This is a genomic window from Exiguobacterium sp. s101 (assembly GCF_018617835.1).
GTDB classification, from domain to species: Bacteria; Bacillota; Bacilli; order Exiguobacteriales; family Exiguobacteriaceae; genus Exiguobacterium; species Exiguobacterium marinum.
Genome location: NZ_JACSKX010000007.1, coordinates 1 through 57,430 on the forward strand (window position 1 = coordinate 1; position 57,430 = coordinate 57,430).

At 46.9% G+C, this 57,430-nt stretch carries 60 protein-coding genes, 1 riboswitch and 2 other annotated features (1 of these 63 cut by a window edge); of the genes, 28 read left to right on the forward strand and 32 right to left on the reverse strand.

Annotation, left to right across the window (positions count from 1 at the left end):
* Positions 1–106: 106 nt before the first annotated feature.
* Complete coding sequence (locus KNO76_RS07355) at positions 107–409, reverse strand: hypothetical protein (protein ID WP_026824482.1); 303 nt, start codon at positions 407–409, stop codon at positions 107–109.
* 113 nt (positions 410–522) lie between these two features.
* Here KNO76_RS07355 and KNO76_RS07360 point away from each other — a divergent pair, with 113 nt between their 5' ends.
* A complete protein-coding gene (locus KNO76_RS07360) occupies positions 523–996 on the forward strand; it encodes a YwpF-like family protein (protein WP_026824483.1) in 474 nt (157 codons plus the stop codon).
* 75 nt (positions 997–1,071) lie between these two features.
* Here KNO76_RS07360 and KNO76_RS07365 read toward each other — a convergent pair whose 3' ends face one another.
* The 3 genes from KNO76_RS07365 to KNO76_RS07375 all read right to left on the reverse strand — a co-directional run bounded on the left by KNO76_RS07365 (position 1,072) and on the right by KNO76_RS07375 (position 3,157).
* Positions 1,072–1,548, reverse strand: coding sequence for a DUF456 domain-containing protein (locus KNO76_RS07365; RefSeq protein ID WP_214700984.1), 477 nt, complete (start codon positions 1,546–1,548; stop codon positions 1,072–1,074).
* A gap of 10 nt (positions 1,549–1,558) precedes the next feature.
* Positions 1,559–2,158 carry a histidine phosphatase family protein gene (locus KNO76_RS07370; RefSeq protein ID WP_026824485.1) on the reverse strand — a complete coding sequence of 200 codons (600 nt, stop codon included), beginning with the start codon at positions 2,156–2,158 and terminating at the stop codon, positions 1,559–1,561.
* A gap of 63 nt (positions 2,159–2,221) precedes the next feature.
* Complete coding sequence (locus KNO76_RS07375; protein WP_214884266.1) at positions 2,222–3,157, reverse strand: alpha/beta hydrolase; 936 nt, start codon at positions 3,155–3,157, stop codon at positions 2,222–2,224.
* Positions 3,158–3,332: 175 nt separating this feature from the next.
* On the opposite strand from KNO76_RS07375, the gene KNO76_RS07380 reads away from it, so the two are divergent.
* Complete coding sequence (locus KNO76_RS07380) at positions 3,333–4,289, forward strand: metal ABC transporter solute-binding protein, Zn/Mn family (RefSeq protein WP_214884269.1); 957 nt, start codon at positions 3,333–3,335, stop codon at positions 4,287–4,289.
* A gap of 39 nt (positions 4,290–4,328) precedes the next feature.
* On the opposite strand, the gene KNO76_RS07385 is transcribed toward KNO76_RS07380, so the two are convergent.
* The 5 genes from KNO76_RS07385 to KNO76_RS07405 all read right to left on the reverse strand — a co-directional run bounded on the left by KNO76_RS07385 (position 4,329) and on the right by KNO76_RS07405 (position 9,791).
* Entirely contained in the window at positions 4,329–4,775 is a 447-nt protein-coding gene (locus KNO76_RS07385; RefSeq protein WP_214884278.1) for a hypothetical protein, read from the reverse strand.
* Between the two features lie 53 nt (positions 4,776–4,828).
* Positions 4,829–5,284 (reverse strand): hypothetical protein, encoded by a 456-nt coding sequence (locus tag KNO76_RS07390; RefSeq protein ID WP_214884281.1) that lies wholly within the window; start codon positions 5,282–5,284, stop codon positions 4,829–4,831.
* Between the two features lie 85 nt (positions 5,285–5,369).
* Positions 5,370–6,815 carry an alanine/glycine:cation symporter family protein gene (locus KNO76_RS07395; RefSeq protein WP_214884284.1) on the reverse strand — a complete coding sequence of 482 codons (1,446 nt, stop codon included), beginning with the start codon at positions 6,813–6,815 and terminating at the stop codon, positions 5,370–5,372.
* Positions 6,816–7,023: 208 nt separating this feature from the next.
* Positions 7,024–9,489 carry a CoA-disulfide reductase gene (locus KNO76_RS07400; RefSeq protein ID WP_214884287.1) on the reverse strand — a complete coding sequence of 822 codons (2,466 nt, stop codon included), beginning with the start codon at positions 9,487–9,489 and terminating at the stop codon, positions 7,024–7,026.
* Entirely contained in the window at positions 9,486–9,791 is a 306-nt protein-coding gene (locus KNO76_RS07405) for a rhodanese-like domain-containing protein (protein WP_214884290.1), read from the reverse strand. The genes KNO76_RS07400 and KNO76_RS07405 overlap by 4 nt, the downstream gene beginning before the upstream one ends.
* Positions 9,792–10,067: 276 nt before the next feature.
* Here KNO76_RS07405 and KNO76_RS07410 point away from each other — a divergent pair, with 276 nt between their 5' ends.
* From KNO76_RS07410 to KNO76_RS07420, 3 genes are all read left to right on the forward strand, one after another.
* The gene (locus KNO76_RS07410; RefSeq protein WP_026824493.1) at positions 10,068–10,334 is read left to right on the forward strand and encodes a metal-sensitive transcriptional regulator; all 267 of its coding nucleotides are present in this window, start codon (positions 10,068–10,070) and stop codon (positions 10,332–10,334) included.
* A 67-nt stretch (positions 10,335–10,401) separates the two neighbouring features.
* On the forward strand, positions 10,402–10,833 hold the full coding sequence (locus tag KNO76_RS07415) for a type III secretion system chaperone family protein (protein WP_026824494.1): 432 nt from the start codon (positions 10,402–10,404) through the stop codon (positions 10,831–10,833).
* Between the two features lie 89 nt (positions 10,834–10,922).
* Positions 10,923–11,870 (forward strand): DUF4003 family protein, encoded by a 948-nt coding sequence (locus KNO76_RS07420; RefSeq protein ID WP_214884293.1) that lies wholly within the window; start codon positions 10,923–10,925, stop codon positions 11,868–11,870.
* 1 nt (position 11,871) lies between these two features.
* Here the strand turns inward: KNO76_RS07420 and KNO76_RS07425 are convergent, their stop codons facing one another.
* The 4 genes from KNO76_RS07425 to KNO76_RS07440 all read right to left on the reverse strand — a co-directional run bounded on the left by KNO76_RS07425 (position 11,872) and on the right by KNO76_RS07440 (position 16,591).
* Positions 11,872–12,591: a YwiC-like family protein gene (locus KNO76_RS07425; protein WP_214884296.1), complete on the reverse strand. Its 720-nt coding sequence runs from the start codon at positions 12,589–12,591 to the stop codon at positions 11,872–11,874.
* A 103-nt stretch (positions 12,592–12,694) separates the two neighbouring features.
* Entirely contained in the window at positions 12,695–13,327 is a 633-nt protein-coding gene (locus KNO76_RS07430) for a YitT family protein (RefSeq protein ID WP_214884298.1), read from the reverse strand.
* Positions 13,328–13,575: 248 nt separating this feature from the next.
* Entirely contained in the window at positions 13,576–15,699 is a 2,124-nt protein-coding gene (locus KNO76_RS07435) for an MMPL family transporter (protein WP_214884301.1), read from the reverse strand.
* 91 nt (positions 15,700–15,790) lie between these two features.
* On the reverse strand, positions 15,791–16,591 hold the full coding sequence (locus KNO76_RS07440) for a hypothetical protein (RefSeq protein WP_214884304.1): 801 nt from the start codon (positions 16,589–16,591) through the stop codon (positions 15,791–15,793).
* A gap of 130 nt (positions 16,592–16,721) precedes the next feature.
* On the opposite strand from KNO76_RS07440, the gene KNO76_RS07445 reads away from it, so the two are divergent.
* Positions 16,722–16,886: a YycC family protein gene (locus KNO76_RS07445; RefSeq protein ID WP_084483550.1), complete on the forward strand. Its 165-nt coding sequence runs from the start codon at positions 16,722–16,724 to the stop codon at positions 16,884–16,886.
* 14 nt (positions 16,887–16,900) lie between these two features.
* On the opposite strand, the gene pulA is transcribed toward KNO76_RS07445, so the two are convergent.
* Positions 16,901–18,898 (reverse strand): type I pullulanase, encoded by a 1,998-nt coding sequence (pulA, locus tag KNO76_RS07450; protein WP_214884307.1) that lies wholly within the window; start codon positions 18,896–18,898, stop codon positions 16,901–16,903.
* A gap of 68 nt (positions 18,899–18,966) precedes the next feature.
* Here pulA and KNO76_RS07455 point away from each other — a divergent pair, with 68 nt between their 5' ends.
* Complete coding sequence (locus KNO76_RS07455) at positions 18,967–19,458, forward strand: YajQ family cyclic di-GMP-binding protein (protein WP_026824501.1); 492 nt, start codon at positions 18,967–18,969, stop codon at positions 19,456–19,458.
* A complete protein-coding gene (locus KNO76_RS07460; RefSeq protein ID WP_214884310.1) occupies positions 19,455–19,985 on the forward strand; it encodes a metallophosphoesterase family protein in 531 nt (176 codons plus the stop codon). Before KNO76_RS07455 ends, KNO76_RS07460 begins: the two co-directional genes overlap by 4 nt.
* 92 nt (positions 19,986–20,077) lie before the next feature.
* Here the strand turns inward: KNO76_RS07460 and argS are convergent, their stop codons facing one another.
* Positions 20,078–21,760 carry an arginine--tRNA ligase gene (gene argS / locus KNO76_RS07465; protein ID WP_214884313.1) on the reverse strand — a complete coding sequence of 561 codons (1,683 nt, stop codon included), beginning with the start codon at positions 21,758–21,760 and terminating at the stop codon, positions 20,078–20,080.
* Positions 21,761–21,817: 57 nt separating this feature from the next.
* Positions 21,818–22,029, reverse strand: a binding site (T-box leader).
* Positions 22,030–22,183: 154 nt separating this feature from the next.
* On the opposite strand from argS, the gene KNO76_RS07470 reads away from it, so the two are divergent.
* Positions 22,184–23,863, forward strand: a complete 1,680-nt coding sequence (locus KNO76_RS07470; RefSeq protein WP_214884316.1) for a GGDEF domain-containing protein — start codon at positions 22,184–22,186, stop codon at positions 23,861–23,863.
* A gap of 98 nt (positions 23,864–23,961) precedes the next feature.
* Positions 23,962–24,057, forward strand: a riboswitch (SAM riboswitch).
* A gap of 67 nt (positions 24,058–24,124) precedes the next feature.
* Positions 24,125–25,408, forward strand: a complete 1,284-nt coding sequence (locus tag KNO76_RS07475; protein WP_214884319.1) for a Na+/H+ antiporter NhaC family protein — start codon at positions 24,125–24,127, stop codon at positions 25,406–25,408.
* Between the two features lie 17 nt (positions 25,409–25,425).
* On the opposite strand, the gene KNO76_RS07480 is transcribed toward KNO76_RS07475, so the two are convergent.
* Positions 25,426–26,070, reverse strand: coding sequence for a TVP38/TMEM64 family protein (locus KNO76_RS07480; RefSeq protein ID WP_214703727.1), 645 nt, complete (start codon positions 26,068–26,070; stop codon positions 25,426–25,428).
* Positions 26,071–26,295: 225 nt separating this feature from the next.
* Here KNO76_RS07480 and trhO point away from each other — a divergent pair, with 225 nt between their 5' ends.
* From trhO to ald, 4 genes are all read left to right on the forward strand, one after another.
* Positions 26,296–27,237, forward strand: coding sequence for an oxygen-dependent tRNA uridine(34) hydroxylase TrhO (gene trhO, locus KNO76_RS07485; protein WP_214884321.1), 942 nt, complete (start codon positions 26,296–26,298; stop codon positions 27,235–27,237).
* A 117-nt stretch (positions 27,238–27,354) separates the two neighbouring features.
* Complete coding sequence (locus tag KNO76_RS07490; RefSeq protein WP_026824508.1) at positions 27,355–27,780, forward strand: divergent PAP2 family protein; 426 nt, start codon at positions 27,355–27,357, stop codon at positions 27,778–27,780.
* A 90-nt stretch (positions 27,781–27,870) separates the two neighbouring features.
* Positions 27,871–29,094: a PucR family transcriptional regulator gene (locus KNO76_RS07495; protein ID WP_214703726.1), complete on the forward strand. Its 1,224-nt coding sequence runs from the start codon at positions 27,871–27,873 to the stop codon at positions 29,092–29,094.
* Positions 29,095–29,226: 132 nt separating this feature from the next.
* Positions 29,227–30,357 carry an alanine dehydrogenase gene (gene ald, locus KNO76_RS07500; RefSeq protein WP_026824510.1) on the forward strand — a complete coding sequence of 377 codons (1,131 nt, stop codon included), beginning with the start codon at positions 29,227–29,229 and terminating at the stop codon, positions 30,355–30,357.
* An 88-nt stretch (positions 30,358–30,445) separates the two neighbouring features.
* On the opposite strand, the gene murB is transcribed toward ald, so the two are convergent.
* Both murB and KNO76_RS07510 read right to left on the reverse strand, forming a co-directional pair.
* On the reverse strand, positions 30,446–31,366 hold the full coding sequence (gene murB, locus KNO76_RS07505) for a UDP-N-acetylmuramate dehydrogenase (protein WP_026824511.1): 921 nt from the start codon (positions 31,364–31,366) through the stop codon (positions 30,446–30,448).
* 154 nt (positions 31,367–31,520) lie between these two features.
* Positions 31,521–32,171, reverse strand: a complete 651-nt coding sequence (locus KNO76_RS07510) for a diacylglycerol/polyprenol kinase family protein (protein ID WP_214884335.1) — start codon at positions 32,169–32,171, stop codon at positions 31,521–31,523.
* Between the two features lie 151 nt (positions 32,172–32,322).
* On the opposite strand from KNO76_RS07510, the gene KNO76_RS07515 reads away from it, so the two are divergent.
* Positions 32,323–32,946: a DUF1836 domain-containing protein gene (locus KNO76_RS07515; protein ID WP_026824513.1), complete on the forward strand. Its 624-nt coding sequence runs from the start codon at positions 32,323–32,325 to the stop codon at positions 32,944–32,946.
* 61 nt (positions 32,947–33,007) lie between these two features.
* Here the strand turns inward: KNO76_RS07515 and KNO76_RS07520 are convergent, their stop codons facing one another.
* Together KNO76_RS07520 and KNO76_RS07525 are read right to left on the reverse strand one after the other, a co-directional pair.
* Complete coding sequence (locus KNO76_RS07520; protein WP_026824514.1) at positions 33,008–33,490, reverse strand: LURP-one-related family protein; 483 nt, start codon at positions 33,488–33,490, stop codon at positions 33,008–33,010.
* A 216-nt stretch (positions 33,491–33,706) separates the two neighbouring features.
* Positions 33,707–34,201 carry a restriction endonuclease gene (locus tag KNO76_RS07525; protein ID WP_026824515.1) on the reverse strand — a complete coding sequence of 165 codons (495 nt, stop codon included), beginning with the start codon at positions 34,199–34,201 and terminating at the stop codon, positions 33,707–33,709.
* Between the two features lie 127 nt (positions 34,202–34,328).
* Between KNO76_RS07525 and KNO76_RS07530 the strand changes: the two genes are divergently transcribed.
* A complete protein-coding gene (locus KNO76_RS07530; RefSeq protein ID WP_051545917.1) occupies positions 34,329–36,503 on the forward strand; it encodes a PAS domain-containing sensor histidine kinase in 2,175 nt (724 codons plus the stop codon).
* Positions 36,500–37,570, forward strand: coding sequence for an SDR family oxidoreductase (locus KNO76_RS07535; protein ID WP_214703722.1), 1,071 nt, complete (start codon positions 36,500–36,502; stop codon positions 37,568–37,570). Before KNO76_RS07530 ends, KNO76_RS07535 begins: the two co-directional genes overlap by 4 nt.
* Positions 37,571–37,639: 69 nt before the next feature.
* Here the strand turns inward: KNO76_RS07535 and KNO76_RS07540 are convergent, their stop codons facing one another.
* Positions 37,640–37,963, reverse strand: coding sequence for a hypothetical protein (locus KNO76_RS07540; protein ID WP_214703720.1), 324 nt, complete (start codon positions 37,961–37,963; stop codon positions 37,640–37,642).
* A 141-nt stretch (positions 37,964–38,104) separates the two neighbouring features.
* Positions 38,105–39,484 carry a TrkH family potassium uptake protein gene (locus KNO76_RS07545; protein ID WP_214703718.1) on the reverse strand — a complete coding sequence of 460 codons (1,380 nt, stop codon included), beginning with the start codon at positions 39,482–39,484 and terminating at the stop codon, positions 38,105–38,107.
* Between the two features lie 200 nt (positions 39,485–39,684).
* On the opposite strand from KNO76_RS07545, the gene KNO76_RS07550 reads away from it, so the two are divergent.
* The 3 genes from KNO76_RS07550 (at position 39,685) to KNO76_RS07560 (ending at position 41,502) form a co-directional block, all read left to right on the forward strand.
* Positions 39,685–39,876, forward strand: coding sequence for a hypothetical protein (locus KNO76_RS07550; RefSeq protein ID WP_224862903.1), 192 nt, complete (start codon positions 39,685–39,687; stop codon positions 39,874–39,876).
* Between the two features lie 86 nt (positions 39,877–39,962).
* Entirely contained in the window at positions 39,963–40,745 is a 783-nt protein-coding gene (gene motA / locus KNO76_RS07555) for a flagellar motor stator protein MotA (RefSeq protein ID WP_026824519.1), read from the forward strand.
* On the forward strand, positions 40,723–41,502 hold the full coding sequence (locus tag KNO76_RS07560; RefSeq protein WP_026824520.1) for a flagellar motor protein MotB: 780 nt from the start codon (positions 40,723–40,725) through the stop codon (positions 41,500–41,502). The genes motA and KNO76_RS07560 overlap by 23 nt, the downstream gene beginning before the upstream one ends.
* A gap of 33 nt (positions 41,503–41,535) precedes the next feature.
* Here the strand turns inward: KNO76_RS07560 and KNO76_RS07565 are convergent, their stop codons facing one another.
* From KNO76_RS07565 to KNO76_RS07580, 4 genes are all read right to left on the reverse strand, one after another.
* Positions 41,536–42,960, reverse strand: coding sequence for a dihydrolipoyl dehydrogenase family protein (locus tag KNO76_RS07565; RefSeq protein ID WP_214884338.1), 1,425 nt, complete (start codon positions 42,958–42,960; stop codon positions 41,536–41,538).
* Positions 42,957–43,322 carry a DUF1499 domain-containing protein gene (locus tag KNO76_RS07570; protein ID WP_214703716.1) on the reverse strand — a complete coding sequence of 122 codons (366 nt, stop codon included), beginning with the start codon at positions 43,320–43,322 and terminating at the stop codon, positions 42,957–42,959. Before KNO76_RS07570 ends, KNO76_RS07565 begins: the two co-directional genes overlap by 4 nt.
* A 64-nt stretch (positions 43,323–43,386) precedes the next feature.
* Entirely contained in the window at positions 43,387–44,766 is a 1,380-nt protein-coding gene (locus KNO76_RS07575; protein ID WP_214703714.1) for a sensor histidine kinase, read from the reverse strand.
* Entirely contained in the window at positions 44,763–45,455 is a 693-nt protein-coding gene (locus tag KNO76_RS07580; protein ID WP_026824524.1) for a response regulator transcription factor, read from the reverse strand. Before KNO76_RS07580 ends, KNO76_RS07575 begins: the two co-directional genes overlap by 4 nt.
* Positions 45,456–45,580: 125 nt before the next feature.
* Here KNO76_RS07580 and KNO76_RS07585 point away from each other — a divergent pair, with 125 nt between their 5' ends.
* Entirely contained in the window at positions 45,581–46,402 is an 822-nt protein-coding gene (locus KNO76_RS07585; protein ID WP_026824525.1) for a Cof-type HAD-IIB family hydrolase, read from the forward strand.
* A gap of 30 nt (positions 46,403–46,432) precedes the next feature.
* Positions 46,433–47,431 (forward strand): alpha/beta hydrolase, encoded by a 999-nt coding sequence (locus tag KNO76_RS07590; RefSeq protein WP_214700949.1) that lies wholly within the window; start codon positions 46,433–46,435, stop codon positions 47,429–47,431.
* Between the two features lie 49 nt (positions 47,432–47,480).
* Here the strand turns inward: KNO76_RS07590 and KNO76_RS07595 are convergent, their stop codons facing one another.
* The 4 genes from KNO76_RS07595 to KNO76_RS07610 all read right to left on the reverse strand — a co-directional run bounded on the left by KNO76_RS07595 (position 47,481) and on the right by KNO76_RS07610 (position 51,366).
* Complete coding sequence (locus tag KNO76_RS07595) at positions 47,481–49,040, reverse strand: aromatic amino acid hydroxylase (protein ID WP_214884341.1); 1,560 nt, start codon at positions 49,038–49,040, stop codon at positions 47,481–47,483.
* Between the two features lie 44 nt (positions 49,041–49,084).
* Positions 49,085–49,278 (reverse strand) — a binding site (T-box leader).
* 143 nt (positions 49,279–49,421) lie between these two features.
* On the reverse strand, positions 49,422–50,099 hold the full coding sequence (locus KNO76_RS07600; RefSeq protein WP_034770695.1) for a uracil-DNA glycosylase: 678 nt from the start codon (positions 50,097–50,099) through the stop codon (positions 49,422–49,424).
* A gap of 80 nt (positions 50,100–50,179) precedes the next feature.
* On the reverse strand, positions 50,180–50,815 hold the full coding sequence (locus tag KNO76_RS07605; RefSeq protein WP_026824528.1) for an NAD(P)H-dependent oxidoreductase: 636 nt from the start codon (positions 50,813–50,815) through the stop codon (positions 50,180–50,182).
* 119 nt (positions 50,816–50,934) lie between these two features.
* Positions 50,935–51,366: a MarR family winged helix-turn-helix transcriptional regulator gene (locus tag KNO76_RS07610; protein ID WP_214884344.1), complete on the reverse strand. Its 432-nt coding sequence runs from the start codon at positions 51,364–51,366 to the stop codon at positions 50,935–50,937.
* A 159-nt stretch (positions 51,367–51,525) separates the two neighbouring features.
* Between KNO76_RS07610 and KNO76_RS07615 the strand changes: the two genes are divergently transcribed.
* The 3 genes from KNO76_RS07615 to KNO76_RS07625 all read left to right on the forward strand — a co-directional run bounded on the left by KNO76_RS07615 (position 51,526) and on the right by KNO76_RS07625 (position 53,495).
* Positions 51,526–51,900, forward strand: coding sequence for a hypothetical protein (locus KNO76_RS07615; RefSeq protein WP_015880488.1), 375 nt, complete (start codon positions 51,526–51,528; stop codon positions 51,898–51,900).
* Between the two features lie 128 nt (positions 51,901–52,028).
* Entirely contained in the window at positions 52,029–52,913 is an 885-nt protein-coding gene (locus KNO76_RS07620) for a diacylglycerol/lipid kinase family protein (RefSeq protein WP_214703701.1), read from the forward strand.
* Positions 52,914–52,976: 63 nt separating this feature from the next.
* Positions 52,977–53,495, forward strand: coding sequence for a GNAT family N-acetyltransferase (locus KNO76_RS07625; RefSeq protein ID WP_353047882.1), 519 nt, complete (start codon positions 52,977–52,979; stop codon positions 53,493–53,495).
* A gap of 36 nt (positions 53,496–53,531) precedes the next feature.
* Here the strand turns inward: KNO76_RS07625 and cbpA are convergent, their stop codons facing one another.
* Positions 53,532–54,167 carry a cyclic di-AMP binding protein CbpA gene (gene cbpA / locus KNO76_RS07630; protein ID WP_026824532.1) on the reverse strand — a complete coding sequence of 212 codons (636 nt, stop codon included), beginning with the start codon at positions 54,165–54,167 and terminating at the stop codon, positions 53,532–53,534.
* 186 nt (positions 54,168–54,353) lie between these two features.
* Here cbpA and pdxK point away from each other — a divergent pair, with 186 nt between their 5' ends.
* The 3 genes from pdxK to bshB2 are packed head-to-tail and all read left to right on the forward strand — an operon-like array spanning position 54,354 to position 56,252.
* Entirely contained in the window at positions 54,354–55,178 is an 825-nt protein-coding gene (gene pdxK / locus KNO76_RS07635) for a pyridoxine/pyridoxal/pyridoxamine kinase (protein ID WP_026824533.1), read from the forward strand.
* A gap of 55 nt (positions 55,179–55,233) precedes the next feature.
* Entirely contained in the window at positions 55,234–55,605 is a 372-nt protein-coding gene (locus tag KNO76_RS07640) for a YojF family protein (protein WP_026824534.1), read from the forward strand.
* Complete coding sequence (gene bshB2, locus KNO76_RS07645) at positions 55,602–56,252, forward strand: bacillithiol biosynthesis deacetylase BshB2 (protein ID WP_214884348.1); 651 nt, start codon at positions 55,602–55,604, stop codon at positions 56,250–56,252. The genes KNO76_RS07640 and bshB2 overlap by 4 nt, the downstream gene beginning before the upstream one ends.
* Positions 56,253–56,534: 282 nt before the next feature.
* On the opposite strand, the gene KNO76_RS07650 is transcribed toward bshB2, so the two are convergent.
* Positions 56,535–57,430, reverse strand: partial view of an MFS transporter gene (locus KNO76_RS07650; RefSeq protein WP_214884351.1) — the 3' portion only. It continues 175 nt past the right edge of the window; only the last 896 of its 1,071 coding nucleotides appear in the window; the start codon falls outside the window, past its right edge; its stop codon occupies positions 56,535–56,537.

Here is a 57,430-nt window from a genome sequence, read left to right on the forward strand (position 1 = left end):
AAAAACCTGAGCCCGGTGGAATACCGGACGCAGGTTCTAAAGGTCGCCTAACGAAACTATTTAGTGTCTAACTTTTTCGGTTCAGTTCACATTCCCACAACCTTTTTTATACCATCGTCATCTCGCCCGCTTGGCTTTGATCTTCTTTTCTCCGAAAGTAAAGCGCCATCGACAAAGAGAGCAATATCAAGACAAAATAGACAGTCCGTTGCCAAAACGTAGCTTCGGTGTCCCCTTGGAACAGTGCAATGATATAATCACTCCCACTGACTAAAAACAGTCCGGCAAGCAAAAGAAAGATTCGATAGCCGGCCCGACTCCGCTCCCCTTTCACTTTGAAGAAAAGGACACCATAGTAGACAATCGCCAGAATCGTCACATAACCGATTACGCCAACAACCCAACTCATCTTGATGCCTCCCTCACTCTCTATTTTTCTGTTTCCTCCCCGTTATCTTAACATATTCTATTCATCATACTATGTTAAGATGGTCTAAAGAAAACGCGGAAAGGAACGATCCTATGAAAACGTTTCGCCTCGTCCAAGTCCGTCTCGTTCAAGACGAATACGGCAATGAACTGAACTTACCAATCGATTTGCTCGACGGATTGATCATCTCCAAAGAACACGACTCTGAGTGGCTACTCGAGATGCTCGTACCGACCGAGTCCGCGGTCACGCTCCATCACTACTTAAACAAACGAATTCTTATCCTCGCCGAGGCAATCATTACGTCCCGGACGAATGCCCCGGCTGCGCTCGCCTTGACGTTCACGAGCGAACGCGCTTTGAACGATCATCATACGTTCGTCGCCGAGGGACTTATGTTGATCCCGAAACAGGATGCTACGAAACAAGTGCTTGATTCCTTGATTCAAGATGGGGTTGCCACATCGAATTTGAAACCAGCTTTCTTCGAGAAGAAAGTCGAGCTGCAGCAAACGTTCAGCCGTTTCGCCTTTAATCAATTAGTCAAAACCGGGTCATTCGAATAATCGAATGACCTTATTTTTATTTCCCCACAACCTTGGACCCTTCAAACAAAAAAAGACGGAGAAATAACCTCCGCCTCACACGTAGATAAAGAACAAGATGACCATCATTGTCATTCCGATAACTTTTAACAACGTGCTGCCGAGAAAGGCGAGAACCGTCCCGACGCCGATACTCCATGCCTCGCGTGTCGTCTTCCCGAGCGTCAATTCTGCCAAAAATGCGAAGATGAACGGGAAAATAAGGACTCCGACGAGCGGGAATATGAAAGGTCCGGCAATCAAGCCGATCGTCGCGCCCCATTTCGCTCGTTCCGAGCCACCTCGTTTGTCCACCGTTGCCCGGGTAACGACATAGTCAACCCCAAACAAAAAGATGAGGAAGACGGATTGCCATACCCAGAACGTCCAAGTCAGTGGCTCAAATGAGAAACCAAACCCATAAATCATGTAACCGATAAACAAGAATAGGACACTCGGAATGACTGGGTAAATGAGTCCGGCAAAAGCGACTACAAATGATGCGATAATAAATACCCATAATAAGGTCGTCATGACATTCTCCTCATTTCATAATGGCCGGATCGGTGATATGGTCAGCTACATTGACTGCCTTCACCTCAAACTGACCATGTTGATGGATGATATAGTTCGAGCAGGCGTTCCGCATCGCATGACGGAACGTGTATGTGTCATCAATCGCTGAAAGCGCTGCTTTGATTGCATGTGAATGGCAGACGACAATGATGCGCTTGCCTGGATGTGTGTCGACCAAATGCTTCATTCCTTCTAAAACACGGGCGCGCATCTCACCTTCCGACTCGAGGCCAGGAAGGCGCTCTTGATCATCGGCTTGAACAGCCTCATAAATACCTTTTACCGGTTGTCCCGATGCCGCTCCAAATTCACGTTCAATAAACCGTTCATCTAAACGAATCGCCCCATGCTCGATACCACATGATGTCGCAATCGCTTCTGCCGTATGAACCGCACGCGATAAGGGACTAGAAACGATGATGTCCCACTGTTCTTGACTTAAAAAAGCTGCACTCTCTTCGGCCTGTTGACGTCCGAGTGCATTCAAAGGATTATCTTCGCGCCCTTGAATAATTTCTAAACGATTCCAATCGGTCTGACCGTGCCTGACTAAACATAACTCTGTCACTACTTCCACTCCTTATACTTTCAATCATCACTCATCGTACCATCTTCCCTAAAAATCGCAACGTCATACCATGCATTCATCAATAAAACGGTTGATGCGTACCATAAGTTGTTTTTCGTTGATTGGATTGTCCGATTGCAGGAAACTTGCAAGTGAGTGCGTTCCATTAGGAAATGAAATGAGTTGGACGTTCGCACCGACGTCACTCGCATGTTCGACGAAGTGAAGCGCCTGGCCAAATGGCACAATCGGATCTTTCTTCCCATGTAACAATAAGATTGGCGGTGCATCAGCGTATAAATGGGAAACGGGTGAACATTTCACCATCAGTTCACGCCACTCTTCACGGCTTCCTTCATAGAATTTCAAATGAGCCAACCACGTCTGAATGAACTTGAATAATAAAAAGTTTGTTGGTGGATACAAGGCGATAACCCCTTTGATTTTTGGGAGATCATCCCCGAGTTCACCTACAAATTGTTTGTGACGATCGAGTGCTGTCGCGAGCAACAAAGCCGCTCCCGCAGAATCGCCCCACACGAGTAATTGCTGTGTATCAAGCATCAACAACGACTCGTGTTTCTTCAAATAGCAAAGTGCATCTGAAGCATCGGAGATATTATCAGGGAAATACACCCCATCTTCAAATAAGCGATAATCGATACTGACGACAGCGATTCCTTTCCCTAAAAAGTGATCGAGTAACGGATGAAACAACGTCACCATGCTCCGGTCCCCTCTGACAAATGCTCCCCCGTGTGCATAGACCGCTACCGGGAATGGACCTTCACCTGGAGGGAGATATAAATCAAATTGGAGCGGACGATCGTTGACAATTTTATACGTGTACGTGTGACGCCGGCGTGTTGTCGGTCGAATCGGCAATTCGGGTTCTTGCCATCTGACAAGTGACCCATACTGACTCCACACGCTAGCCCCGGCTGCAGTCGCGGCAGCAATCGCCGCACCACCTACAAACCAGGCAGTCTCCTTTCTCATACAATCCACTCCTCGTCCCTTTTTTTAATCATATTCCCGTTTTTTTCAAAAATCTATCCATCAGAAGTCGGACTTGACGTGCTTCGAAAGGCACACTATAATATTAATCGCAGTCATAAAACGTAATTGTTACGATTTAATATTCAGATAATTTTTGAAAGGTGGACGATGAAAGATGAAAAAGACATGGCTAGGTGCCGTCGCTGCCGGGACGCTTCTACTTGGAGCTTGCGGTAATACCGAAGGAGATAACACAACGGAATCAACGGGCGACAAATTGACGGTGTATGCCTCGACCTTCGCTTTAAAGTCAATAGCTGAAGAAATTGGCGGAGATCAAGTCAACGTCGAAATGGTCATTCCACCCGGAGCAGACCCGCACACATTTGAACCCACTTCTAAGCAGATGACTCAAATTGCTGAAGCCGATCTCTTTTTGACGATTGGTCACGATTTAGAGCCATATGTCGAATCAATGGAGAAGAGTTTAGATGGACAGAACGTCACCTTCGTTAAAACAGCGGAGAACGTGGTGTTGCTCGATGCAACTGATACCGTTCATGTTCATGAAGAAGATGGACACTCGGAAGACGGGCATGCCCATCACGACCACGGACAATACGACCCTCACGTTTGGCTCGACCCAATGAACGCCTTTACAATGGCGGAAGCCGTTGAAGCAGCTCTCAGTGAAGAGGCCCCGGACTATAAAGACGAGTTTGCGGATCGCTTAAGTGCATTCAAAGAAGAAACGGACTCCCTAGATAGTGAATTGGCAGCAGCGGTCGAAAACGGGACGAAATCAGAACTTCTTGTAACGCATGCCGCTTATGGCTATTTAGCTGAACGCTATGGATTCGAACAATTACCAATCGCCGGACTCACACCTTCTGAAGAACCATCACAACAAGCCCTCAAACGAATCATTGAAGAGGCTCGTCTCCACGACTTGAACTATATTGCCTTTGAAGACACGGTCACACCAAAAGTTGCTGAGGTCGTGAAGCAAGAAATCGGCGCAGAAAGCGTGACGATTTACAACTTGGAATCGGTCACAAAAGAACAGATGGATAAGAGCTATTTCGACTTGATGCGTGAAAACGTCAAGGCACTCGAGACAGCTTTGAAATAATTAAAATCCCGAAACGAGATGGCTCGTTTCGGGATTTTTTCATGCTTCTATTCGACGGTCTAACGTCTTCATCGTGACGAGAAGCAGGATCAGGAGCGATACTATGACGCTCATCATCCAGAAATCCCCGTCCATGAAGAATGATCGCGTCCACTCCCCTGTACTCATTCCCAACCACGCTTGACTGACACCAAATCCAATCAGTGCGATCACACCAAAACGAATCCATGTCATCTTCGGAACAAACCGTTTGCTGACGAGATAGCTATTCAACACCAATAGACCAATATAAGCGGCGAGTAGAACGTTCCAAGCCGTGTCAAATAGGACAGGCACCACCCCGCCCGTCACAGCGTACCCCCATGTCACCAAGAATACAGTGAATGAGATGAGCGTGATGCGATAAAGCGACTTGACTCCCGTTTGATACGCAAGAAACGGGTTAATCAGAATGCCAATCCAGATGAGTGTGCCAATCACGTCCATGAGCGAATCTCCTTTATACCATTTTTTTACATAGTATCACATCAGGTCCATCCTTACTCATAATAAATTAAGACAAACTCTTCTCGGGACACGGCCGTCTCACAGAACTGTTGCAACCGGGTCCAGTCTCCCCAAATCGTCTCGAACTCATCTTTTGCCACGAGCGCCATGTCTTTCACGTCATCTCGTCCGAACGCATGCAACGTGTCTTTGACGATGTGAAGCAATTGAGGAGTCAGTATACCGACAACGACCGCCTGCGCTTCATTCACAATCAACTCCTCGCCAACGAGTGCCATTTCCATATTGTATGTGTCCGCCCCATCGATATACACTTCGATTTGACTGAGCACGCGTTGAAACGGTTCCACATTCGGAAGCGTCAGCGTGTCGTCCCGATCCCGATATTGCTCATGCATATGAATCAACCAGTCTAAAATCATCTCCGGTTCTTGGTTGAACGATACCCATACTTCTGGGGAAACACGTACATAATGCGTCGTCTCCATACATGAACGCCCCCTTTTTTATGACATTACCCGTCTTGTATATGTAAAAAAACCGCCTACTTAAATTCGTAGACGGTTTCCTACATCAAAAACGATTTGTTCCTGTTTGTTGTTCTTCTGGTTCGCTCTCCCAAGCTTCGATATATTCACGGCCAGGAAGGTTCTCAACCGAGTCGACATAAAAGACCGGGTCTTCTCCTGCTCGACGTTGTAACAAGTAATCATCGAGAACGGCGCGAGCCACCTTCGCCAAGCGGAAGATCGCATACAAGTTCACGAGTGCCATGAGACCCATGAACACGTCCGCAATCGACCAGACGAGACCTGCAGAACGGACCGCACCAAACAAGACCATTCCGACGACACCGATGCGATAGAGCGTGACGTAGATTTTTTTATCTGAGATGAACTGAATGTTCGTCTCTCCGTAATAATAGTTTCCAAGAATCGAACTGAAAGCGAATAAGAAGATTGCAATCGTCAAGAACGATGTCGCTACCGGACCGACTTCTGCTGTCAATGCAGCTTGTGTCAGTTCGACACCTGCAAACGATTCTGAACCTGCTACTCCTGAAATCAAGATGATCATCGCTGTCGATGTACAGACGAGTAATGTATCCACGAAGACACTAAACGATTGAATCAATCCTTGTTTGACAGGGTGTGACACTTCCGCTGTTGCAGCGGCGTTCGGCGCAGAACCCATACCTGCTTCGTTCGAGAAGAGACCACGACGAATCCCTTGAAGCACCACCGCACCAATCGCACCACCGAAGAGTTGCTCGATTCCGAGGACTCCCTCTGAGAAGATGAGGCTGAAGACGTCTGGTAGGAGATTGACATTTGTCACCATGATCCAAATCGCGAGTAGGATATAGCCACCTGCCATGACTGGAACGATAATACTCGACAAGAGTGCGATAGATTGAATCCCACCGAAGACGACAACGGCCGTCACAATCGCAAGGACAATCCCAACGACTGTTGTACTGATCCCAAACTGATTACTCACAGAGAGTGAAATCGTATTCGACTGTACCGAGTTGAATGCAAATCCAAATGCGAACGTAATCAAAATTGCGAATAAAACACCGAGCCAGCGTTGACCAAGCGCACGTTCCATATAATAAGCCGGTCCCCCGCGCCATGTGCGTCCGTCACGAATCTTATACACTTGTGCCAATGTACTTTCGACGAATGCAGATGCTGCTCCAATCAAGGCAATGAGCCACATCCAAAAGACCGCCCCTGGACCACCGAGCGCAATCGCTGTCGCCACACCGGCAATGTTACCTGTACCGACACGTGCCGCCGTTCCGATTGCGAACGCTTGGAAAGAAGATACTTGTCCTTTCTCACGCGCCGTCCCTTCTTTAAACAAAAGACGGAACATTTCAGGAATCATACGGAACTGGACGAACCCCATACGAACCGTAAAATAAAGACCTAATGCGACAAGTACAACGATGAGCACTTGCGACCACAACAAATCGTTCGCCTGCGAAACAAGCTTCTCTACCAATTTCTCCATACTAATCCTCCATCATTCTAAAACTCTTAACAAAAAAGTCATGTCAACTTTTTTAACATGAGTAGAATTATAGGTAAATTATACGAAAATTGCAATATTAATTCACTTTCTTGCATGATGGACTATTTGACCAAATCGAATCTTGCAAAAAAAAAAAAAAAACGAATCAGATTGCTCATCGCAACCCGATTCGTTAAATATTTCATATTTAGATAAAGAGGTTCAAGTTGCCGTCTTCTGCTGCGCCAAGATATGCCGCAACACCACCAAGGTCGACCCCCTCGATCAGTTCTTCTTCTTTGATGCCCATGACATCCATCGACATCGTGCAGGCTACCATTCTCACACCTGCTTCTTGCGCTGACTTGATCATCTCTTCGACAGAAGGGACGTTCTTGTCACTCATGACTTTTTTCATCATTTTTTGACCGACACCACCGAAGTTCATGTTCGAGAGCGGAAGTTCGCCGGCATGTCCTGGCATCATCATACCGAACATTTTTTCAAGGCCTTGTTTCTTCACTTCCGGTGCGTCCGGTTTGCGAATGACATTGAGTCCCCAGAATGTGAAGAACATCGTCACGTCTTTACCCATCGCTGCAGCACCTTGCGCAATGATGAGGGATGCGAGCGCACGGTCAAGGTCTCCACTGAAGACGACCATTGACGCACCGTCTTTTGTTGGAGCGCCCGCCTGCGGAGCAGCCGGACCTTGTCCTTTTTGAAGGATGGCTTCGACTCGTCCGTTAACAAATTGTTTCGAGACGAGCTTATTGCCTGTCTTCTTCGCCCACGCTTCGATATCAGCGAAGAATCCTGGATCACTTGCGAGTACGCGGAGCGTTTCGCCTTCTCCGAGGTCTGCGACTTTCTTATTCACTTCCAGAATTGGTCCCGGGCATTGTAGACCACACGTGTCTAAAATAACCGCTTCACCAATTGGTGCATTCGTCATCTGTGCTGATTCCTCCTCTACAACAGTTGCTGCAGTTTCATTTGATGTGTTCGCCTCTTCAAGCGCCTCGAAATCACGATTGATTTGTGACCACGTTTTGTAGCCACCGCTCAAGTTCTTCACTTTGAATCCGTTTTGACGCAAGATTCGTGATGCGAGATATCCACGCAGACCGACTTGGCACGTTACATAAATTGTTTCATTCCGGTCATAGTTGTCTAAGTTTTCACGTAATGAATTCAACGGAACGTTGATTGATCCCGGAATCTTCCCAAGTTCATGTTCTGATTCGTCACGCACGTCAAGCAATGTCGCTCCATTTTTCACGAGCTCATCGATTTCATCCCAATGTACGACTTCGTTGTCGCCGAGCACGACGTTCGAAGCGACATAGCCGATCATATTGACCGGATCTTTCGCTGAACTGAATGGTGGAGCGTAACTGAGTTCGAGATCCGGAAGGTCAAGAACTGTCAAACCACCTTTCATCGCTGTGGCAAGGACATCGATACGTTTGTCGACTCCATTGATGCCGACACCTTGCGCACCGTAAATCTCACCCGTTGTTGGGTGGAACAAGAGTTTGAGCGAAACTGGTGTCGATCCTGGATAGTACCCTGCGTGTGAACCCGGGTGCACGTGGACGGCTTCATAAGTCTTACCAGCCGCTTTCAAACGTTTTTCGTTCCATCCTGTCGATGCGACCGTCATATCAAACACTTTGGCAATTCCTGTTCCCATCGTTCCGTTGTATTTAACGTCACGACCATTAATGATATCCGCCACAAGACGTCCTTGACGGTTCGCTGGCCATGCGAGTGGTACAACGGTTGGTTCTTGGAAGACATAGTCGAGTACTTCGACGGCATCTCCGATTGCATAAATATTTTGATCTGATGTGAGCATTTTTTCGTTGACACGAATCGCGCCGCGCGTACCTGTCTCAAGGCCCGCTTCCCGTGCAATCGTCGATTCAGGGATGACACCGATTGACATGATGACCATATCCGTATCGATGACGCGACCGCTTGTCAAATGTACTTTCTTCCCTTTTTCAGAGAATGAAGAAACACCGTCTGATAATTGAAGTTCGACACCGTGAAGGCGCATGTGTTCATGAATTGGAGCGACCATCTCGCGGTCAAGTGGCGTCATGACTTGGTCTGCCATCTCGACGAGTGTGACGTCAACGCCGCGCTCACGTAAGTTTTCCGCCATCTCAATCCCGATGAAGCCCCCACCGATTACTGTTGCGTGTTTTGGTGCTTTGTCATCAACGTAGCTACGAATTTTATCCGTGTCCGGGATGTTACGTAGTGTGAAAATATCTTCTGCTTCATCGATTCCAGGAATGTTCGGACGAATCGGTTTCGCCCCCGGTGATAAAATGAGTACATCATATGACTCATCATACGTTTCACCGGTTTGGACGTGTTTCACTGTCACCGTTTTTTCGTCACGGTTGATTTTTGTCGCTTCCGTCAAGTTGCGGATATCGAGTTGGAAACGTTTGTTCATTCCTTCAACTGTTTGAACGAGCAATTTTTGACGATCTTGAATGACGTCTCCGATGTAGTATGGAAGACCACAGTTCGCGAATGAAATATACTCCCCACGGTCGAACATGACAATTTGGTTTTCTTCATTTAAACGACGGAGACGTGCTGCTGCAGATGCACCACCTGCTACTCCACCAACGATTACGATTTTTTTACTCATTGTCCATTTCCTCCTCTGACGACTTCTCCTGGCCAACTCATCAAGCCATCTTCTATATTGACCACTTTATAGCCTCTTGCCTCCATTTGCCAAGTTGCTTGCGTGCTACGTGCACCAGAGCGGCAAAGAACGACATATTCTTCAGCAGGATCGAGTGTATCAATCCAAGTGGTGATTTCTGATAACGGATAGTTTTTTGCACCTTCGATATGACCTTCTTCAAACTCGTCACGTTCACGTACGTCGACGATGTTTACAGGCACTTCAAAGTCCATCTGACGTTTTAAAGCGGATGCTTTCATCACTGATCTACCTTTCCTTTTCGATTCAATCTATACCATTCGGCTTGGTAGCTGGCGTCCAACAAGTTTGTGATTTGTTGAACATTTCGCTTCCACGTCATTAATATACCCCCTTAGGTATTAGAATGCAAGAAATAATTTTGACGAAATGTAGAATTTTTCTTCATTGCTCATTCGGATAGTTGATGCTCGACACATACTCCCCCATGTATTAAGATAAGCCTACACAATGAATAGTTGGTTAACTGAACAATTTTTCCTATAGAGGTGAATGATATGGAACCGTATGTATACGATGCAAAAGTATTGAATCGCATGAAACGCGTGGAAGGACAAATTCGCGCCATCATTCGTATGATGGAAGAAGGGAAAGAGTGTCGCGATGTCGTGACACAACTCAGTGCCGCCCGATCCGCACTCGATCGTGCCTCGACAATCATCGTGGCTAAGAATTTAGAGCAGTGCATCATCACAGCTCAGGAAGATGGTGAAGATACGTCAGAAACGGTAGAAGAAGCCATTAAAATGTTGATGAAACGCTAGTTCCCCTTGCTTTCCCTGTTCAAATGGGAGAAAGTTAGAGTAACGACTTACTAAGGGGGATTTCCTTGTGAACTTCGAAGAAAAAGTAGAATCATTCAAAGCGCTCGCCGCTGAACGCAATATGACGTTCAAAGAGAGCGACACTGAAACGCACGTCACGTTTTTGACGCGTGAAACAACAAAATCCGGGGCTCAGCCCGTTATGATTATCGCTTTTAACAAAAAGACGACAGACGCTGAGTTGTACGCTGCGACCGTCACGCACGTCCCAGACTATGTAGAAGATTTACCGATTCTCAATGCCTTGAACGAGTTCAACCAGGAGTTCAAATACTTCCGCTGCGTACTCGACAGCGATCGTGATGTCACACTCGCCTCGACACTCGACCTCGACCTCGGTTTCTCACCAGAGATCATCTTGCAACACTCATTCATGATGTTCCAAGCGGCCGATGAAGTGAACGAGTACATGCAAAAATTGTATACACAAGTACAATAATGAAAAGCCGCCCGGATTTTTTCCGTGGCGGCTTTTTTGAAACATCTTTCTACTCCATCTCGTATGGTTGACCAAGGAGGCGATTCGACATGACACGTTATGAACGATATGTAGAGGCACTAGATGCCATCAAAGAAGCGACGAAATGGGAACTGACAGATGATTTCCGACGCTTGATGGCCATTCATTACGCGATTCACAACACCCCGTTCGATGCATCACGATTTTCAGACGCACGTGATACATTGAAACAAAAAACAAAGATATTCTCAAAGTTCAGAGGTAGCCAAAACCTCGTGTGGCTTTCGTTTCTCGACGCTAAGTACGAAGACATCGGAACTGCGATCGATGAGGCGCTCCGACTTGATACATTGCTCGACCGTAAACACTTCCGCTTCAGTTCATTGCGTCCTTTTTTAGCGAATCAACTGATCAATGTAGATCACCCTGAGCAAAGACTCGATGAGGCGACGGACCTGTACCAAACGTTTAAGCAACATCATCCCTGGTTGACGAGTGAGGAAGACTTGTTATCAGCACTCGTACTCGTCCAAGCGTTTGACGACGTCATCGATTTAAATGAACGCATCGAGCAGCACTATACATTATTGAAAGACCGACTTCCGAAGTCAAACGAACTTCAACTCGTCTCTCATTTACTGACATTCAGCGACTCTTCTCCAGAAGAAGCGGTGTCACGATTGCTCACTTGGAAGTCGCACTTAGAGGAAGTAGAAGTATCCATCCGTCGTGAACACTTGCCTGCGCTCGCCCTACTTAGCATCGTGACAGAGCCGAACATGGATTCCATACACGCCGTAAAAGAAATTGTGGATGTGGAAAAAGACAAGCAGCGCTGGTTCAATACACATAGCGTGCTCGTCGCTCTTCAACTTGTGGCAGCCGACCACATCACTACTGGAGAAGCGAACGATTTATTGCTTCACGGCACATTCGCTCATCTGCTCGCGATGCAACAAGCGATGACGGCTGCCACGACTGCCGCAGTCATTGCCAGTACCACGTCCACGAACTAAATTAGACGAGGTATGTCGCGAGACACGTCAGTACAAATACAGAATTCGCAATCTCCACAATCCCAATCTTCATGATTGGGACTTTTTTGCCGTAGAACCAAATAGCACGAATCAGGCTTGGTGCGTAAGCTAATACGAGCAGAGGATAACCCAGTACAATGAACACGATGATCAGTAGTATATGATACCCCCACGAAAGGTTCCGATAAATAATGCTCTTCTTTTCCCGAATCATCGTCTTGACGAAAAAGATACTCCCGAAGAAATATAAGTATGGTAAGACAAACACCCATATCATCGTCTCATCTAAGACGCGTGCCCCAAGATAATAGCTCGCCATCCCGCCGATACAGAACGAAGTGACAGCACTAGCGTCGTTCCATACGTTTCGTTCATCTTTGATTTTGGCAAAGTAAGCGTTCACGAGACCAAATGGGATCATCGCAACGGCGAACCAGATGAGACTCCACACCACGAGAAATACTGGCACGATAGCTGCGATAGCAATGATGAGATACATCATTACCGTGCGTAAGAGGTCACGCGACTTCTTGCGCTGTTTTATGTATTGGAATAAGAAAAATGTACCCATGTAAACAAATAGCCATGCGATTGCAAAAGATACGTGTGCCCATGTCCATCCTCCGACCATTCCTCCGAGAACGAACGGTAAAATGAGCATCGACCATGCCCCATGTTGATTTGGAATCATCCATTTCATCACCTATCACTCCTTCATCCTTCAGTGTATTAGACGGTGAAGGCATAATCTATGAGATTTGACACAAATAGCGAAAAAGAAAAATATGAACCAAAAAAAGATCTCATGCGAGATCGTTTTTTGGTGTCCAATTTGGCACGACAGGTGTCGCTTGCGGTTCGTCGACGACGAGCATCTTTGTGACGACCCGCCCGGCGATTGACACCGCGACGAGCGTATACAATGCGCTCGATAATGGTAAATAGATGAGTGAAATCCCAAGGACGATCACATCAAAGATAATCAAAATCGTGCCGACCGACACGCCTGTCCATTTCGATAAGCCAATGGCGAATAAATCGTCGCCTCCGGTAGCTCCACCTGACTTCAAGACGAGACCGAGACCATATCCGGTCAAAATCCCACTCGCGATGGCAGCGAATAACGTCGCCGGCCATACTTGAATATCAAACGTGAGCAAATCGAGACGGTCCCACATCGCATAACTGAGCGATAAGCACGAAGCGGCTAATACCGCCTGCCCGACAAAACGCCATCCTCTCCACCACAAAGCGACGATAAAAAATGGGATGTCGAGCACGATCATCGAAATCGCCGGGTCGATATCAAATAAATAACGACCGAGTAGCGATAATCCGACGAACCCGCCTTCCGCCAAACCAAACTGTTCATTCAAATAATAATAACCGAACGCCATGATTAGCGTTCCGAGCACTATGGTAGCAACTCGTTTCATTCCGATTGTCCTCCCCGTTCTTGACGGAGAGGAGGATCCTCAGTCGTAGCCGCGGTTCCATCTGTTCCATCTCCGATCTTCCGTTTGTTGATTGATACACGTGATTGTGATCCTTCAACGCTAGAAGTCCGGAAGTTGGAACAGAGGCCATGTCCTCTCGGTATCCATAAAGACCTTCCTTTCTCAAATTGCGCGTAATCTTGTACACAGTTTACCACATATTTTGATTTAGTTGCTGAATGTTACCTTTAGTGCATGTTACGTTTCGGTAAATCTTTCTTCCCGAACCACCACCAGTTCCAATCCCCGAACAGTTTCATGAGGGACGGAACGAGCAGAATCCGGATGATGGTCGCATCAATAAAGATGGCGAGCGCAATCCCGACTCCGAGCTGTTTGATCGGGCTGACGCCTGTGAAGGCGAACGCACCGGTGACAACAATCATAATGATGGCTGCCGAGGTAATGATTTTACTCGTTTTCGCCAGTCCCATCTCCGTCGCGTAGTCATTGTCACCCGTCTCCCGGTAATATTCTTCGATTCGTGAAACGAGAAACACCTCGTAGTCCATCGACAACCCAAAGACGAGCGAGAAGATAAAGACCGGAGTCAAAATACTGATTGTCTCGGCATCATACACATAGCCCGACTCAAAGATGATGACGAGCAGTCCGAACGTCGCCCCTAGACCGAGCACGTTCATGAGAATCGCTTTGATCGGAATCAAGATAGAACGGAACGCCCACATGAGGATGAAGAATGTCGCCAAGATGACAGTGATGACCGCATAGGGGATACTGTCATAAATTTCGTCGTAAATCTCTTCATTGAAGGCTGCCGGTCCACCGACTTCGAACCCTTGATTTCGCCAATCGCGTACGAATGCTTGCGCTTCTTTGTCGCTCGGAGGTACATCAAAGCTCACGTTGACGAGTGCCAAATCCGTATTCCCGTCAAGTGTGACGAGGCGTTCAAGCGGAACGAGTTGTTCAGGTGCCGCCAGGGCGAGTTGCGTAAACGTCTCCGGTGTTAACCCCGATGTCGTCAGGAAAGTCGAGACGTTATCGACGATGTCGACTTCATTCAACTCATCCGTGAGACTCGTCAATTCCTCTAAAATCATCGGATCGGTCAAATCGTTCGCTTCGAACAGAATGACCGCATCGGTCGAATTATCCCCAAACACATCATCCCATCGCTCGAGCGCAGCTCGTGATTCGTATGAGGTCGGGAGCGCGTCGGCATCTGGTATGTTCAACTCTAAATCGCGAACGAACCAAAGGCTCGGTAGTAATAACAACAATGCAACGAGTGTCATCGTCACGGGACGCTTCATCACGAAGCGGGCAAGCTTTTGCCAACGCTTTTCAGAACGGGTCTCATCAGACTTGATGATACGTCCTTTATTCAAGGCCTCACCGACTAAGTAAAGAGATGACGGCAAGAGTGTCAGTGCCGATAACACCGCCCCTGCAACCGCAATGAGTGCACCGAGTGCGATTGCCTGAAAAACGTCGACCTGGATGAACAATAGGCCGGCCAATCCGACAAATACACAAAGTCCCGAGAAGAGAATCGACCGCCCGGCCGTCGCAACGGTTCGTATGATGGCCTCTTCTCTCGATTGTTCACGCGCCAATTCTTCACGATACCGATTGACGAGTAACAGGGAGAAATCAATCCCGAGCGCGATGGCAATCATCGCTACAGCATTCAGGACAAAGATGGATAATTCCATGTTTTGTGCAAAAAAGAATAGTGATCCCGCCGCCACAATGAATGTAATCAACCCGACGAGTAACGGCATGAGCGCGGCGAGTGGTGTGCCAAAAACGAGCAACAACACAACAAGCGCAACCGGAATCCCGATTAACTCTGCCCGAATTAAGTCATTTTTTGAAGCCTCATTCAAATCGTCCGCAAATACGGGTTCTCCCGTCAAGCGGACTTCGGTATCCGTGTCCACGATGAGCGCGTTTCGGACGGCATCAATCGAGGATTCCGCCGCATCGTAATCTTCGAATTCCAGCACGAAATAGGATACGTCTCCTGACCGGGCGTCTGGGTTCTCTGCCGGTGTGATCACCCCGTCAATCTTTGGAATCGCTTCAAAGCTTTCCTGTTGTTCGTCCATAATCGCATCTAGGTCCCCACCTTCGAATAAGACGATCATGGATGCCCCTGCCCGATCAAATCGTTCATTCAATGTATCTTCCACTTGTTGGAACCGTCCGTCTTGAATCGCAAAACCGTTTCCTTTTAATTCACTCGGAAGCTGCAATCCAAAATAAACTGACCCCGCAATTAAAATTGCCCAAACGAGTAGCACCCCATATCGAAAGCGAATTAACTGCCTACCCAACCATTCCATCCTTGTCACTCCTCCCTATCTAACCATTTACTTCCCGTTTCTTTCTCCATTCAGCATCACTTCACAAAAAAATCCTGAACCCGTGCTCGGTTCAGGAGCTTTGTCGTTCAAAAACTTGAAGCCAACTATGACAAAATCTTGGTGGTGCGGACAAGACGACGAGACGATCGCCTCGGTCGTCTAATAGCATAACCTTCAATAATTGATTGTCCGCACACGCGCTTGAACAAAATAGCTCTTTATCCCGGTGAAATAGCTGAAACGACTCCGTCGATGTGATGGCCGTCGTTTCTCCGACTTGATCGAGAATGACCGTGTCACGGTCTCCTTGGTAGGGAATGCGCCAGTTTTCATTCGTTATCACATTTTCAACTAAAAAATGATGAGTTCGTTCATCGAACAGGGTCACGCATGTTTCAGGTGTGAATCGTTCGAAATCATACGTCCCTTGATACGCCAGCTCGATGATGTCCCCGAACATCGGGACTTCCTCGTAACGACTATACCGAAACGTATGATCGTCAAGGTTCAAAGCCACGACATCCGATTCGGCTGAATATAAGAAGATGTCATTACCTTGCCAATGGTGCAGATTGCTAAACCAATCTCCGTTGAATCTTTGTGGAATCGCATGTGTCTCCATCGTTCCTCGTTGTAAATCAATGACTCCATAAAATCCTCTTTCTTGAAACCAAGCTACGGCACGCGTCGTATTCGGCTCCACATATAGGGCGCACGGTGTCCATATCCAGTCAATCTCCCAGCGAATTTGAGATGACTCGTCAAAGAACAAAAAGCCAGTTTGCGCCAAGTACAACATCCAACCTTCACCGACACGTTCTAACCATTCGATCGTTTGATGAAATTGAAAGTCTGCTGTTTGTTTGTACATTTGATCACTTCCTAATTTCAGCTTAGCAACGACCGAAACGAAATTCGATTTTGAATGTGTTCGTTCAACACATTTCTTATTTTCCTGTATACTGACGGTATAGATTTATGGTTTAGAAAGGAGAATTCCAATGCGTCCATTACAATTATCGCCAGAGACCGCTGTTGAGCTTGCGAAAAAATTAAACGTCCCGCTCGAAGAACTGATGCATATGCCGAAGCACATCCTCGTCCAAAAAATGATGCAACTCGAATCATCTCAATCAGAGGGAGACACACCAAAGGAGACGGATTAACGTCTCCTTTTTGATTACTGCTCTTTACGTTTCCGCTTCTTCGATACATACCAGAGACCGCCGATCACGGCGAGTGCAGCACCACCGGCCACAGCGTATTTGCTGTAATCCGGGCGACGCTCGGTCACGACAAGTGTCGAAAGGGGTGCCACCGTCATGTGGCGTTCTTCGACTTGGCGCGGTGCCGTCAGATTGACGGTATGGTCTTCTACGTTCACCTCAAACTTACCAGAAGGAAGTTTGACCTCGACCGCCTCTTCGAGCCCGTTATGATACACGATGTGTCTTTCTACGTAACCCTCTACGTGGCGGCTCAATTCAAACGCAATCACGCCTTCTTCTTCATCGAAGAAACGTAAGTGTTTACGAATCTGTTCCGTGTTCTCGAGTCGGAATAGCGGATATTGCTTCCGCAGACGCAAAAGGCCTTTGACATATTCTACACTTGGCGCTTCTTGTTCCGCTCGTGTCCAGTCCACACGGTTGACGACTTCACCTGAGTTAAAGCTGTTCTCATCCCCGTCTTTTGTCCGGAAGAACTCCTGGCCACTATGGAGGAACGGAAGCCCTTGTCCAAGAAGCACAATCGATGTCGCTAAGCGGTGACGGCGCCGACGTGTCGTCTCATCATCTTCAGGGTTCGTCACGGATAACTTGTCCCAAAGCGTCAAATTGTCATGACATTCAACGTAGTTGACGACCTGGTTCGGCTCATCAGCGAAACTTTGGCTCGTGATTCCACCAGCAATCCCTCGTTTCACGTCTGCTGTCATGTCCGTGTTTCCACTCACCCAGCCCGGCAAGTCTTCGATGAAGACGTCTCCTCGGACACCGTCTCGAATCCCGTCATTGAACTGGGCAATCCGCGGCATTTTGTGCGCATTATGTTGGTTCGCTTTTTTACGGACTGGAAGGGGCGTATCCAAATCCCAACCTTCCCCGATGACAAGGATTGATGGGTCGACGCGGTCGAGCGCCTTTCGAATCTGATTCATCGTCTTGACGTCATGTAGTCCCATCAAATCAAAACGGAACCCGTCAATCATGAATTCTTTGGCCCAGTACGTGACACACTCGACCATGAGCTTACGCATCATCGTGCGCTCGGATGCCGTATCGTTCCCGCATGCCGAACCATCTGCTAGTGTCCCGTCTTCATTTAATCGATAGTAGTAGTCAGGGACAAATTGACCGAGCGGCGTCGTCAACGCATCGTACGTATGATTGAATACGACGTCCATGATGACACGGATGCCTCGATCGTGAAGCGCCTGAATCATTGCTTTTAATTCGATGATTCGCGTCGCCGGGTCATCTACCGACGAAGCGTAAGAACCTTCGACCGCAAAGTAATGCACCGGGTCGTAGCCCCAATTATAGTTGTTTTCCCCCTCACGCGACTCATTCACCGAGCCGTAGTCAAAGAACGGCATCAATTGAAGATGCGTGATGCCGAGCGAGGTGATGTAATCGAGTCCGGTCGGGTAACCGCTCGTGGTCATCGTACCTGTCTCGGTCATACCTAAGAACTTGCCACGGTGCGTGACCCCGCTCTCCGGATGACTCGTCAAATCACGGACGTGCGCTTCATAGATGACCGCTTCTTGTGAAGAATTGAATAGCGGACGTTCTTTGATCCAATGGTCCGGGTTCAAAGATGCCGGGTCGAGCAGACATCCACGCTTCCCATTCACTCCGACGACTTTCGCATATGGGTCGAGCGATTCTACTTTCTTGCCGCCAATCATCGCTTCAAATACATAAAATTGATCTTCGTATAAGGCACGGTCGAGTTCAATCACCCACGTCCCCTTTTCAGCCGGTTCTAGTTCGAGTCGTTCAAACTTACGGGCACGGGCTGTGCGATATACCTTGACCGACATTTGTTCCGCGACCGGAGACCAGACACGTAGTCGAATCTGTTCCCCTTTGAACGTCACCCCTAGGTCTTTCCCGTGATAGGCAACGTGATCTAAGTCTGCATGTGTATGTTGATCCATTGTACGTTCCATCTCTTCACTCCTTCACTGCTTCAAATCTGCTATCATTATAACAAAACCACACAAAGGATGGATGAAACATGGCAAAAGACAATTCTTTCGATATCGTGTCAGAAATGAATCTTGAAGAAGTAAAGAACGCAATCCAAATTGCGGAAAAGGAAATTTTAAACCGTTATGACTTCAAAGGCTCAAAAAGTGAGATGTCCCTCGACAATGGCGACCTCGTCCTCATCTCGGATGACGACTATAAACTCGAGCAATTAAAAGACGTTTTGATCACGAAATTGATCAAACGCGGTGTCCCGACAAAAAACCTCGACTATCAAAAAGTAGAGCACGCACTTGGCGGCACGGTGCGTCAACGCGTGAAATTGAAGAGCGGTATCGATAAAGATGACGCAAAAAAAATCAACAACGCCATCAAAGAATCAAAATTAAAAGTAAAATCACAAATTCAAGACGACCAAATTCGTGTCACGGGTAAATCACGTGATGACCTCCAGGCCGTCATGCAACTCGTGCGTGAGCTCGAGTTGTCCGTCGATGCCCAATTCACGAACTTCCGATGAAACTCGCTATCATCAGTGATCCGCACGGTTCGTTTGATGATTTAAAGGCTGTTCTCGATGACGTTCATCGCGAAACGGAGCACATCCTCTGTCTCGGCGACCTATATGAGTGCCATATCGGAAAGAAGCGACGCCATGAGCGGTTTCATCATGTCGAAGACGTTGTGACGTACGACCCAAATTATGAAGCGTTACTGACCTTCCCAAGTCTACGGGGCAATCAGGAGGAGCGAATCGACGAGGTACTCGTCATCGACCACCCTGTGAAAACACGAATTTCCTTGTTACCCGAACAGACGACTCTTGGAGAGGCACGCTTTTTACATGGGCATCAAGTCAAATGGAACGAGGACTGGGAACCGATTGTCGAGAAAGGGACATACCCGTTCGTCTTCATCGGACACAGTCACATTCCGGGTATTTATCGAAAAGGTAAATCTCTTCCATGGGAAATCGGGACACCGTTTCACTTGAAGAAAAAACGATATGTTATCAACGTCGGCGCCGTCATCTTTGACCGGGAATAGTGTCTATATGACACGGAAGCCCGAACGGTGACACGGATGAAAGTGTGAGCATAGGAAAAGGACCTCAATTTTTTGAGGTCCTTTCGTCTGTCTTACATTTCACCTGGAGCTTCGACACCGAGTAAACGGAGTCCTTCTGTCAATACGAGCGTCACTGCCTTCACGAGAGCGAGACGTGACTGTTTGCCCGCATCGTCTTCTAGGACGCGGACATGGCCGTAATACTTGTTGAACGCTTGCGCGAGGTCAAGTACGTAACGGCTGATGATGGATGGTTCACGGCGTTCATGAGCACGAGTGATGACGTGCGGGAACGCGTTGAGCATCGTGACGACATTCCATGAGTGGTCATCGTCTGCACCGGCGAACGGTGAGCCATCATAGTTTCCTTTACGAAGGAGTGAGTTGGCACGGGCATTCGTATATTGGACGTAAGGTCCTGTCTCGCCTTCAAACTTGAGCATGCTGTCGAGGTCGAATTCAATGTTGTTGATACGTTCATTCTTTAAGTCGTGGAAGACGACTGCACCAACACCGACCATACGGGCAACGTCTTGTGCGTTCGCAAGGTCTGGGTTCTTCTGTTCGATGTTCCCTTGTGCCTTTTCAATCGCTTCTTTCAAGACTTCTTCAAGAAGAACGATGCGTCCTTTACGTGTCGACATCTTCTTCCCTTCCTGCAAGATCAAGCCGAACGGTACGTGATGCATGCCATCGACAAAGTTATATCCAAGCTTACGAAGGACCGAGAACAGCTGTTTGAAGTGAAGGGCCTGTTCGCCACCGACGACATAGTTCGCTTGCACGAAGTTGTACGTCTCGTAACGATAGATCGCTGCTGCCAAGTCGCGTGTCGCGTACAATGTCGCGCCATCTTTCTTCTTGATCAAGCAAGGTGGCAAGTTCTCGTCTTCGAGCGAGACGACCATCGCGCCCTCACTTTCGACTAAGAGATTTTTCGCTTCGAGCATCTCGACGACGCGTCCCATTTTATCGTTATAGAACGCTTCCCCATTGAAGCTTTCGAATTTCACACCGAGGAGGTCATATACTTTTTGGAACTCTTTAAGTGACTCGTCACGGAACCACTGCCAAAGTTCTGTCGCTTCCGCATCACCATCTTCAAGCTTTTTGAACCAAGCACGACCTTCGTCTTCGAGTTCTGGTTGTGTCTTCGCCTCTTCGTGGAAATGGACGTATAATTTTAAGAGTTCTGCAATCGGGTTGGCTCGTACCGCTTCTTCATCGCCCCACTTCTTGTAGGCGACCATCAATTTCCCAAACTGAGTGCCCCAGTCTCCAAGGTGGTTGACGCCGACGACGTCATATCCGTTTTTACGTGCGATTTGGTTGATTGCATTCCCAATCACCGTCGAACGCAAGTGACCCATCGAGAACGGCTTCGCAATGTTTGGTGACGAGAAGTCCGTCACAATCGTTTCATTGCGTGCCTCGTGTGTTGCATACTCTGATTTTTCCTCAAGTACCGTGTTGATGATTTCTTTTGATACGACATCACGGCTCAAGAAGACGTTGACGTAAGGTCCCGCCGCCTCCACTTTCGTGAACAATTCATCGTTCAATTCATTTGCGATATCTGTCGCAATCATAACAGGTGCTTTCCGGTAAGCTTTCGCCAATTGGAAACACGGGAACGCGAGGTCACCGTGCGCCTCGTGTTTTGGCTTCTCAATCAATGCTTCAATTTGGTCAATCGTGAGTTCTTCACCGATGACACGGGATAGTGCTTCTGCATACTTGCGTTCATAACTCATCTGTATGTCCTCCTTCTTCAATAACAACTCATAAAAAAAACGCCCTTTGCATAGATGCAAAGAGACGGGAATTCCCGCGGTACCACTCTTCTTGCCTGCATGATGCAGACCGCTTTATGGTGATAACGGTTCCCTCCGGCTATGCCTACTCTCGTTTCGGATAGCATCTCAAAAGTGCGTTTCGCGACGTTTGTCAGCCCGGGCTCTCACCAATCCCCAGGTCGCTTTGTTGACTAAACCATCGTTACTCTCTTTTTCATCGACATTCGTCTATGCGGTTGAAAAGCAACTTCATTATAGAGGATATTCCCTGTATACTCAATGCTAGAATTCAAGCAGGATAGAAGAGAAGCAGGACTCTCACGAAATCCTGACGAATCTTTACTATTATATCTTGAAATTTCCCAAGCTAGGAGGGAACATATGAATCACTTTCGCAAGATGTCCGTGCTCGGCTGGAGTATATGGAGCGTTTTATTCCTCTTCACCATCGGATTATTTGCATTGGATATCCTGCACGCCCCAACCATCGATCCGTTGTCGTTTATTTTAATCTCATTACTCGTCGTCATTTTTCAACTCGACTCAATCGAAGTCAAAGGTGTGTACTTCACTTTTTCTGAGAGTATCGTCTTAATCTTATTTTTATTTTTTGGATTTGAAACGGCACTCATCGTCAACCAAATCGGATTGTTTATTTTTCAATTTGCCAATCTGAAACCAAAAGTCGCCATCCGTCGATTCCGTTTCACTTATCCTTGGAACGCCATTACAGCTTATTTAGAAATTGTTATTCCGGCAGCTGTCTATCTCGCCATTGGTGGCGAGACCGGACTTGACTTTTATTCACAGGAATCTTTTGTTCCACTCGCCGGACTGTTTCTTGAAATTTTCTTAAACACCGTGTTCCAAAAATATCAGGTGAAATGGTGGTTCCGTGTCGACATCGCCTTGAGCGACTTTATGAAGATTGCATTTTATACGTACGTCGTCAGTCTGATCTTCATTTTAGCGGCGGCATTGTTCCGAGAGACCAATCTACTTGTCGTCAGTAGCATCGCGGCTGCATTAACATTTTTTATTAAGCGGCTCCTCATTCAAAAAGAGCGGCAAGATGCATTCAAATCGTTGATCGAACAATACGATGAAGCAAAAGAAGCCGTCTCCTTGTCACAGAGTGAGGCGCAAGCCATCGAAGTTTTTTTAAGTCAGTGTGAACAATTGAATCACTACGATGAAGGATATGTCGAGTTTAGATTGTTCGATCGTATACTCTACTTTGATTTGAAGACACGTCAACCAATCGATCGACCAGTAGTATACGCACTACTCGACATCAGTCAACCGAATGACCCCGTCCTCGACTATGAGATGCGATTTGAATGGGATGCCTCACTTTCCGATGCTTTCCATAATGACTATCATAGCTTCGTCTCTGTCCGCTCGGAAGAAATAGAAGGAATTCGTACATGGATTGTCATGACCGGCGAGCAGGTTTATGGATATCCAAAAATCATTCAGCAGGAAATCATCAAACTCTTAAAGTCGTTCAATCGGACCATCAGTCGGTGTCATGAACGAGACCGTCTCTATACCGAGAGCCGGACGGATAGTTTGACGCTTCTCGCAAATGCACGCGCATTTTATGAATATGGGATTCAACAAATATCCAATATCTCGATGTATCCGATTTCGGTCGCCATGCTCGATATTGATTTCTTCAAAAAAATCAATGATACGTATGGACATCAAGTCGGTGACCACGTGTTACAAGAATTCGGGCGACGAATTCGACAAGTACTTCGTACAGATGATTTTGCCGCACGATATGGCGGGGAAGAATTCATTTTACTCCTCAACCAGTGTGATATGACCCAAGCGATTGAAGTCGCAGAGCGCATTCGTCACCAAATCGAAGCAAAACCATTTTGTGTCGACCAATACGAAATTTCTGTGACCACGTCGATTGGAGTCGATACGATTGAAGCGTTTGGAAATAAGCGTCTAGATGATACGATTCGAAACGCAGACCGTGCGCTGTATGTCGGTGGGAAATATGCAGGACGTAACCGCGTGGCACACTTCAACAATTTAACGACGTAAACTCCCCTTTCTCACATCGAATTGGGGAGTTTTTAAGTTGACAACTAGATTCGAAACAGGTACGTTAGGGAACGTGTTTACTAATTGAATAGATTAACTTTTTATCGAGAGAGACGGAGGGACTGGCCCTGTGAAGTCTCGGCAGCGGGGAACCTGTGCCAAATCCAGCGGGCGTATTGCTCGAAAGATGAAAAGGGTATTTCGCACGAAGGACCTTTTTCTCAGAAAAGGGTCCTTTTTATTTTTAATGAGGTGATTATTTTGGAACAACCAACAGCAAACAAATGGGCACTCTTGCCGTTGCTCGTCTTCTTACTCTTTTTTATCGGAGCGGGTGTCTATTACGGGGATTTTTATAAGTTTCCGGTCCTCGTTGCGGCCATCATCGCCTTGATGGTTGCAGCATTCATGACAAAAGGAAATGCTATCCAAACCGTCGAGCGCATCGCTCAAGGAGCCGGCAATCCGGGAATCATCATTATGATTTTTATCTTCTTACTGGCCGGCGCATTTTCAACCGTCGCTGAATCAATCGGCGCCATCGATGCAACGGTCAACGCTGCGTTGACTCTCTTACCACCATCGCTTCTTTTGAGCGGGCTCTTCGTCATTGCCGCCTTCATCTCCATGGCGATGGGAACGTCGACCGGGACGATTGCTGCACTTGCACCAATCGCACTCGGTATACATGAAGAGAGTGGTGTCAACGTCGCCATCGCTGCGGCAGCGGTCGTCGGGGGTGCGATGTTCGGGGATAACCTCTCGTTTATCTCAGATACGACCATCGCTGCTGTGCGGACACAACGGACGAATATGCGTGATAAGTTCCGAACGAACTTCTGGATTGTGTTACCGGCCGCAATCATCACAACCATTTTACTCGCCGTCTTATCGAACGGTGAATCGACTGTCGATGTCGCTGCATTTGAGTGGTATAAACTGATTCCGTATCTCGCGGTGATCGGACTAGCGTTAACAGGACTGAACGTCATTCTCGTTTTGTTAGGTGGGATTACGCTCACGGGTATCATTGGTCTACTTGACGGAAGCTTATCTGTGACAGCGTTTGTGACAGCCATTGCGGACGGGATGATCGGCATGGCCGAAATCTCGTTCTTGACGTTACTCATGGGCGGACTTGTCGGACTCATTTCACATAACGGCGGTCTCGCATATTTACGTGATGCCTTGACGTCACGCATCCAAAAACGGGCCGGTGCTGAATGGAGTATCGCCGGTCTTGTCAGTGCGACAAACGTGGCGACGGCGAACAACACGATTTCCATTCTCGTAGCCGGACCGCTTGCAGCGAACATTGCAGACGAATATGACATCGAACGGAAAAAGTCTGCTAGCGTGCTCGACATCTTCTCGTGCGGCGTACAAGGGATTCTCCCATACGGAGCACAACTCCTCATTGCCGCAGAGTTGACGGAGACGGCATCGCCTGACCTCGTCCCGTTCATGTTCTATCCGTTCCTCCTCTTTATTTGCGGAGGGATTGCCATTGCTTTCAACTTCCCGCGCTTTAAAAATCAGTCATAAGCGAAAACACCCCTTTCTCAAAGGGGTGTTTGTCGTTTGGTCACCATCTCTTGTTTCAATTGCTCGTTCCGTTTCTTGAACGCCCGTCGCTTGAGCACTTCCTCAAGCCCTCGACTGATGGCCCATAGTATGACTAAGAGCAGACCGAGCATCGACAAGCGAAACGGGCTTTGAATAAATTCTTCCCACTGGTCTCCGATGACAGAGAAAATGACGACGACGAGCAGTTTACCAAATCCCGCTGCTAATATGAACGTACGGAGCTTCATTTGGATGAGCGCCAGTAAATAGGTAATCAAACTGACCGGGATGAACGGGAGTGAATATAAGAACCCGAGCGAAATCGGGCTCATGTGATTAATTCGTTCTAACCAATATATCGCCGTCTTATGCTTCTCAAGCCATCGTGTCATCGGTTTTCGGAAGATGTACCGGACGGCCGCGAAGACGACAATCGTTCCGAGAAGACTCCCGATCCACGACAAGAGAACACCTAACAAAAAGCCATATGTCGCCGCATTCGCAGAAATGATTAAGACGAGTGGCAGAAAAGGGAAGATTGCTTCTAAAAATGGAGCACCAAGACCAGCCCAAGGACCACCAGGCAAACTCTGAAGCCACTCAATCAATTGGATAATGTACTGTTGGAGAGAAGTGAGCATAGTCGTTCCACCTTCAACTTTTGTTACTACTCTATTACCCGAATTCGATTTAGAAGACGCATCTCCCTGCATTCATCAAAAAAAATTAAAAACCATTTGCGAAAATCCGTCGTGATATTTATCATATAATAATGGACTTGTGGTTGCAGGCAAGTCTATTCGTCGAACGACACAACCCAACGTTCGTTTTCCTGCAAAAAACTGAACACAGGGGAGCAACATAACATGGAAACAAAACCAATGCGGGTCTTGCTGTACTATAAGTACGTCAATATCGAAGACCCAGAAACACTCACGCAAGAACATTTGAAGTATTGTAAAGATCTCGGTATCAAAGGGCGTATCCTGATTTCTTCTGAAGGAATCAACGGAACGTGCTCCGGTACATGGGAACAAACCGAGCAATACATGAATGATTTGAAAGCAAGCCCACTCTTCAGCGATATTGAGTTTAAAATCGATGAAGTCGAAGAGCATGCCTTCAAGAAAATTTTTGTTCGTCACAAGAAAGAGCTCGTGACGTGGCGCTTTGATGGTGAGTTTGATGTGCCGAAACAACACGGAGCATACCTAGAACCAGCAGAATGGAAAGAGATGATGAACCGTGATGATGTCGTCATCCTCGATGTTCGTAACAACTACGAGTACGAACTTGGTCGCTTTAAAAATGCGATCAAAATTGATGTAGAGGCTTCACGTTACATGCCGGAATGGCTTGAAGAGAACAAGGACCTCTACGAAGGGAAAACTCTTCTCACATACTGTACCGGCGGCGTCCGTTGCGAGAAATTTACAGCATATATGCGTGACCAAGGTCACGATAACATTTTCCACTTAAAAGGTGGTGTCGCGATGTATGGAAAAGACGAAGCGACAAAAGGAGAGAACTGGGACGGTGAGCTTTATGTCTTCGATGAGCGCATCAACGTCCCTATCAACTCGGTGAACCCATCTGTCGTCTCACATTGCATGCATTGCGGGACAGAAACGGTTCGTTACGTTAATTGTGCCAACCCGGAGTGCAACGTTCAACATTTCTGTTGTGAAGAGTGTGAACCGAAACAAATGCGTTCATGCTCAAAAGAGTGTCAAGAACACCCACGCAACCGTTATATCATCGACAATATTGCAGAGAAACTTCAGGAAACTGAAGGAGTAGTCGGGTAACAAAAATCGACCAAAAGGTGTCACGGATGACTCATCCGCGGCACCTTTTTTGACGAAATCTTAACGTATAATCTGAGACGCTTTCGGGTATAGTGAAGGTACTATGTCAGACAGGAAGTGAATACTTGCATGTTTAACGAACCTTTACTCGCTGCGATTCTTGCTTGGTTTATCGCCCAAGCGGCCAAACTCGTAACTGAACTCATTAAAACACGGGATTTTGAAATTGAAATCATGTTCGCTTCAGGCGGCATGCCGAGTTCACACTCATCTACTGTCGTTGCTCTCGCTACGGCAATCGGTCGTGCAGAAGGGATTGACTCGAGTATGTTCGCACTCGCCGTCGTCTTTGCGACAATCGTCATGTATGATGCTACCGGAGTTCGCCAGGCGGTCGGGTTTCAAGCTCGTCTCTTGAATGACTACTTTAAGGGGATCAAACATGAAACCCCGCTCTTGAATGAGCTTGTCGGACATACGCCGTTCCAAGTCATCATTGGGGCTTTACTCGGCCTTGTCGTTGGATTGTTTTTTCCCATTTAATCGTTAAAGGTATGTCATTTCTCACACTCTCGATTCTTTTTGTGAAGTTTCACAAAGAAGACGGTATACTCAGAGTGAGGAGGAATCGATATGCCTTTTTTGCAGAAATCATATGAATCACTCGATACACTCGCCGAAGCGATTGGCCAAGCGATTCGAGCACCTATTACGATTGAAAATCGCTATCACCAATTACTCGCCTATAGTACCCATCCCGACTCGACCGACCCGGCCAGAATCGCGACCATTATCGGTCGTCGCGTACCTGAAGCCGTGATCGAAGATTTATGGGAGAGTGGTATTTTAAGAGAAGTCACCGTCCAAGATGAACCCGTTGTCATCCCAGCGCGGCTCTCCATCGGTCTCGGGGAACGCGCGGCAATCGTCATCAAACAACATGATGAAGTACTCGGCTATATTTGGAGTTTAGCCCGCACAAATCCGTTCACCAATCAAGAGTTGGCAATTCTACAAGAAGGAGCGACAATCGCCAAGAAACTACTCATGACAATTGCGATGCACGAACGTCGTATCAGTGCCGAGCTTGAACGTTTTTTATTAGATGTCCTTGCTTCTTCGTCGCTCTCCGATTCTAATCGCGAAAGATTGAATGAACTCGCACCTATCGCGGTCGCGAGTCGTCTAACAATCATCGAATGTACCCAACCGATCACCCCTCAACTCGCTGAGCGTCTTCATTATGTGCTCGCAACTCAAGAGGCAATCGAAGTCGTTTTACATGCCATCGATGGTCAGCAGTTACTCGTCTGGCACTATATGAAGTCTGAACTGTCCGATGAAGAGACGGAATTATTAGCTTGGGCGGAACGGTTCGAACAGTTACTTCAAGACAAATTTATCGAATCCGAACCACGACTCGGAATCAGTCGACGCTTTTTTGAGAGTGACATGTTATACGACGCAGCCGAGGAAGCAAGACGCGTCACGACATTGCGTCGCAAGTTCCCTCTCGAACTCTCGACTTCCCGTGCTTTCGAACAGATTGGAATTTATCAACTTGTCCCAGAGCTCGCACGGCGCATCGGGCTCCGACTTGAAACCCATCCGACCATCGAACGGTTGCAACATTACGATTCGTCCCATCAGACCGAACTCGTGACGACACTCGAATGGTATTTTTATTTCGAAGGCAATGTTAAGCGAGTCGCATCCCACCTACACATCCATCCGAATACCGTCCTATACCGGATTCGACGCATCGAAGAGTTGACGAATATCACTCAAGTGTCATTACCGGAACGAGCTATGATTTATTTGGCCATCAAAGCTGGTCAATATCGATTAGAAGACTAGACGTTCGCTTTGTGTTTTTTCACAAAGCGAACGTCTTCGTTTTTAGAATCCATGATAAAGACAGCGCTTTCAATTGGATTTATACTAGGGGTGTGAACAATTTGTGTCAACGGAATGAAAGGGGAATGTTCCATGAAAATCGGGGTATTAAAAGAAATTAAAAACAACGAAAATCGGGTGGCATTAACACCGATGGGTTCATTTATGCTAACAGAGCTTGGTCATGACGTAGTCGTCGAAACGAACGCCGGACTCGGTAGTGGATTCACGAATATGGAGTATATCGATGCAGGTGCAACAATCGTCGAAACAGCGAAAGAAGTATGGGAAGGCGTCGAACTCGCACTTAAAGTAAAAGAGCCACAGCCGTCGGAATATCAATATTTCCGTTCTGATTTGACGCTCTTCACGTATTTACACCTCGCGGCGGAGCCAGAGTTAACGAAAGCGCTCGTCGATTCAGGTATAACAGCAATTGCGTATGAGACAGTAGAGGTCGATCGGACGTTACCACTTCTCACACCAATGAGTGAAGTGGCAGGTCGGATGGCTGCCCAAATCGGAGCACAAATCCTTGAAAAACCTCACGGTGGGAAAGGAATTTTAATGTCAGGATTACCAGGCGTGCCTCGTGCGAATGTTACCGTCATCGGGGGCGGTGTCGTCGGAACGAACGCGGCCCGCATCGCAATCGGTCTCGGCGCAAGCGTTACGCTGATGGACATTAGCCCTGCTCGTCTTCGTCAAATCGATGACTTGTTTGGAAATACCATCAACACGTTAATCTCAAATAAATATAATATCGCCAAACGAGTGGCCGAGAGTGACCTCGTCATCGGGGCTGTCCTCATTCCAGGAGCGAAAGCACCTAAGCTTGTCACAGAAGAAATGGTACAACGAATGTCACCAGGCTCTGTCATCGTAGACGTCGCGATCGACCAAGGAGGCATTTGTGAGACAATCGACCACATCACCACGCATGATGCACCGACGTATGAACGTTATGGTGTACAGCATTATGCCGTTGCTAACATGCCGGGAGCAGTACCACGCACATCAACAATGGGTCTGACGAACGCGACGATGCCATATATCATTGAATGTGCACAAAAAGGCGTATTCCAAGCACTTCTTGAAAATGGTTCACTTCTCAAAGGCTTAAACGTCATCAAAGGGACTGTCACATATGAAGCGGTCGCTCGTGATCTGGAATATCCGTTCGTTCCTGCTCATGAAGCGGTCGCAAAACAAACACAAGCATAAATCTAAGGCAACGAGATGCCCGTTCTCGTTGCTTTTTTGTTATAAATGAAAGAAGGAATCGAACGAAGTCGTCCGATTCCTTCTTTCATTATGCATTCTCAACGGTGATGTCTTCCCCGATAATTTTCACTTCCGGTTCTAACTCCACTTCGAACTTTTCTTTGACGGTCGTTTGGACGTGACGAATGAGCGAGATGTACTCTGTCGCTGTCGCCTCGTCAATATTGACGATAAATCCGGCGTGCTTGAGCGATACTTCTGCTCCTCCGATTCGCTTACCCTGTAGACCTGATTCCTGAATCAACTTGCCGGCAAAATAGCCAGGTGGGCGTTTAAATACACTTCCGCATGAAGGATACTCCAGCGGTTGCTTCGATTCACGTTTATATGTCAAATCGTCCATCACTTCTTTGATCACTTCGTAGTTCTTCGGTTCGAGTTCGAACGTCGCTTCTAATACGATCAATCCCTCTTTAGATACACGACTCGTCCGGTAATCAAGTTCCAGTTCGTTTTTTGACAAATGAAGTACTTGGCCTTCCGGTGTCAATACCGTCGCAGACGTAATGACGTCTTTCGTCTCTCCTCCGTATGCACCAGCATTCATATAGACCGCACCACCGACCGTTCCAGGAATACCACAAGCAAACTCAAGACCAGACAAGCTCTCTGCAAGCGCTTGACGAGAAACATCAATAATCGCTGCTCCAGCTTGTGCAATCATTTGATCGCCATCACGACGAATCGTGTTTAATTCATTCAAATTTAAAACGATTCCGCGGATTCCCCCATCCCGGACAATCAAATTTGAACCGAACCCAAGAACCATAAATGGCATCGCTTCCTGATGGGCTAGTTCTAAAACGGCCTGTACTTCTTCGTACGTATGTGGTGCTACGAAGTAATCTGCCTTTCCACCTAGTTTTGTATACGTGTGCGCCGACAATGGCTCGTCTTGAAGGACGCGCTCGGTCGGAATGATACTTTGAAGTTGCTGTAAAAAGCTCATGCGTTCACTCAATCCTTTACCTTCTATTTAATCAGTGTTCGGTCCCATTTCATTCATCCCGAGCACGTCCCTGAATGGTTTCAGTACGAAACACAGTATACAAATGATTACCGGGCGTGACAAGCAACGTTTTTCTTACAAATTAACAATTAGTTTATAACAATAGTGATGTGGCCATAGCAACTACAATGGGGATTGTAAAGTTATCCCAATCTCGATACGATATCGCTTCTGTCAGCGTTGCAATGATGGAAATAATAAACCCATAAGTTACCACTTGCCACATCACGATATCATTCCACAAAAACAATAAAAATAAGACCGCATATGAACTAAGGAACATCGCGACACTTCCTTGGAAGGAACGCTTTTGGCCGTATAAGTCATAAGTGATTGTGCCGTATTTCCGTCCGATGAGTGCAGCCATCCCGTCTCCCCATGCGAGAACGAGTGAACCGGCTAAAAAAGCAATCGGCTCTGACTCAAAGAAAAAATAGAGGATAACGAGTAACGCGATTGGATAATAAACTGTCCCGAACGACTTTCTTTCCGTTTGATGTACCGGCGATGGACTTTTGTATAACAAGACCGCGTTCGCAAAGGTAAAAAAGATAAGCGGGACTGCCGCAACGTACCATGACTCTAATAACCAAATCGCTAAAAGAGACCAGTGCCCGACTGCGATATGTACACTTTTTCGAATTGTTTCATCTGTCCACCCAAGACGTTTCCCAACTTGTTCGAGTCCTACGAGAAATACGAGGACGACCACGATCGAAAGAATTGAACTAATCCATTCATTCATTGCTTGACCACCTTTATGTACAGAGTGTATATGATATCGTCATTATACCTTAATCGGTGCCCATCCTAGCTTACTTTTCAAACATTTGGTAGAATGAGGTCAAATGACTGTATAGCCAACGTACGATGTTGGCGATAGAAAGGGTGGCCGTATGCGCGACGCAACTTCAATTCAAACTTTGGCAGATTGCCTTCATTTTATGCAGGTCGGAGAAATCGAGCGAGCCATCGCCCTCTTCCCCGAGGACGTACGTGAGCACTTTCCAAAAGAGCTTCGAAAAATCCACTTGTTTCATATTGAAAAGAACGGCTTATCAATCAACCAAATCGTCGCACTTGCGAACGCATTGACCGGAGAACATCTCTCCGCGACGACAATTCAAAACTGGACGAAGCGTGAAGTCCGGAAAATCATCGGTGTCCCACGAATCGGTAAAAAGTATTCCTTGCATCAAGCGGCAATCATTTATCTCCTTGATGACTTGAAACACCTTTTTTCACTGGAAGAGACGAGTTCCTTGTTGGCGCTCATCTTCAATAACCCTGACCGGGACGAAGACGACTTCATCACCCCGATTGATTTCTATCGTCTGTATGCGGAATATGCGAAGTCCACAAGCCCGATTGACCTTCTCGATACGCGGGCAAAACGTTCACTTGAAAAGACGAAATATACCCATCCGAATATCGTCCACGTTTTGAAGCTCTGTCTATACGCACATCGGGTGACGACACTCGAACTCGAGGCGAAGCACTATTTAAACCGCTTCATTTGATGAAGCGGTTTTGTCGTGGCATCAAAAAAGCACCGGTCCCCTCGACCGGTGCTCGTCATTTTTATGAGACAGATACTGCAAGCGGCATCCGCGATTTAACCGTTAACGTCTTTAAAACAGAAAGAAGTTCGAACATGGATAGTTGGTCTGCTTCTTTCGTTAGGCAGAACGTATCATTTTCTTGTTTCCGTAGTTCGGCGACAAGCTTACCTGCTTTGTCTCGGACACTGAACTTATGACGTTCCACATCGTATTGAATCGTGAAGAGTCCGCGTTCATAGACATTGTACTCACACTTTTTCCCGAATAACGAGAACTTATCTTTCAATTGACCGATTGCCTGCCCGTCATGGTTCATCACGACCCATTTTTGGCAGTTCGGAATATACTTCCCGTGAGCGATCTGTCGTCCAGACAAATTGTGTACTTGGACGCTGCCTTCCGCGTCGCGGTGAACAGATCCGATCGCATCATTTGTCTCATCATAAATGGTCGCCTCGCCTTGCGTAAAGACGCAACCTTTTACATAAATTAATTTGCGCACCGCTTTTTCCTCCTAGCACGTTCCAACCGTGTTTTTTTATGTGTACGGTCGGGTATTTCTTAAAACCCCAATCGTTTCTCTGTGTAGTTTTTATCTCGTTTCAACTACTACATATTTCATATGACGAAGATGATTATTGCATCGTTTAACGAAAAAGACAACCCCTTTTTTTCGACATTATTCCGGATTCTGTCGAACTTGTGAACAGGCCTATCCTTATCGCTTATATCCCGCTTCTTTTAAGAGTTCTTCAAGTTCCATTCTTGCAATCAAACGAACTTGATTTGGTGACGCTAATTCATACGCACCGTCCGTATAAGTCGAGTTCGTCACGACCCATCCTTCATGAGCTTGATAGTACGGGACTGCCGCCGCAATTTGTTGAACCGCTTCAAGTCCGACCACCTTTTCATATCGTTTCGCTTGTATCGCGATCGTCCATCCATCAGGCGTCTTCAGTAACAAGTCAGCTCCAAAGTCTCGGGATGCAGGTGTCACGGTGACCGTGTAACCGAGTGCTGTGAACACTTCTTCTAAAAATAGTTCAAACTCTCGACCGTCCATGCGATCGATTCGATCAATCGTCGACAACCGAATCTTCCAAACAAACCACCCGATTCCAAGCAGAAGAAGCAAAATACTGCTCCAAAGTGGTGCCTCGAACCACCATAAACTAATGGCACCGATGATACTAATGAGTAATCCAATCATCCCCATCTTTCCTTTCTGAGTCTTCTCTCTCACTTTACCGTTTCGAGGGCAGGAAATGAAAGGGGGATATGTCGAATGATATAAAAGATATGCTCGTCTGACACCGAAGAAGGAGGGATGACCGTTCATGGAGAATCACGCCAATCTCCAAAGTAAGTTACTACATGCACTACCTTATGGGGTTGCTTTAATACAGAAAGATGGAACAATCGTCCAAGCAAACCGCCCATTTCTAGAGCAATTTCCAGAGAATCTGCAGACTCGTGCTAACCTTTTCCATATGGTCAACCAGTCGCCGATTACGATGGAATTGTCTCGTCGCATGGAACAAGGGCTTCCTTGGATGTATGAACTACCGACGATGCGTGTGCACGCTAACCCTTGGGAAGATAATTATATCCTCTCCATCGAACCTCTCCCTCACGATACACGCGTGACGATTCAGCATAACGCCTTTGAGGCGATGATGCACACAGAGCTCGATATGGCGATGATTATGACGGATGCGAACCTGTTAATCACTCGATTTAATCAAGGGGCAACAGAACTGTTCGGCTATGCACCCCATGAAGTGCTCTATGAAATGACTCCGTTCGCTCTATTTGAATCGAGAGAGTTGAGCGAAAAGCGCTCCGCGTACCAGGACGAAATGGAACAGCTGCTTTCTTTTGAACAAATGCTGCGCCTTGCTCTCGACAAAGGAGACCGGGAGTGGAAGTTTCAATGTAAGGACCGGACACATTTCATCGGAAAACTATTCATGCATCCGGTGTACGAGCAAGAGCAACTCATCGGCTTTTTTTTCTTTGTATTCGATGTGAGCCCGGAGATTGAATTAAAACGAGAGCTGCGTTATAAAGAACAACGCTATCGTATGTTTGCCGAATCCGTCATCGAAGCCGTCCTGTTTCATGAGGATGGGATGATTCTCGATGCGAACAAGGCAGCTGAATCTATATTCAAAATCCCTGCCGAACAGATGGTCGGCCGCCAAACCATCGAGTTCATCGCAGAAGGATACCGGGCTGACGTACTGAGACGCATTCGGAACCATATTCAAACCCCTTATGAAGTGATTGGACGGCGAGAAGATGGGACATTCTTAGAAATGGAAGTATATCCGAAAGAAGTGACGTATCAAGGTCAAACGTTACGGGTAGCCGTCATGCGTGACATCAGTGACCGTAAAAAAGTAGAGCGTATGCTCGAACGTGAAAAAAATGCAATCGCCCGTCAACGGGATGTCATTCAATCCATTTTGCAAGCGTCGAATGAAGCATTCGTCTTAACCGAATCGAACGGGAGTGTCTTGTTCATGAACGTCCACGCGCGACGACTCATGGATTTACCTGGAATCGCTCCGAATAAAATTCAAGAACGTATCCCGCTCCTCTCTACGTTCCGTCCACGTGATCGAAGCGAAATGTTACGCAAGATGGACCAACTTCTCGACGGAACGGCTCAAGAGGTGTCGATGCGCTTCTCCATCCCACAGCCGAGCGACCGGGATGAAGAATATTACGAGATGTACGGGACAATTATGGATACGAAGCGGCAATTCGGTATGGATAGTGGCTTCTTATTCGTGTTCCGGAACCGGACTGAAGAAGAACGAATGGATCAGATTAAAAATGAATTAGTGAGTACGGTCTCACATGAACTCAGAACACCACTCTCCTCGTTGTCAGGGTACATCGAATTGATGCTCGCACGTGATTTGACACCTGAAAAACGAGAACGGTTCTTGAAGACGATGGCGAAGGAGGCCAAACGGCTGACTGCTTTACTAAACGATTTTTTGGACATTCAACGCATGGAGGATGGGCATCAGGAATATAAACAAGATCATTTTTCTTTGAATAAACTCGTCTTAGAAGTGATTGAACGCTTCCGTGAAACGAATGACCACGCTATCCATTTCGACAATGCCGATAATGACATGCTGTTGATTGCTGACCGAAACCGGATTGAACAGGTACTTGTCAACTTGATTTCAAATGCCATCAAGTATTCGCCGAACGAACAAGAAATCGAAGTACGAATCCGACAAGACCACAACCAGGCTCATGTATCCATTCGGGACTTCGGAATCGGTATTCCTGAGCACGCTTTCGAGAAATTATTTACAAAGTTCTACCGGGTCGACAATTCGGATACACGTAAAATCGGCGGGACCGGTCTCGGTCTTTCCATTTGTAAAGAAATTATCGAATCACACGGCGGAAGCATTGAAGTAGAATCGAGTATCGGAAAAGGATCAACTTTTACATTCACATTAGACTTAGCGGAGGAAACGTCATGAACAATTATGCCTTTACCGGATTCCCTGGATTTTTAGCAGGAAAATTAATTGAACACCTCGCTTCGTTACCTCACCAAATCGGAACGATCTATGCGCTACACCTTCCGAACCAACAGCGTGAAGCGGAAGAACTACGGGATACGTTGCTGTCCATGACATCCCTCGAGCCTCGTCAGCTCGTCTTAGTGGAGGCGGATATCACGTTGCCTGAAGTGATTCTTGATCCGATTATGCGGTCCGTCATCGAGCGAGACGTGCATTACGTCTTTCACCTTGCTGCTGCCTACGACCTAAGCATTCCTTATGATACCGGTTATCGTGTCAATATCCTCGGAACGAAACATGTAACGGCGTTCGCCAAGCGCTCGAAACAATTAAAGCGTTACGTATACTTCAGTACAGCCTATATCGCTGGACATCGTCGGGGAACGGTCTATGAAAACGAGTTATGGCATCGGGCACAGTTTAAAAATCATTATGAAGCGACTAAATACGAAGCAGAAGCGCTCGTCTCACGTGAGATGGGAATCATGCCAATCACCATCATTCGGCCTGGTATCGTGATTGGCCATAGTCGAACAGGAGAAACGAAAAAGTTTGACGGTGTCTATTTCGTACTGAAGTTGATGGCTCAACTCCAGCAGATGCGACCATTGCCTTATATCGGTCGAGCAAACGTCGAGGTGAATCTCGTTCCTTATGATTACGTAGTGGAAGCGACCGCCTTCTTGGCACACTCGCCAGAAGGAATGAAACGAACGTTCCATCTGACAGACCCCTTCCCACACGGGGCGCGAGAAGTGTATCGTATGTTGCATGAGACGATGTTCCAACGTCCGCCTCGAGGAACGGTCCCTCACGCTGTTGCGGACGTCGCATTCACGACCTGGAAGAATGCCGCACAACTCGATGTCCCTCATGAACTATTGGAGTACTTCAAGCATCCCGTTCATTTTGACACGACACAAACGATCCGTGCGCTCGACGGGACCGGCATCGTCTGTCCAGATTTACAAGATTATCTACCGGAGATCGTCCGTTATTTCATGACACACAAAAAGCCCTGAGGTGTCAGGGCTTCAACTATGACTGGAACCAAAAGAACAAGTGTACACTGTGAACGAGCGTACACTTGTTTAGTTCTCATCCGCGTGGTTACGAGACACTGCTTGATCATGTAGCAGACGTTCGAGGACGAGGATATACACCAACGAAACGAGGAGCCCCACGATGCCAGGGAGAACCGCAACGATGGCATCTTCCAAATACGCTGTGGGAATCAGGTAGATCAATAGCGACTTCACACCGTACATCAACATCAATGAGGAGAACAACACAAGCGTCACCGCTCGTTTCGACACACCCCCGAAAAATGATCGTCCTGTCTCCTCTCCTTTTGTCATACCGAGCCAAGATAACAGGCCATAACCCTCCTTTGTCAATCTAAATCGATTTTGCATTCACGAGCCCATTATATACCAATGATTTAATCGGATGAAGGCTGTCAAAAAACGTTGTCACCTCCTGACTATTCTAAATCTAAAAAAAGTTGCAACCCCATTCACAAGGATTGCAACCTACTCTTATATACGGACCATCGTTCACCCAATCAAAATCTTCTCTTTCGGATAGCGAATCTTCCGGTCGGCTTGACGTGCGACGGTAAAGAGAATCGTCAGCGATCCGACACGTCCGAGAAGCATCATGAACATAATCAGACCTTTTCCAGCATCGTTCAATTCCGCGGTGATTCCTAGCGATAATCCCACCGTCCCGAATGCCGAGACTGTCTCAAATAAAATGGCACTCGCTGGAATGTGACCGTTCGTCAAAATAACAAGTGTCGTGATTATAAGAATAAAAAAGAAACTCGAAATTGCAACGACGTATGCTTTTTTTATTTGAAACGCATCAATCGTCCGTTCCATAATAACCGTTTCTTTTTTTCCTGCGATGAACGCCCACATATCCGCGAAGATGACTGCAAGTGTCGTCACTTTAATCCCAGACCCAGTCGACGCTGCACCAGCCCCGATATACATGAGAATCAAAATTAAGCCGATTGATACAGGCGCCATCGTGGCGATATCGATTGTATTGAAACCGGCTGTTCGCGTCGTCACGGCTTGAAAGAATGTCACATGTAGCGCCTCACCGAACGATCGTCCATACAAAGCACCTTCGTTCGATACCCATTCAAACATCATTAGCATGAACCAAGCGATCCCATTGATGACAAGCAGAGATAGAATCATGATTTTCGAATGAAGTGCGAGGCGTTTCCACCCTCTTACTTCTGTCGCGTCGGCAATGGTCGTAAAGCCGAGACCACCAACCATGATCATGAGTGCAATCGTTACAACAATCGCCGTGTTCTGTTCAAACGACATCAGGCTATCCGGAAATAATGCGAACCCTGCATTGTTAAAGGCAGAAACAGCATGGAAAAAACCGTAGTGTAGCGCTGAGATGAAAGAATAATTTTCTGTACTATAAAGTTCAAACGTTAAAAATAACATCCCGATGAATTGCACAATTACAGTCGTAAAAATAATGTTTCTTACAAGTCGTACCGTTCCACCCGGTCCTGCTAAGTTTAATGATTCCTGTAAAATTATTCGTTGTTTCAATCCGATTTTCTTACCCAATACGCTCAAGAGCATTAATGCGATTGTCATAAAGCCGAGACCACCGATTTGAATAAGAGCAACAATGACTAATTCCCCGAATGTATTGAAAGATGTTCCAATATCAACCGTAGATAACCCCGTCACAGTTCCCGCAGAAGTCGCGATGAATAGGCAATCAATCCAAGAAACAGGCTCATCTTGGGCAAATGGCATATATAAAAGAGTTGCCCCAATAAAAATCGCAAGTAAGAAGCCACCCGCAATGAAACGAGCAGGTTTTTCAAATACGATTCGATAGAGTGACTCGACTCGCTTTAAGCGCAACTCACGCGCTGACAATCTATGCCGCATCACGACATCTCCTTCTCTTCTATTATTCTAAGCCCCATGTTACTCCTCGCCTCAATAAATGCCAACAAGAAAATGTATCTCTAACGCTCCTCACGATTTTTTGGTATTATGAGAGATAGACTTTAAGATTGTTGAGGAGGTTGAATGAAACCGTGGACCCTAGTACGGTAGATCATTCGATAGAGGATGTCTCACGAAGGTTGGAGCGCCAATCACAATGTATGCCCGCCCACCTTTATTTTCAGCTAGAAGAGTTACTCAATTGGTCACTCGAGCAAGAAGTCGTGAATCAATTGTACGCATTGTTAAAAAAATACGACGTATTAACCGATATAGAGCGTGAAGAACGAAATATCAGCATTCAAATGCTGATAGATGAAAACGGCGCTTAATCATCGGGAACGCATGTTGCGGGAGACGAGTAGCGTCTCTCGCTTTTTTTGTCCTGATTTATTTCGGAAAGGTGGAAAACAAAGACATGGATGTCGTCACGTTAGTCGGACTCATACTCGGGTTCCTCACCCTCGTCGGTGGAATGATATTAAAAGGAGCAGGTGTTGCGCCGCTGATCAACCCAGCCGCACTGGTTATCATTTTTGTCGGTACAGCCGCAGCGGTCAGTATTGCCGTATCGAAAGAGCAGCTGCAGAACGTCCCCAAACTGTTTAAAATCTTGTTCAAAAAACAAGAACTCCCAAGTAAATCCGGATTGCTCACGCAATTCGTCGACTTGTCGACGCAAGCTCGGAAAGAGGGCCTCTTATCACTCGAAACGGCGCTCGAACAAGTCGAAGAACCGTTTTTACGTCAAGGCATGATGATGGTCATCGACGGTCAGCCTTCTGAATATATTGCGGAAGTCATGTCACGTGACATCGAAAACATGGAACAACGCCATAAAGCGAACTCCGACATTTTTACCCAAGCCGGGACATACGCCCCGACACTCGGGGTACTCGGAGCCGTTATCGGATTGATTGCAGCTTTAAAAGATTTATCGGATATTGAAAAGCTCGGCCATGCCATTTCAGCAGCATTCGTGGCAACATTATTCGGAATTTTCACCGGATACGTGCTCTGGTTCCCATTTGCGAATAAACTCAAGCAGTATTCAAAGAGTGAAGTCATCATCAAGGAAATGATGATTGAAGGGATTTTATCGATTCAAAGCGGTGAATCTCCAAAAACGTTAGAAGATAAACTGTCTGTGTATTTGTCTCCAAAGGAGCGAGCTGACTATGAAGCGCAAAAAGAAGCATGATCATGAAGAACACATTCCGGAAGGATGGCTGATTCCTTACGCCGATTTGTTGACCCTCCTGCTTGCGCTTTTCATCGTGTTATTTGCATCGAGCAATGTCGACCAGACAAAGCTTGAGAAAATGTCACAGTCTTTCAACCAAGTATTCTCAGGAGGCGTCAGCGTCTTTCAGGCTTCGACCGCCTCAAACAGTGATATCAGTCGGACGGATAAAACCGATACGACCGCCAACCCACGCACATACGAGCTAGCTCAGCTTGATGAGTTGAAAGAAGATGTGAATCAATACATTAAAAAGAATGGGCTTGAAAGCCAAATCAAAGCGACCATCAACTCGAGTGGTCTGGTCTTGACGATTCAAGATCGTGCCCTCTTCAACTTAGGAGAGGCGACACTCGATACGGATGCTCGGAACGTTGCTCAAAACATCAGTCAGATTTTAGAGAAAGCTGGAAAACGAGAAATTGTCGTTTCCGGCCATACTGATAACATCCCAATCAACACAGCACGTTTCCCGTCAAACTGGGAACTCAGTTCGGCTCGTGCGACAGCGTTCATGCGTGGCCTTTTAGCAAATGACGCCTTGAACCCGGCTCAGTTCACACTGGCAAGTTACGGTGAATTTAAACCAATCGCGACGAACGACACAGAAGAAGGTCGCTCGAAAAATCGACGCGTCGAAGTGCTAATTAAACCACTCGTCGACCTTTCCGAAGGCGAACCAAAGATGATTGAAACCATCACCCTACCTGACTAAAAATCACCCACTCGTTTGAGTGGGTGATTTGTGTTATTGCATCAATTTAAAGTAGCGTCTTGCAAGTTCTGTGAGCGGACTTTCAAACAAGCGTTTCCGCCAATAAAGATCCGTGACTTTCTTCACCGCCTCACTTCGCGACGGATATGGATAAATCATCCTAGACAACTTCCCGATCTTATCGCCACGTTGCATCGCATAGACGACGATTTGCATCCAATCGCCTGCCGATTCACCGACCGCATGCGCACCGATAATCTTTCCATTTTTCTTCGTAATGACTTTGACAAAACCAGCCTCTTGACGCTCAGCGATAAAGCGATCAACTTCGGACAGTTTCGCTTCATACGTTTCGATGTCATTGCCGTAATGCTCGCGCGCCTCCTGCTCTGTCATGCCAACATGAAACACTTCAGGGTCTGTGAACGTAATCCACGGTAGCTTACTATAGTCGACCTTGTTCCATAACCCAAACAGTGCGTTCGCGACAACCGCCTTCCCTTCTTCGCCGGCCGCATGTGTGAACGGCAGCGTCTTGATTGTATCCCCAATCGCAAAGATATGTGATTGTGACGTTCGATACGAAGATGAGACGTCGATATACCCTTTCGTCACTTGAACGTTTGCCCGGTCGAGACGAAGCGCATCAATCCGTGGAACGCGACCTGTCGCCATGAGCAATTTGTCCGCCTCATATTCAATCGTTTCACCATCTACTTCTGTCGTGACACGGACTCGTCCATCGATTTCATCGACTCGTTTCACCTTCACGCCGATTTTTAAGCGCATCGCCATCTCAAGTTGGGATTTTAAATACGTTGAGACGTCTTTGTCTTCTTTCGGAAGGAAGTCTTCCTGCGCCTCGAGCACCGTGACTTGAGAGCCGAGTCGAACGAATGATTGAGCCAGCTCGAGTCCGACCGTTCCGGCACCGATGACAATCAAACTCTCTGGAAGCGTCTCTTCTTCAAAGACGGTTTCATTTGTTAAGTATGGGACTTGATCTAGTCCATCGATGGGAGGGACTGTTGGTTTCGACCCCGTCGAGATAACAAATTTTTTCCCGATCAATAAATCGTTCCCCACCTTTAGTTCATGCGGACTTTGGAACGAGGCTTCTCCAATATAGACGTCCACGCCAATCTTTTCAAAGCGTTCTGTCCCGTCATGGTCTTGAATGATAGCACGTGCCTTGTCGACTCGTGCCTTAGACATTTGGTAATGCTCTCTTCCATTGAACTCTGTTCCGAGGACACGCGCCGCCCGCATCATCGCATTTGCTTCTTTTGATGCGGCAATCAGCGCCTTAGATGGTACACATCCAACATGTAGACAGTCTCCACCTAAGTGTTTGTTCTTTTCAACAAGCGCTACTTTCACACCTAAATTTGCAGCACCCGCGGCCACCGTCATTCCAGCGGCACCACCACCGATGACTATCAACTGATAATCCTTCATCGAATCAACCTCCGATATTGTTCACTCACATTTTCCATCCGTTTTCGATTCACGCCGAGGTCTGAATAGCCGACACGGGATGCGGACCTAAACTCGATTTGTTGAGTCGCATCATCAAATAGAAAATCGACATCATCTTTAAATCGCATCACTTTCGAAGTCACCACATAATGAAGACTATCGTCTGTTTCTTTCACCAGTTCGGCCCGAGACAATTGATTCATTGCCATCTTGATTGCTTCAACCGATTGCTCGCGACTGCCCGCATATGGCAATGGAGACATACGCAATTCCTCAATCGAGGTTTGTGTCGAAACGGCGTTCGGACTTCCTTTTAACGGCTTCAAGGATTGATTTGCCATCATAAAAACCTCCCTCATTCTACATACATCTATATGTAGCCTGAATTCGGGAGGTTTAACCCTTTTAATGTAGTTCGCTCGGATCGAGCGGTAATAAAACGGTCACGGTCGTCCCGTGTCCAATCTCACTCTCGATGACCAGTTTTCCTTCGTGTGCCTCGATCAATTCCTTCGAAATCGCAAGTCCGAGACCGCTACTGCCTTCCGTCACTTGAGCTTGATAAAACATTTCTGTGATGCGCTGTAAGTGCTCACGAGAAATACCAGGACCTTCATCGATGATCGAGATGAAGGCGACGCGTTCTGATTGAACGAAACGAATCGTCAATGTCCCACCGTCTGGTGAGAAGCGAATCGCGTTCTCGAGAATGTTTAAAAACACTTGCTTCAATCGGTTCTCATCAAAAAGTCCGATCGACTTTTGAGGATACCGTTCAACGAGCGTGATGTCTTTGTCTTCGAGTGACTGCTTTAACTGCAACGTCACTTTTCGCAACAAGGAAACTAAATCCAGTTCCTGACGATACAAGACCAATCGACTCTCTTCGATTTTTGTATAATCAAGTAACTGTTCCACAAGACCAATCATACGCTCCGTTTCGGAATGGATGATGCTCAAACCAAGCTCTGTTTCTTCAGACAGTTTCTCATCGCCTCCCCGAATCGTCTCGGTCCATCCTTTGATCGATGTGAGAGGTGTTCGAAGCTCATGTGAGACACTCGAGAGAAATTCGTTCCGTGTCGATTGATGTTGTTGCACTTTCGCACCCAAATACGTGAGGGTTCGAGCCAATGCCCCTAGCTCATGTTTCTCATTCGATTCAACCGATACATCGAAGTCGCCCTGAGCCATCTCATCAGCGGTTTCAATAATTTGACGAATCGGTCTGACGAAGCGATCGGCAATCCGAATGACGGTGTACAGAGCAAGTAACCAGATCAAGACACCAATTATGGCGACCGTCATCCAAATTTCGCGAATGAGCGTATCCAAATCTTCAAGTGGGCGCGTGAAACTAATGGCAAACTCTGACGTATCATTTGTCACAATTGGGCTCGTGACAGACAGATAGTGCTCTTCACCGACATCATAGTCTTGTACGACCGATTCACCTCGTGCAAGCTCTTGTAATTGTTCTTGAGAAAAAGAGGCCTGTCTAGTCCGTTGACCGGTCGTTTTGACAATCGAACCGCTCCGGTCGACAATCGTCAAATCGGTTCCTGGATATCCGAATGTTCGGACGAGGACAGAGAACGCACTAGGCGTCTCAAACCCGACTTGGGCTTGAGGATATAGATATGCACTTGTTGTCGCATGACTCAGTAACGCTTCTGACTCATACTCGTAATAGTATCGATATGTCCCGTAAGACAAGACGCTGACGAGCAGAAGTAAGACGATCGTCACGACAATCATCATGCGAATGACTAACTGTTGTTTCATGCCTCATGTCTCCGCCATTTATATCCGTGACCCCATAACGTCTCAATATAGATCGGATGACTCGGATCGTCTTCGATTTTTTGACGCAGGCGTCGAATATTGACATCGACCGTTTTTCGATCGCCGAAGTAATTGACCCCCCATACCGCGTCGAGTAACGCATCGCGTGACAAGACGATCTCTTCATTTTGAACGAGATGACAAATCAAGTCGTACTCTGTTGGTGTTAAATCAATAGATTGTCCGTACTTTGTCACTTGCTTCGCTGCAAGGTCGATTGCGAACGGTCCCGACTTCAAGCGTTTCGAGTCTTTTCGTTTCACTTTCTCGACTCGGCGCAATAATGCTTGAATGCGCGCGACCAACTCACCTGGACTAAACGGTTTAGCGATGTAATCGTCTGCTCCTTTTCCGAGTCCTTCAATTTTATCTTCTTCGAGCGTTCGTGCCGTCAACATGATGATTCCGACGTTTTCATCAATATCCCGAATAGCGGCACATGCTTCGAATCCATCCATTTCTGGCATCATGACATCTAACAAAACAACGTCAAACGGTTCACGATCAAACGCGGTAACCGCTTCACGACCGTTTGTTGCCTCGAACACATCGAATCCAGCTCGTTTTAAGTTGACAATAATGAAGCTGCGAATCGCATGTTCATCCTCAGCTACTAAAATTCGATTCATATTTCCACCTCTTCTAGAGTTCACTTCTCTACATTATAGTTACGTTTTTGCGACAAGGTTGTCAATTGACCTTAAAAAGGTTTAGGATTGTATCATTAGATTCTGAAGGAGGACCCCCTACTACTATGAGTTACAAGATGATTGTATTAGATATGGATGATACGCTCTTCACGAGCGACCATACGATTTCCCCGAAGACAAAAGAAGCACTTCTCGATGCGCAGGCACGCGGCTATAAAGTCGTACTGGCGAGCGGACGACCTACGTTTGCGATGTGGGAGGCAGCCCGCGAATTGGAGCTCGCGAAATACGGAAGCTTCATCTTATCGTTCAACGGTGCCTCGGTCATTAATTGTGCGACAAATGAAGAGATTTTCTCAAGTACGCTCCAACCGGACACGGTCGCCCATCTCCATGATATCAGTGAACGGGAAGGAATCGCGATTCATACGTACGTCGGTAACGAAATCGTAACCGATCGTCCGAACTCTTATACGGATATCGAAGGTGAATTGACGGGCATGCCTGTCGTACATGTCGACAACTTTAAAGAAGCTGTGACGGCTCCGGTCGTCAAATGTTTGATGCTCGCGGATGGTGACACGCTCGCTCCGATTGAAACGAAGCTACAAGAAGAGTTGGCCGGAAAACTAGCCGTCGCTCGTTCAAAACCATTCTTCTTAGAGTTCACAGAAGCCGGTGTCACAAAAGGCACAAGCCTCGCCTTACTAGCCAATCAACTCGGTATCGCACAAGACGAAGTGATCGCTTGCGGTGACGGAAACAATGATTTGACGATGATTGAATGGGCAGGTCTAGGCGTTGCGATGGGTAACGCTAACACGACAGTCAAAGGGAAAGCGGACTTCATTACGAAGTCAAACAATGAAGACGGCATCGCTCATGTCATCGAGACATATATGACGGACGTATTCGTCACGCAATAAGCTTCTGATTGTAGAAAGGGAGGAAGTAAGATGAATAAAGGGTTGAAACGTGCTGGAGTCGGATTGATTGGAACAGCAGTCGCAGGAGCGGCTTATGTGTTACTTTCTCCTAAACCAGCGACACGTTTAATCAAAACTTCGTTCGCAGGGGGGAACGAAGTGGAGATGAAAGAATTTGAGGAAGTCGTTCAAAAAACGTCTGTCCGAAAAGACATCGACTACTTGTCTTCTTATGACAATGGAATGTTTGATTTGATTCGTTATGAAGGAAACGGACGAACTGTGCCGACGATTTTTTGGGTGCATGGTGGATCATTCGTCGGCGGAGATAAATCGGATGTGTTAAAATACGCCACTTCGATTGCGAGTAACGGCTACAATGTCGTCAGTATCAATTACGCACTCGCACCTGACGTGATGTATCCGACCCCGCTCAAACAAATCGAAGAGGCGTACTCATTTATCGCTGAGAACAATGACCGCTTCCGTCTCGACTTAGACCGCATCTTCTTTGCGGGTGATTCGAACGGTGGACAGCTCGCCGCACAGTTTGTCGGCATCCAGTTGAATGACGACTATTCGCCTTCTGCCGAAGTTGAGCAAGTCGTACCGAAGTCCTCTATTCTCGGAGCCATCCTCTTGTCTGCTCCGCTCGACTTGAAGCGCGCATGGCTCGAATCATCGAAGTCAGTGAACCGCTTCTTGTTCAAACGAATCGGATGGGCTTACTTCGGCACATACAATTGGGAGACCCTACCGGTCGTTGCTGAAGCGTCGCCACTCGTCAATGTACCGGCCACATTCGTCCCAACGTTTATCGCGGACGGGAATGACCATTCCTTTGAAGAGCAGGCCAAGGAATTTGCGACGATCCTTTCAGGACGGACGGATGTCACGACTGTCTTTTATGATCGGAATGAGCACGAGCTCGGTCATAACTATTACTTCGAAATGGACCGCCCAGCGGCTAACTCTACGTATCGCCGTTTGATTACGTTCTTACGCGAAGCGACAAATCAATCTGTATAATGCACAAGAGGCAACGTTCTCCTACTATGGAAAACGTCGCCTCTTTTCGTTAGCGCAATAGTTCGAACGCACGACCAATCAATTCATTACGGGATGAAGAGGTATGACGCAATGCTTCAAGACGTTCAATCAATGTCTGTTTCAGTCCTTCGTCATTCACCAGTTCCAGACACTCAATGTGTAATAACCAGGCGTCAGGGTGGTTCGTTAAAATCTCTGGGATGAGACCATCAATCGATTCTCCCCGCTCACGCATGAGATGAATTCGATTGAACATCGGGTCATCGTTCGTCCATACACGTTCATCTCGCTCGATGATCACGGGTTTTTCGATGATCATCAGCTCGTCTACCGTCGTTCCTGGGAAGATCGATGGAAGCGAGTCGACACGTACCTCGAGTGAGTCGAGAGGAATCGTCCGTCCTTCTAACTGAACGTTCACGTCTTGGAGCAGATCAGATGCACAGGCTTGACGAACGGTCGTCCCGTCCTCGAGGAGGTCATCGCGATCTAGCGCAGATTCCGTATCATGGACAATGAGGAGTCCATGACGCTCTCGTTTCGTTAACTGACCACTTTTTACAATGGTGCATTCATCCCATTGAATGAGCGTATGTTCTTTCGACTCCGTCATGTGGCGAACGATGCCGACACGTTCTGATCCGTCTTCGAGTCGAATCGTCGACTGACTTCCCGACGCCAACGCTTTCGCCACGGATTCAATTCCACCTTTTCGAATCGCCATTCTTCCTTCTAGTTCATCTAAGACAGAAGAGAGTGTCTCAAAGTTTGGAATAACGAACAGCTCTTTTTGCATGTTTGTCACGTCCTGCTTCGTCTGTAGCGCGTGCTCTAAGTCGAATGGATGTTTGACGACCGCATCCGTCAGACAGTGACGGCTCTCTCCGACAGAGGACAAGAGACCTGCCCCGTAAATCATCGGACGCTCGAGGTCACCAATCAATCCAAATTCAACAGTCCACCAAAAGATTCGTGCGACTTGTTGTGCCTCTGAGAAGCCAGTCACTTGCGCTTTCGCCTCATGGACGGCTTTTTCCGCCGCCTCGATGTCTTGTTCGGTCGAATTGGCATTTTCCTTCACAATCGTCAAGCGTTTCAATGCTGCGAATGAGGCATGCTCTTCTCGGTTCATGAACGCCTTGGCCCCTAATTGACCGAAGCGTTTAACGATTTCCGAAAACGTCGGGTCCATCAACATCGGCGCATGTCCTGCAGCCTCATGAATGATGTCAGGCGCTGGACTGTATAAAATATTCTCGACTTTCCGAATGTCTGTCGCGACCGGCAGCATCCCATTTCCTTGGAAGTCAAAAAAGGCAACACCGGGGATGAGTCCATCCACTGCGACCGTCGACCATCCTGCCGTCTGCATCTCATCCGTCATCAGTTCGACGTTCGGCAATCGGTCCGGTCCCATTCCCGTCCGTTTCAATCCTTCGATGTAAAATGGATGCGCCTTCCCTTCTAACGTATGCAAGTTCAACCGCAACACGAAACGCCAAACGGCGTGATCCGTTGGTGTGTATTCATTGTAGAACTGCGGTGAAATATGTGGGGCTAGGTGTTTTGAAATCGATTGTGTCAACATGTGAAGTCCTCCTTTGAAATCAAAAAATCCCTATCGATTGAATCGATAGGGACGACAAAGCCGCGGTACCACCCTAGTTACTAGAGAATATCTAGTCACTTGATCCGATAACGGGGGACCGCTCAATCACGAGAGCTCGGGAACTGTAATTCGATTCATCTTTTGGGCGTGTTCGCAGCACCACACGCTCTCTGGGCCATGGAAGATGTCTCTACTTCGGTTCTTTCTTCGCTTTTCTTACATATTCAATTCTTTATCTTTTATACAGTTATGCTGTTATGCATATATGCTTTTAAGTGCTAAAGTGACGTCTTGTTAGTTACTGTACCAAAGCTAAACAAAGGCGTCAACAAAAAACAGCCTACGAATTTTCGCAGACTGTCAGAGACACCACTCAATCGGGGGTTTTCCCCACTCATTCAATGCATCGTTTACTTGGGAGAATGGCTTAGAGCCGAAGAATCCACGATGGGATGACAACGGACTTGGATGTACCGACGTGAGCACTTTATGTTGGTCTCCAATCCATTTCATTTTCTTCTTCGCATCATTTCCCCACAAAATGAATACGATTGGTTCCTCACGACTCCCGAGCCGCTCAATGATGGAGTCAGTGAACTGTTCCCACCCTTTTCCACGGTGAGAGCCCGCCTTCCCCGCTTCAACCGTCAGTGCCGTATTTAAGAGAAGGACCCCTTGTTTCGCCCATTTCTCAAGATTGCCACTCTTCGGGAGGTCACATCCAACGTCATCTTTTAGTTCTTGAAAGATGTTTCGTAGAGACGGTGGGAAACGTACCCCGTCCTGCACCGAAAAACTGAGTCCATGCGCTTGATTCGGTCCGTGGTACGGATCTTGCCCTAAAATGACGCACTTCACCTCACTGAATTTCGTGTAAATAAATGCGTTCCAAATGTCTTCTCGGGTCGGGTAAACGATCGTTTCTTCATAAGCTTGGTCGACGAATTGCCTCAACTGTTGAAAATAGGGCTGTTTCATTTCCTCTTGGATGATATCCGTCCAATCTCCAAGCAGTCGACTCGATAACTGATCTGCCATTGCATACTCCCCTTTCCCTTTGTATCATACCCAAAATAATTGCATACAAAAAGACGAGTCGATCGACTCGTCTTTCAAGGTTATACCGTTACTGCGCCTGCTACTTCTTTTGCAAGTGCTTCTGCTTTCGCTTTCGCGTCCGCCACGATCTCTTCGATTTTGTCTGGGTATTGGTTCATCCCTTCAACCGCTACCGTTGTGACTTCAGATACACCGACAAACGCGAGCGCTTGACGGAGGTACGCGTCCGCAAAGTTGAGGTCCGTTCCTGTGTAGATTCCACCCGTTCCTTGTATGTGAATCGCTTGTTTGTTTTCAAGCAAGCCGACAGGTCCTTGCTCTGTGTAACGGAACGTTTTGCCCGCCATAAGGACGCTATCGAGGAACATTTTCATACGCGCTGGGAAGAAGAAGTTCCACATTGGTGTCGCGAATACGTAGAGATCCGCTTCCATGAATGTCTCGAGCATGCTACTCATCGTTCCTACTTTTTTCGCTTCCACGTCAGTAAGTGCTTCACCTGACGCGAATTTGCCCCATGCGCTAAGCACATCTCCATCGATTTCTTGTACATCGACATCGTAGAGTTCAATTGCTTCTACTTCGATTGATTCGTTTTCAGCCTTAAGTGTCGATACGAATGTTTCTGCAACTTGCTTGCTGTATGAAAGTTCAGCTGGTTTCGGGTTAGCCGATACATATAATACTTTAGTCATCGTGTAATCCTCCATTTGTGTAATCTATACTTTTTCAATAACAGTTAGAACTATATCATCTGTATATCTCATCGTCAATTATTTTAATTTCAAGATATTATGTAAAAAAGCAACGGGCTTTATTTGCCCGCTGCGTTATAACCGACTCGTTTCAATAACGAAATCAATTGTTCCGTCTCTTCTTCGCTTAACGGTCCATATATATCTTTGAAGATTTCAATGTGTTGCGGATAGACGACGTCCATGAGCGTCTGTCCATCGTCTGTCAACGAGGCGTACGTGACGCGACGGTCAGACGGACAGGCGATTCGTTCAATCAGCCCTCGCTTCTCCAACTTGTCGATGACGTATGTCACACTACCGCTCGTAATCAAAATCTGATCCCCAATTTGTTGTAGCGGGGTGTCTCCTCGTTTATACAGTACGGATAACACACCGAACTCTGTTGAATTTAACTGGTGGCGTCGTAAATCTTCTTTCACACGATCACTGATGGCATCCATCGTCCGCGCAAGAACGACCCACGCCTTCAATTCAAGGGATTCAATCATGTCGGTTTCACCTCAATTCGTTCATCATATATCACTAGTATAGCAGGACTTATGAAGTATAAGCCGGGAAAAATTCTTCGTCAAGGAACTTCTTCATTGTCGCCTATGTCGGAAACGTTTAGAATGGTAGTATTGTGATTTTAAGAAGGGGTGGACCGTATGCGTGAGTATTACGAAATTTCATTGACGATTAAACGGGAGTTTTTGCATGCTGTCATCGATTTGTTGAATCGGGAAGGCATCGCACCGGACTATGCGCTCGAAAAAGAAGGTGCGGTCTTTTTGTTATTCAATCATTTACCTTGGCCAAACGTGACCCGTGAACCGCATGCCGTGGAACGTTTCTTGTTGACGTTGAAACGATCGGACTATTTATTCGTCAAAACGAAACGTAAATCACCGGTCCCCGATCATGAACCGGTCGCGTGTATGGGTGCCCTCGTCTCTCCGTTCAATGAACATTTGCGGATTGAGCTCGCGGTCGATGAGTCTGAAGCGAGTCATTTAGATATGTCCGCATTTCGTCATTACTAAACAAAATGATAATCCCCCATGACGGTTAGACCGTAACAACTAGCCGAAATGGGGATTTTTTTAGGAGTAGCTGTTTTCTTTGACGGGAATAAAGGACAGTATTCGAATGAAAAAGGAGACATGTCGGAATGGACACAGTCATGTTAATCGTCAATCCATCCTCAGGAAAAGAGTTAGGGGAACAACATGCGACACATGCCGAAGAGGTGTTGCGCGAACGATATGGACACGTCGATGTCCGATTCACTGAAAAGGAACAGGATGCGACGGACTTCGCACGTGAAGCAGCAGAAAAGCACTACCAGGCCGTCATTGCGATGGGTGGGGACGGAACCTTGAACGAAGCGGTAACCGGCCTGGCCGAAGCCACTCATCGACCTGACTTCGGCATCATCCCACTCGGTACGGTCAACGACCTCGCCCGTGCACTCGGTGTCCCAAGCAATCCTAAAAAAGCGATCGAGGCACTTCGTGATGCCAAACCGACGCCGATGGATATCGGAAAATATGAGAACGGTTATTTCATGAACGTCATCGCCATCGGCCTCATTGCCGAAGCGGTCGACGAAGTAAGTGTGGAAGAAAAAACAAAATGGGGACCGTTCGCCTACTTGATTGAAGGAATTAAAGCCTTCAGAGAACATAGCCCATATGAACTGATGGTTGAGAGTGAGGACGGACAATTTGATAATAAGGCATATCTCGCCGTCATCGCTTTGACGAACTCAGTCGGAGGTTTTGAAAATTTCGAACCGGATGCGCGACTCAACGATGGGCTTCTTCATGTCTATATTTTTGAAGAACTTCGTCTAAAAGATGCCCTTCAATTAACACCCGCCCTATTCACAGGAAAACTGAAGGAGACCGACAGCGTCACATCATTTTGTACGAAATGTGTGAAAGTAAGCTCGCCTGATGCCCTTCCGGTAAACGCAGATGGAGACACAGGCGGTGCGTTGCCGCTAACATTTGAGATTTTACCGAGCCATTTAAACGTATTGAAGCCGGTCTAAGAGCAGGACTTTTATCAATGGAACCGAATGTTTTTAAGCGAGAAAGGAGAATGACCTATTAATATCTCGCTCGTTCCACTTACAACAGCAACCGACGACATCGTCAATACGTTCAATCGTTGGAATAACGACCCACAAATCGTACATCTCATTCGACCGAGCCGCTCTGAAGAAGATTTGACCGCCCATTATGAGATGACAGTTGATGATTTAGAAGAACGGCTCTTAACGCATGACATTTTTCTCATCTATGCAGATGACCATTTCGTTGGAGAAATGAACGTTATGTATGACCCGCCTCACTTGTATCGTCAACAACCCGGTACGGCATGGCTCGGTTTCGTCATCGGTGAATCCATCGGTCGAGGGAAAGGCGTTGGTACGGAAGCTCTTCGTTTGTTAGAAGAGATATTGCGAGCCAAACAAACGCCTCGTATGGAACTCGGCGTATTTGCCTTCAACCATGCGGCCCATCGTCTCTATTCAAAATGTGGCTATCAAGAAATTGGACGGATCGAGCATTTCACCTATTGGGATGATCAATTTTGGGCCGATATTCGTATGGAGAAACGCTTTGACTAAAAAAATCCTCCCACTTGATGTGGAAGGATTTTTTACTTAATTATTCAAATTTTCGACTTCGACGATGCGGAAGCCTTTTTGTTCGAGCTTAGAGACTACTTTGTTCTTCTTATCTTCATCGCAATCAGGTGGCAGCGTCACGAGCACCCGACGCACTACCTTACTTTTCGCATCGAGTGTCATCAGGCTCGCAATCGATGTGTACTTGTTCACGACTTTCGTGATTTTTTCGAGCGCCCCCGCTTGTTCACTCAAGGCAATCGTCAAGACGTAGCTTCCTGTGTCACGACTCCACGCCTCTTCGAGCATGCCGAGCATCTTACCGTGTGGCAAAATTCCATAAAACTCGTTGCTTTCATCTTTTAATACCGCAATGTACGGCAATTCTTTGATGGAGAAGAATACTTCGAAGAACCCATCGGATTCATGAACGTATTTTTGCGTATTTTTAATAAGTGTCATCACATTATCATCCATGTTTTCCCCGTTCATTCCATGACGATAAATATGCATTTTATAAATGTTACCGCGGAAAAATGTTCCCGTCTCGTCTAAAACAGGTACACAGCGATACCCTGTTTCTTCAAGCGTATGAAGCGCTTCCCGCAATGTTGCCTTTTCACTGATGGTGACAACATCTTTCTTTGGGATACATAAGCTATGCACTAACATGCGTTTTCCTCCTAGCCAATAATAAAGTGGTCTACACCCTATTCATTATTATTCCCCAAATATGATGAATATCCTGCATGTTTTTTCTGAAAAGTTATGAACACTTCTTTTAATCCTTGAATTTGTCGGAATTCGAAAAAGTCGTTATAGTGAAACTATCCAAACAGACAAAGGGGATGAACGATTATGACGATGAAAAAAGCATTGACGATCGCCGGTTCTGATACGAGTGGCGGCGCGGGTATCCAAGCCGATCTCAAAACGATGGAAGAACTCGGTGTGTATGGCATGACAGCCTTGACTGTCATTGTGGCACAAGATCCACATAACGCATGGAACCATGAAGTCTTTCCAATCGATACGACATTGATTGAAAAGCAAATCGATACGGTTCTCGCTGGAATCGGAGTCGACGCAGTGAAGACAGGTATGCTCCCGACACCTGAAATCATTGAACTCGCTGCGCGTAAAATTAAAGAGTATGGCATCAAGAATGCGGTCGTCGACCCAGTCATGGCATGTAAAGGTGCCGATGAAATTCTTGATCCGAACGTTGCGGTCGCAATGCGGAAACACCTCGTGCCGGTCGCAAAAATCATCACACCGAACTTATTCGAGGCGCGTATGCTCGCTGGCCTCGACAAAACACCATCGACGATGGACGAAATTAAAGAAGCAGCTCGTTTAATCCATGAGCTCGGCGCGGAAATCGTCATCGTTAAAGTCGGTGGCAAACTCGGATTCGACACAGCGTTTGACGTCTTATACGACGGAAACGAATTCCGTCTACTTGAAAGTGAAAAAATTAAGCCTGCGTTCACACATGGTGGCGGGTGTACGTTCTCTTCTGCCATCGCAGCTTCTCTCGCAAACGGTCATACGGTCGATGAAGCAATCGAAATCGGCAAAGAGTTTATCACAGAAGCAGTTCGTCACTCATTCCGTCTAAACCAATACGTTGGACCAACGAACCATACAGGGTACCGCAAAAAAGTAGCTGCACAATCGTAAAAAGATGACCCGGAACCGCGTGTTTCGGGTCATCCTTTCCATTGGAGGGACAGACGTGAAAGCAATTCAACCCAATCACATTCAACAATATTTGGACAGTCACGTCGCAACACCGCTTTTCGTACATGTTGAGACAACAAACGGTGCCTATGCGACACATAACGACCCAGACTTTCATAATGCCGGGATGTTTATTCGTAACGCTAAAATCGAATATAGCATCGGTCAAATTAAAGGAAACGGACCTTATCGAGTCGGATTAAAACTTGATCATGGCTGGCTCTATGTGGAAGGTTTGACCGATTTTGAAGTGCATGGCGAGCAGCTGTTACTCGCTGGTCACGATCGTCTCGGACGCCTGGCATGTGCACTTCATATCGATGTAAAACCGCTCCCTCAAGGAGCTTCGGAGGTGGAAAATCAATGAATGGACCATTACTCGTCATCTTCCCACATCCAGACGATGAGGCGTTCAGCTCAGCCGGAACGATCATTCAACATCGTCAAAAAGGGCTTCCGGTCACGTATGTCTGTTTAACACTCGGTGAGATGGGGCGCAACATGGGCTCCCCAATTTTTACGACACGTGAAGAACTCCCTAAAATTCGAAAACGTGAATTAGAAGAGGCTTGTCGGATAATGGAAATCGAAGACCTGCGCATGTGGGGTCTTCGTGATAAAACCGTCGAGTTCGAAGACGAAGCCGCACTCGCTGCTCGTTTCCGCGCCTTGATTGACGAAGTGAAGCCGGAAACCGTCGTCTCATTCTATCCAGAATATGCCGTTCACCCGGACCATGAAGCTACAGCTCGTGCCGTCGTACGAGCACTTCAGGAGATGGGAGAAGCGCGCCCCGAGTTTTTAGGTGTCGCCTTCGATCGCCGCACAGAAGATGAGCTCGGACAACCTCACGTGATCGTCGATGTGACGGAAGAAAGTGAACAGAAGAAAGACTCCCTCTTTGCCCATCGTTCTCAGACGGAAGGTCTTCTACGCGCCATTGACAATGCAGAAAACGCCCACGTCATGGAGTTACTCCAACGTGAGCGCTTCTATCATTATCCGTTCTCATGATTCATAGGCTAGGCGGGTCATATACAGCAAGGTCCCGACGGTCCCAAGACCAATCAACGTTCCGAATACTACAACGATTTGTCCCATGTTTTCACCTCTTCTAGACTTTACGAACGTTTCAATTGATTGGTTTCAAACAGAGCACCCACTTATTAGGGTGTGCTGTTTTTTTATGTACAAAATTTGATTATTTTTATCATACACCCAATATCCTGTCATTTCGTCCGTCTTAAGACGTAAAAACAGACATGGCTTATGGCCCATGGCCCATGCTTGTCATGATTAAGAGTGAGTCGCATGAAAGAACCAAACGACAAGTCCGATTAGTATGAACGCAAGAAATAGCGACGATGTCGTTCCCCCAATAAAGACAATCCCTATTATGAGGATACCGAGATGCCATAGCATCGAGACAGACGATTCCGTCGTCGCTCGAATAGATGAAGGAACTTGATGGTGCAAAAGTCCATAATAGAGCGGCTCCATCGCCCCATATAGAAGTCCCAACAATCCCATCACACCAATTCCGATTGGACTCGGAAATAAGCCGATGAAGAGAAACCCGCCACCCATCACCCAACCGAATCGCTTCAACCAACGTTCTGAAGGCGCAAAATGCGCAATGGTACCTGCGAACAGCTGCCCTGGCAACTGAATCAAGAGCAAACCACTTGAAATGACACCGAACCAATAAATCGGAACGGACACATCGCGAGCGTACAGTTGCCAAAATTCATCGATGAAATTGAAGGCAGACACCGCTGCCAAAAAACTGATTGTGACATGCCGAAGTTGCTTCTTCGACCAAACGAATTGAAACCCTTTGAACAAATGCCGCCACGTCAAACGTTCCTCTCGCTCTCGATGAGTCGGTTCGACAAGAAATAGGCTAGAGATGGTCGCAATCATTAAACTCAAAATCGAGAGCTTGTAGTTCCACTCCATGGGAAGGTACTGAGCCAAAACACTTCCACTCAATACCGCCATCACAGCGGCCACGATCCCAATCGCGTTCAGTTTCCCGAGTACCCGTTCGAATGACGACGCTTCGCGACTTTCCTGTAACGACTCGTACAGCAAAGCATTCTCTGCCCCACTTCGAATGACCGACCCGACGGCTGAACAACTGATGGCGACAAAGAAACTGGTGAACGTGAACGAATACAAAATGACAATAA

Excerpts from the sequence above, each read along its gene's own strand:
- KNO76_RS07355 (WP_026824482.1), bottom strand. The coding sequence starts at position 409 with ATGAGTTGGGTTGTTGGCGTAATCGGTTATGTGACGATTCTGGCGATT.
- KNO76_RS07360 (WP_026824483.1), top strand. The coding sequence starts at position 523 with ATGAAAACGTTTCGCCTCGTCCAAGTCCGTCTCGTTCAAGACGAATAC.
- KNO76_RS07365 (WP_214700984.1), bottom strand. The coding sequence starts at position 1,548 with ATGACGACCTTATTATGGGTATTTATTATCGCATCATTTGTAGTCGCT.
- KNO76_RS07375 (WP_214884266.1), bottom strand. The coding sequence starts at position 3,157 with ATGAGAAAGGAGACTGCCTGGTTTGTAGGTGGTGCGGCGATTGCTGCC.
- KNO76_RS07380 (WP_214884269.1), top strand. The coding sequence starts at position 3,333 with ATGAAAAAGACATGGCTAGGTGCCGTCGCTGCCGGGACGCTTCTACTT.
- KNO76_RS07385 (WP_214884278.1), bottom strand. The coding sequence starts at position 4,775 with ATGGACGTGATTGGCACACTCATCTGGATTGGCATTCTGATTAACCCG.
- KNO76_RS07390 (WP_214884281.1), bottom strand. The coding sequence starts at position 5,284 with ATGGAGACGACGCATTATGTACGTGTTTCCCCAGAAGTATGGGTATCG.
- KNO76_RS07395 (WP_214884284.1), bottom strand. The coding sequence starts at position 6,815 with ATGGAGAAATTGGTAGAGAAGCTTGTTTCGCAGGCGAACGATTTGTTG.
- KNO76_RS07400 (WP_214884287.1), bottom strand. The coding sequence starts at position 9,489 with ATGAGTAAAAAAATCGTAATCGTTGGTGGAGTAGCAGGTGGTGCATCT.
- KNO76_RS07405 (WP_214884290.1), bottom strand. The coding sequence starts at position 9,791 with ATGAAAGCATCCGCTTTAAAACGTCAGATGGACTTTGAAGTGCCTGTA.
- KNO76_RS07410 (WP_026824493.1), top strand. The coding sequence starts at position 10,068 with ATGGAACCGTATGTATACGATGCAAAAGTATTGAATCGCATGAAACGC.
- KNO76_RS07420 (WP_214884293.1), top strand. The coding sequence starts at position 10,923 with ATGACACGTTATGAACGATATGTAGAGGCACTAGATGCCATCAAAGAA.
- KNO76_RS07425 (WP_214884296.1), bottom strand. The coding sequence starts at position 12,591 with ATGAAATGGATGATTCCAAATCAACATGGGGCATGGTCGATGCTCATT.
- KNO76_RS07430 (WP_214884298.1), bottom strand. The coding sequence starts at position 13,327 with ATGAAACGAGTTGCTACCATAGTGCTCGGAACGCTAATCATGGCGTTC.
- KNO76_RS07435 (WP_214884301.1), bottom strand. The coding sequence starts at position 15,699 with ATGGAATGGTTGGGTAGGCAGTTAATTCGCTTTCGATATGGGGTGCTA.
- KNO76_RS07440 (WP_214884304.1), bottom strand. The coding sequence starts at position 16,591 with ATGTACAAACAAACAGCAGACTTTCAATTTCATCAAACGATCGAATGG.
- KNO76_RS07445 (WP_084483550.1), top strand. The coding sequence starts at position 16,722 with ATGCGTCCATTACAATTATCGCCAGAGACCGCTGTTGAGCTTGCGAAA.
- pulA (WP_214884307.1), bottom strand. The coding sequence starts at position 18,898 with ATGGAACGTACAATGGATCAACATACACATGCAGACTTAGATCACGTT.
- KNO76_RS07455 (WP_026824501.1), top strand. The coding sequence starts at position 18,967 with ATGGCAAAAGACAATTCTTTCGATATCGTGTCAGAAATGAATCTTGAA.
- KNO76_RS07460 (WP_214884310.1), top strand. The coding sequence starts at position 19,455 with ATGAAACTCGCTATCATCAGTGATCCGCACGGTTCGTTTGATGATTTA.
- argS (WP_214884313.1), bottom strand. The coding sequence starts at position 21,760 with ATGAGTTATGAACGCAAGTATGCAGAAGCACTATCCCGTGTCATCGGT.
- KNO76_RS07470 (WP_214884316.1), top strand. The coding sequence starts at position 22,184 with ATGAATCACTTTCGCAAGATGTCCGTGCTCGGCTGGAGTATATGGAGC.
- KNO76_RS07480 (WP_214703727.1), bottom strand. The coding sequence starts at position 26,070 with ATGCTCACTTCTCTCCAACAGTACATTATCCAATTGATTGAGTGGCTT.
- trhO (WP_214884321.1), top strand. The coding sequence starts at position 26,296 with ATGGAAACAAAACCAATGCGGGTCTTGCTGTACTATAAGTACGTCAAT.
- KNO76_RS07495 (WP_214703726.1), top strand. The coding sequence starts at position 27,871 with ATGCCTTTTTTGCAGAAATCATATGAATCACTCGATACACTCGCCGAA.
- ald (WP_026824510.1), top strand. The coding sequence starts at position 29,227 with ATGAAAATCGGGGTATTAAAAGAAATTAAAAACAACGAAAATCGGGTG.
- murB (WP_026824511.1), bottom strand. The coding sequence starts at position 31,366 with ATGAGCTTTTTACAGCAACTTCAAAGTATCATTCCGACCGAGCGCGTC.
- KNO76_RS07510 (WP_214884335.1), bottom strand. The coding sequence starts at position 32,171 with ATGAATGAATGGATTAGTTCAATTCTTTCGATCGTGGTCGTCCTCGTA.
- KNO76_RS07515 (WP_026824513.1), top strand. The coding sequence starts at position 32,323 with ATGCGCGACGCAACTTCAATTCAAACTTTGGCAGATTGCCTTCATTTT.
- KNO76_RS07525 (WP_026824515.1), bottom strand. The coding sequence starts at position 34,201 with ATGATTGGATTACTCATTAGTATCATCGGTGCCATTAGTTTATGGTGG.
- KNO76_RS07530 (WP_051545917.1), top strand. The coding sequence starts at position 34,329 with ATGGAGAATCACGCCAATCTCCAAAGTAAGTTACTACATGCACTACCT.
- KNO76_RS07535 (WP_214703722.1), top strand. The coding sequence starts at position 36,500 with ATGAACAATTATGCCTTTACCGGATTCCCTGGATTTTTAGCAGGAAAA.
- KNO76_RS07540 (WP_214703720.1), bottom strand. The coding sequence starts at position 37,963 with ATGCAAAATCGATTTAGATTGACAAAGGAGGGTTATGGCCTGTTATCT.
- KNO76_RS07545 (WP_214703718.1), bottom strand. The coding sequence starts at position 39,484 with ATGCGGCATAGATTGTCAGCGCGTGAGTTGCGCTTAAAGCGAGTCGAG.
- motA (WP_026824519.1), top strand. The coding sequence starts at position 39,963 with ATGGATGTCGTCACGTTAGTCGGACTCATACTCGGGTTCCTCACCCTC.
- KNO76_RS07560 (WP_026824520.1), top strand. The coding sequence starts at position 40,723 with ATGAAGCGCAAAAAGAAGCATGATCATGAAGAACACATTCCGGAAGGA.
- KNO76_RS07565 (WP_214884338.1), bottom strand. The coding sequence starts at position 42,960 with ATGAAGGATTATCAGTTGATAGTCATCGGTGGTGGTGCCGCTGGAATG.
- KNO76_RS07570 (WP_214703716.1), bottom strand. The coding sequence starts at position 43,322 with ATGGCAAATCAATCCTTGAAGCCGTTAAAAGGAAGTCCGAACGCCGTT.
- KNO76_RS07575 (WP_214703714.1), bottom strand. The coding sequence starts at position 44,766 with ATGAAACAACAGTTAGTCATTCGCATGATGATTGTCGTGACGATCGTC.
- KNO76_RS07580 (WP_026824524.1), bottom strand. The coding sequence starts at position 45,455 with ATGAATCGAATTTTAGTAGCTGAGGATGAACATGCGATTCGCAGCTTC.
- KNO76_RS07585 (WP_026824525.1), top strand. The coding sequence starts at position 45,581 with ATGAGTTACAAGATGATTGTATTAGATATGGATGATACGCTCTTCACG.
- KNO76_RS07590 (WP_214700949.1), top strand. The coding sequence starts at position 46,433 with ATGAATAAAGGGTTGAAACGTGCTGGAGTCGGATTGATTGGAACAGCA.
- KNO76_RS07595 (WP_214884341.1), bottom strand. The coding sequence starts at position 49,040 with ATGTTGACACAATCGATTTCAAAACACCTAGCCCCACATATTTCACCG.
- KNO76_RS07600 (WP_034770695.1), bottom strand. The coding sequence starts at position 50,099 with ATGGCAGATCAGTTATCGAGTCGACTGCTTGGAGATTGGACGGATATC.
- KNO76_RS07605 (WP_026824528.1), bottom strand. The coding sequence starts at position 50,815 with ATGACTAAAGTATTATATGTATCGGCTAACCCGAAACCAGCTGAACTT.
- KNO76_RS07610 (WP_214884344.1), bottom strand. The coding sequence starts at position 51,366 with ATGATTGAATCCCTTGAATTGAAGGCGTGGGTCGTTCTTGCGCGGACG.
- KNO76_RS07615 (WP_015880488.1), top strand. The coding sequence starts at position 51,526 with ATGCGTGAGTATTACGAAATTTCATTGACGATTAAACGGGAGTTTTTG.
- KNO76_RS07620 (WP_214703701.1), top strand. The coding sequence starts at position 52,029 with ATGGACACAGTCATGTTAATCGTCAATCCATCCTCAGGAAAAGAGTTA.
- cbpA (WP_026824532.1), bottom strand. The coding sequence starts at position 54,167 with ATGTTAGTGCATAGCTTATGTATCCCAAAGAAAGATGTTGTCACCATC.
- pdxK (WP_026824533.1), top strand. The coding sequence starts at position 54,354 with ATGACGATGAAAAAAGCATTGACGATCGCCGGTTCTGATACGAGTGGC.
- bshB2 (WP_214884348.1), top strand. The coding sequence starts at position 55,602 with ATGAATGGACCATTACTCGTCATCTTCCCACATCCAGACGATGAGGCG.